This window comes from Streptacidiphilus sp. PAMC 29251 (genome assembly GCF_054208735.2).
Map to the genome: position 1 here is coordinate 9,954,105 of NZ_CM135725.2, position 56,474 is coordinate 10,010,578.

49 protein-coding genes and 3 pseudogenes (2 of these 52 cut by a window edge) are annotated in these 56,474 nt (G+C 71.1%); 16 read left to right on the forward strand and 36 right to left on the reverse strand.

Annotated features, from left to right (window positions below):
* From ACXKR8_RS47545 to ACXKR8_RS47585, 9 genes are all read right to left on the reverse strand, one after another.
* Positions 1-1,183 carry the 5' portion of a pyridoxal phosphate-dependent decarboxylase family protein gene (locus tag ACXKR8_RS47545; RefSeq protein WP_458270761.1) on the reverse strand. It extends 365 nt beyond the left edge of the window, so 1,183 of the gene's 1,548 nt are visible here — the first part of the coding sequence; its start codon is at positions 1,181-1,183; the stop codon falls past the left edge of the window.
* A gap of 81 nt (positions 1,184-1,264) precedes the next feature.
* Entirely contained in the window at positions 1,265-1,837 is a 573-nt protein-coding gene (locus ACXKR8_RS47550) for a YbhB/YbcL family Raf kinase inhibitor-like protein (protein WP_458270762.1), read from the reverse strand.
* Positions 1,834-2,400 carry an isochorismatase family protein gene (locus ACXKR8_RS47555; protein WP_458270763.1) on the reverse strand — a complete coding sequence of 189 codons (567 nt, stop codon included), beginning with the start codon at positions 2,398-2,400 and terminating at the stop codon, positions 1,834-1,836. Before ACXKR8_RS47555 ends, ACXKR8_RS47550 begins: the two co-directional genes overlap by 4 nt.
* Positions 2,397-4,202 carry an MFS transporter gene (locus ACXKR8_RS47560; RefSeq protein WP_458270764.1) on the reverse strand — a complete coding sequence of 602 codons (1,806 nt, stop codon included), beginning with the start codon at positions 4,200-4,202 and terminating at the stop codon, positions 2,397-2,399. Before ACXKR8_RS47560 ends, ACXKR8_RS47555 begins: the two co-directional genes overlap by 4 nt.
* Before the next feature lie 31 nt (positions 4,203-4,233).
* Positions 4,234-4,674, reverse strand: a complete 441-nt coding sequence (locus tag ACXKR8_RS47565) for a MarR family winged helix-turn-helix transcriptional regulator (RefSeq protein ID WP_458270765.1) — start codon at positions 4,672-4,674, stop codon at positions 4,234-4,236.
* The gene (locus ACXKR8_RS47570; protein ID WP_458270766.1) at positions 4,667-4,912 is read right to left on the reverse strand and encodes a hypothetical protein; all 246 of its coding nucleotides are present in this window, start codon (positions 4,910-4,912) and stop codon (positions 4,667-4,669) included. The genes ACXKR8_RS47565 and ACXKR8_RS47570 overlap by 8 nt, the downstream gene beginning before the upstream one ends.
* 212 nt (positions 4,913-5,124) lie before the next feature.
* Positions 5,125-5,922: a DUF4253 domain-containing protein gene (locus tag ACXKR8_RS47575; RefSeq protein WP_458270767.1), complete on the reverse strand. Its 798-nt coding sequence runs from the start codon at positions 5,920-5,922 to the stop codon at positions 5,125-5,127.
* A gap of 689 nt (positions 5,923-6,611) precedes the next feature.
* Complete coding sequence (locus ACXKR8_RS47580) at positions 6,612-7,340, reverse strand: hypothetical protein (protein WP_462100171.1); 729 nt, start codon at positions 7,338-7,340, stop codon at positions 6,612-6,614.
* A 198-nt stretch (positions 7,341-7,538) separates the two neighbouring features.
* Positions 7,539-8,198 (reverse strand): hypothetical protein, encoded by a 660-nt coding sequence (locus ACXKR8_RS47585; protein WP_458270769.1) that lies wholly within the window; start codon positions 8,196-8,198, stop codon positions 7,539-7,541.
* 657 nt (positions 8,199-8,855) lie between these two features.
* Here ACXKR8_RS47585 and ACXKR8_RS47590 point away from each other — a divergent pair.
* A complete protein-coding gene (locus tag ACXKR8_RS47590; protein WP_458270770.1) occupies positions 8,856-9,230 on the forward strand; it encodes a TraR/DksA family transcriptional regulator in 375 nt (124 codons plus the stop codon).
* Here ACXKR8_RS47590 and ACXKR8_RS47595 read toward each other — a convergent pair.
* The 3 genes from ACXKR8_RS47595 to ACXKR8_RS47605 form a co-directional block, all read right to left on the reverse strand.
* A complete protein-coding gene (locus ACXKR8_RS47595; RefSeq protein WP_462100172.1) occupies positions 9,154-10,548 on the reverse strand; it encodes a hypothetical protein in 1,395 nt (464 codons plus the stop codon). The genes ACXKR8_RS47590 and ACXKR8_RS47595 overlap by 77 nt on opposite strands.
* Positions 10,548-11,111: a SigE family RNA polymerase sigma factor gene (locus ACXKR8_RS47600; RefSeq protein WP_458270772.1), complete on the reverse strand. Its 564-nt coding sequence runs from the start codon at positions 11,109-11,111 to the stop codon at positions 10,548-10,550. The genes ACXKR8_RS47595 and ACXKR8_RS47600 overlap by 1 nt, the downstream gene beginning before the upstream one ends.
* 111 nt (positions 11,112-11,222) lie before the next feature.
* The gene (locus ACXKR8_RS47605; protein WP_462100173.1) at positions 11,223-13,310 is read right to left on the reverse strand and encodes a S53 family peptidase; all 2,088 of its coding nucleotides are present in this window, start codon (positions 13,308-13,310) and stop codon (positions 11,223-11,225) included.
* Between the two features lie 341 nt (positions 13,311-13,651).
* Between ACXKR8_RS47605 and ACXKR8_RS47610 the strand changes: the two genes are divergently transcribed.
* Positions 13,652-14,281 (forward strand): GNAT family N-acetyltransferase, encoded by a 630-nt coding sequence (locus ACXKR8_RS47610; protein ID WP_458270774.1) that lies wholly within the window; start codon positions 13,652-13,654, stop codon positions 14,279-14,281.
* A gap of 96 nt (positions 14,282-14,377) precedes the next feature.
* On the opposite strand, the gene ACXKR8_RS47615 is transcribed toward ACXKR8_RS47610, so the two are convergent.
* The 5 genes and pseudogenes from ACXKR8_RS47615 to ACXKR8_RS47635 all read right to left on the reverse strand — a co-directional run bounded on the left by ACXKR8_RS47615 (position 14,378) and on the right by ACXKR8_RS47635 (position 20,542).
* Positions 14,378-14,866, reverse strand: a complete 489-nt coding sequence (locus ACXKR8_RS47615) for a hypothetical protein (protein WP_458270775.1) — start codon at positions 14,864-14,866, stop codon at positions 14,378-14,380.
* Positions 14,859-15,227, reverse strand: coding sequence for a hypothetical protein (locus ACXKR8_RS47620; RefSeq protein WP_458270776.1), 369 nt, complete (start codon positions 15,225-15,227; stop codon positions 14,859-14,861). The genes ACXKR8_RS47615 and ACXKR8_RS47620 overlap by 8 nt, the downstream gene beginning before the upstream one ends.
* A gap of 239 nt (positions 15,228-15,466) precedes the next feature.
* On the reverse strand, positions 15,467-16,081 hold the full coding sequence (locus ACXKR8_RS47625; protein ID WP_458270777.1) for a sarcosine oxidase subunit gamma: 615 nt from the start codon (positions 16,079-16,081) through the stop codon (positions 15,467-15,469).
* Positions 16,071-19,291: pseudogene (locus ACXKR8_RS47630) on the reverse strand (sarcosine oxidase subunit delta family protein). The gene ACXKR8_RS47625 and the pseudogene ACXKR8_RS47630 overlap by 11 nt, the downstream one beginning before the upstream one ends.
* Positions 19,292-19,325: 34 nt before the next feature.
* Positions 19,326-20,542, reverse strand: a pseudogene (locus ACXKR8_RS47635) (sarcosine oxidase subunit beta family protein).
* 167 nt (positions 20,543-20,709) lie between these two features.
* On the opposite strand from ACXKR8_RS47635, the gene betA reads away from it, so the two are divergent.
* Entirely contained in the window at positions 20,710-22,383 is a 1,674-nt protein-coding gene (gene betA / locus ACXKR8_RS47640; RefSeq protein WP_458270779.1) for a choline dehydrogenase, read from the forward strand.
* A gap of 7 nt (positions 22,384-22,390) precedes the next feature.
* Here the strand turns inward: betA and ACXKR8_RS47645 are convergent, their stop codons facing one another.
* Positions 22,391-23,626, reverse strand: coding sequence for an NAD(P)/FAD-dependent oxidoreductase (locus ACXKR8_RS47645; RefSeq protein WP_458270780.1), 1,236 nt, complete (start codon positions 23,624-23,626; stop codon positions 22,391-22,393).
* Positions 23,623-23,952, reverse strand: coding sequence for a bifunctional 3-phenylpropionate/cinnamic acid dioxygenase ferredoxin subunit (locus ACXKR8_RS47650; protein WP_458275261.1), 330 nt, complete (start codon positions 23,950-23,952; stop codon positions 23,623-23,625). The genes ACXKR8_RS47645 and ACXKR8_RS47650 overlap by 4 nt, the downstream gene beginning before the upstream one ends.
* A gap of 219 nt (positions 23,953-24,171) precedes the next feature.
* Here ACXKR8_RS47650 and ACXKR8_RS47655 point away from each other — a divergent pair, with 219 nt between their 5' ends.
* Positions 24,172-24,921 (forward strand): IclR family transcriptional regulator, encoded by a 750-nt coding sequence (locus tag ACXKR8_RS47655; protein WP_458275262.1) that lies wholly within the window; start codon positions 24,172-24,174, stop codon positions 24,919-24,921.
* A gap of 63 nt (positions 24,922-24,984) precedes the next feature.
* On the opposite strand, the gene ACXKR8_RS47660 is transcribed toward ACXKR8_RS47655, so the two are convergent.
* Both ACXKR8_RS47660 and ACXKR8_RS47665 read right to left on the reverse strand, forming a co-directional pair.
* Positions 24,985-26,505, reverse strand: a complete 1,521-nt coding sequence (locus tag ACXKR8_RS47660; protein ID WP_458270781.1) for an amino acid permease — start codon at positions 26,503-26,505, stop codon at positions 24,985-24,987.
* 48 nt (positions 26,506-26,553) lie between these two features.
* Entirely contained in the window at positions 26,554-28,068 is a 1,515-nt protein-coding gene (locus tag ACXKR8_RS47665; protein WP_458270782.1) for an aldehyde dehydrogenase family protein, read from the reverse strand.
* A gap of 237 nt (positions 28,069-28,305) precedes the next feature.
* On the opposite strand from ACXKR8_RS47665, the gene ACXKR8_RS47670 reads away from it, so the two are divergent.
* Both ACXKR8_RS47670 and ACXKR8_RS47675 read left to right on the forward strand, forming a co-directional pair.
* Positions 28,306-30,780, forward strand: a complete 2,475-nt coding sequence (locus tag ACXKR8_RS47670) for a GcvT family protein (RefSeq protein ID WP_458270783.1) — start codon at positions 28,306-28,308, stop codon at positions 30,778-30,780.
* 61 nt (positions 30,781-30,841) lie between these two features.
* On the forward strand, positions 30,842-31,963 hold the full coding sequence (locus ACXKR8_RS47675) for an aromatic ring-hydroxylating oxygenase subunit alpha (protein WP_458270784.1): 1,122 nt from the start codon (positions 30,842-30,844) through the stop codon (positions 31,961-31,963).
* Between the two features lie 74 nt (positions 31,964-32,037).
* Here the strand turns inward: ACXKR8_RS47675 and ACXKR8_RS47680 are convergent, their stop codons facing one another.
* Positions 32,038-33,294, reverse strand: coding sequence for a vWA domain-containing protein (locus tag ACXKR8_RS47680; protein ID WP_458270785.1), 1,257 nt, complete (start codon positions 33,292-33,294; stop codon positions 32,038-32,040).
* Positions 33,295-33,357: 63 nt separating this feature from the next.
* Between ACXKR8_RS47680 and ACXKR8_RS47685 the strand changes: the two genes are divergently transcribed.
* Positions 33,358-33,798 carry a VOC family protein gene (locus ACXKR8_RS47685; RefSeq protein WP_458270786.1) on the forward strand — a complete coding sequence of 147 codons (441 nt, stop codon included), beginning with the start codon at positions 33,358-33,360 and terminating at the stop codon, positions 33,796-33,798.
* A 111-nt stretch (positions 33,799-33,909) separates the two neighbouring features.
* A pseudogene (locus ACXKR8_RS47690) lies at positions 33,910-35,126 on the forward strand (metallophosphoesterase).
* A gap of 2 nt (positions 35,127-35,128) precedes the next feature.
* On the opposite strand, the gene ACXKR8_RS47695 reads toward ACXKR8_RS47690, so the two are convergent.
* Complete coding sequence (locus tag ACXKR8_RS47695) at positions 35,129-35,593, reverse strand: hypothetical protein (protein ID WP_458270788.1); 465 nt, start codon at positions 35,591-35,593, stop codon at positions 35,129-35,131.
* Positions 35,594-35,653: 60 nt separating this feature from the next.
* On the reverse strand, positions 35,654-36,175 hold the full coding sequence (locus ACXKR8_RS47700; RefSeq protein ID WP_458270789.1) for an Lrp/AsnC family transcriptional regulator: 522 nt from the start codon (positions 36,173-36,175) through the stop codon (positions 35,654-35,656).
* A gap of 146 nt (positions 36,176-36,321) precedes the next feature.
* Between ACXKR8_RS47700 and ACXKR8_RS47705 the strand changes: the two genes are divergently transcribed.
* The 3 genes from ACXKR8_RS47705 (at position 36,322) to ACXKR8_RS47715 (ending at position 39,914) form a co-directional block, all read left to right on the forward strand.
* Positions 36,322-37,488 carry a trans-sulfuration enzyme family protein gene (locus tag ACXKR8_RS47705; protein ID WP_458270790.1) on the forward strand — a complete coding sequence of 389 codons (1,167 nt, stop codon included), beginning with the start codon at positions 36,322-36,324 and terminating at the stop codon, positions 37,486-37,488.
* A 115-nt stretch (positions 37,489-37,603) separates the two neighbouring features.
* Positions 37,604-39,478: a glycosyl hydrolase family protein gene (locus ACXKR8_RS47710; RefSeq protein WP_458270791.1), complete on the forward strand. Its 1,875-nt coding sequence runs from the start codon at positions 37,604-37,606 to the stop codon at positions 39,476-39,478.
* Positions 39,479-39,557: 79 nt separating this feature from the next.
* Positions 39,558-39,914: an STAS domain-containing protein gene (locus ACXKR8_RS47715; protein WP_458270792.1), complete on the forward strand. Its 357-nt coding sequence runs from the start codon at positions 39,558-39,560 to the stop codon at positions 39,912-39,914.
* A 9-nt stretch (positions 39,915-39,923) separates the two neighbouring features.
* Here ACXKR8_RS47715 and ACXKR8_RS47720 read toward each other — a convergent pair whose 3' ends face one another.
* From ACXKR8_RS47720 to ACXKR8_RS47730, 3 genes are all read right to left on the reverse strand, one after another.
* Positions 39,924-41,258: a PP2C family protein-serine/threonine phosphatase gene (locus tag ACXKR8_RS47720; RefSeq protein ID WP_458270793.1), complete on the reverse strand. Its 1,335-nt coding sequence runs from the start codon at positions 41,256-41,258 to the stop codon at positions 39,924-39,926.
* 78 nt (positions 41,259-41,336) lie between these two features.
* Positions 41,337-41,753 (reverse strand): ATP-binding protein, encoded by a 417-nt coding sequence (locus ACXKR8_RS47725; protein WP_458270794.1) that lies wholly within the window; start codon positions 41,751-41,753, stop codon positions 41,337-41,339.
* Between the two features lie 181 nt (positions 41,754-41,934).
* Positions 41,935-42,222 (reverse strand): hypothetical protein, encoded by a 288-nt coding sequence (locus tag ACXKR8_RS47730; protein ID WP_458270795.1) that lies wholly within the window; start codon positions 42,220-42,222, stop codon positions 41,935-41,937.
* Positions 42,223-42,318: 96 nt separating this feature from the next.
* On the opposite strand from ACXKR8_RS47730, the gene ACXKR8_RS47735 reads away from it, so the two are divergent.
* Complete coding sequence (locus ACXKR8_RS47735) at positions 42,319-43,758, forward strand: serine/threonine-protein kinase (protein ID WP_458270796.1); 1,440 nt, start codon at positions 42,319-42,321, stop codon at positions 43,756-43,758.
* Positions 43,759-43,801: 43 nt separating this feature from the next.
* Here ACXKR8_RS47735 and ACXKR8_RS47740 read toward each other — a convergent pair whose 3' ends face one another.
* On the reverse strand, positions 43,802-45,169 hold the full coding sequence (locus ACXKR8_RS47740; protein WP_458270797.1) for a glycoside hydrolase family 16 protein: 1,368 nt from the start codon (positions 45,167-45,169) through the stop codon (positions 43,802-43,804).
* Positions 45,170-45,664: 495 nt separating this feature from the next.
* On the opposite strand from ACXKR8_RS47740, the gene ACXKR8_RS47745 reads away from it, so the two are divergent.
* Both ACXKR8_RS47745 and ACXKR8_RS47750 read left to right on the forward strand, forming a co-directional pair.
* Entirely contained in the window at positions 45,665-47,068 is a 1,404-nt protein-coding gene (locus ACXKR8_RS47745) for a nucleobase:cation symporter-2 family protein (RefSeq protein WP_458270798.1), read from the forward strand.
* 232 nt (positions 47,069-47,300) lie between these two features.
* Entirely contained in the window at positions 47,301-47,612 is a 312-nt protein-coding gene (locus ACXKR8_RS47750; RefSeq protein WP_462100174.1) for a hypothetical protein, read from the forward strand.
* Between the two features lie 98 nt (positions 47,613-47,710).
* Here ACXKR8_RS47750 and ACXKR8_RS47755 read toward each other — a convergent pair whose 3' ends face one another.
* A complete protein-coding gene (locus ACXKR8_RS47755) occupies positions 47,711-48,607 on the reverse strand; it encodes an SDR family oxidoreductase (protein WP_458270800.1) in 897 nt (298 codons plus the stop codon).
* Positions 48,608-48,704: 97 nt separating this feature from the next.
* Here ACXKR8_RS47755 and ACXKR8_RS47760 point away from each other — a divergent pair, with 97 nt between their 5' ends.
* Positions 48,705-49,295 (forward strand): TetR/AcrR family transcriptional regulator, encoded by a 591-nt coding sequence (locus tag ACXKR8_RS47760; RefSeq protein WP_458270801.1) that lies wholly within the window; start codon positions 48,705-48,707, stop codon positions 49,293-49,295.
* A 24-nt stretch (positions 49,296-49,319) separates the two neighbouring features.
* Here the strand turns inward: ACXKR8_RS47760 and ACXKR8_RS47765 are convergent, their stop codons facing one another.
* The 4 genes from ACXKR8_RS47765 to ACXKR8_RS47780 form a co-directional block, all read right to left on the reverse strand.
* Positions 49,320-49,961 (reverse strand): nucleotidyltransferase domain-containing protein, encoded by a 642-nt coding sequence (locus ACXKR8_RS47765; protein WP_458270802.1) that lies wholly within the window; start codon positions 49,959-49,961, stop codon positions 49,320-49,322.
* A gap of 25 nt (positions 49,962-49,986) precedes the next feature.
* The gene (locus ACXKR8_RS47770; protein WP_458270803.1) at positions 49,987-51,111 is read right to left on the reverse strand and encodes an esterase-like activity of phytase family protein; all 1,125 of its coding nucleotides are present in this window, start codon (positions 51,109-51,111) and stop codon (positions 49,987-49,989) included.
* A gap of 212 nt (positions 51,112-51,323) precedes the next feature.
* Entirely contained in the window at positions 51,324-52,112 is a 789-nt protein-coding gene (locus ACXKR8_RS47775; protein ID WP_458270804.1) for a hypothetical protein, read from the reverse strand.
* Between the two features lie 103 nt (positions 52,113-52,215).
* Positions 52,216-53,055: a polysaccharide deacetylase family protein gene (locus tag ACXKR8_RS47780; RefSeq protein WP_458270805.1), complete on the reverse strand. Its 840-nt coding sequence runs from the start codon at positions 53,053-53,055 to the stop codon at positions 52,216-52,218.
* A gap of 12 nt (positions 53,056-53,067) precedes the next feature.
* Here ACXKR8_RS47780 and ACXKR8_RS47785 point away from each other — a divergent pair, with 12 nt between their 5' ends.
* A complete protein-coding gene (locus ACXKR8_RS47785) occupies positions 53,068-53,619 on the forward strand; it encodes a helix-turn-helix domain-containing protein (RefSeq protein WP_458270806.1) in 552 nt (183 codons plus the stop codon).
* Between the two features lie 146 nt (positions 53,620-53,765).
* Here ACXKR8_RS47785 and ACXKR8_RS47790 read toward each other — a convergent pair whose 3' ends face one another.
* The 3 genes in view from ACXKR8_RS47790 to dgoD are tightly spaced (at most 49 nt apart) and all read right to left on the reverse strand, a layout consistent with a single transcriptional unit that may run on beyond the window.
* Entirely contained in the window at positions 53,766-54,980 is a 1,215-nt protein-coding gene (locus tag ACXKR8_RS47790) for an ROK family protein (protein WP_458270807.1), read from the reverse strand.
* A gap of 49 nt (positions 54,981-55,029) precedes the next feature.
* Positions 55,030-55,455 carry a hypothetical protein gene (locus tag ACXKR8_RS47795; RefSeq protein ID WP_458270808.1) on the reverse strand — a complete coding sequence of 142 codons (426 nt, stop codon included), beginning with the start codon at positions 55,453-55,455 and terminating at the stop codon, positions 55,030-55,032.
* Between the two features lie 21 nt (positions 55,456-55,476).
* Positions 55,477-56,474 carry the 3' portion of a galactonate dehydratase gene (dgoD, locus tag ACXKR8_RS47800; RefSeq protein ID WP_458270809.1) on the reverse strand. The gene runs 145 nt beyond the window's last position, so the window shows 998 of its 1,143 coding nt (coding positions 146-1,143); its start codon lies off the right edge, out of view; it ends in the stop codon at positions 55,477-55,479.

Sequence of the window (56,474 nt, forward strand, 5' to 3'; positions counted from 1 at the left end):
GGAAGAAGCCCCGGGCGCGGGTCTCGTCGGCGAGGGCGAAGAGGTCGAGCGGGGTGGCGTCGGCCGGGTCGGCGCCGATGGCGACGAGAGTGGCCTCGGGGGAGCCGAGGACGGTGAGGCCGTCGACGGCCTCCACGCCGGCGATCAGTCGGCGGGTCGCGGCGAGGGCGGCGCGGCCCAGCTCGCGGTAGCCGTCGGCGCCGAGGGCCTGCATCGTGGCCCAGGCCCCGGCCAGCGGTCCGGCCCCTTTACTGCTCTGGATGGTGGAGTTGACGACGCTGTAGCCGGGCCAGGCGGCGCAGGCGTAGTAGGCGTGCAGGCGCATCGCCTCCTCGCGGAACAGCAGCACCGAGGCGCCCTTGGGCGCGTACCCGAACTTGTGCAGGTCGCAGGAGAGGGAGGTGACCCCGGGGACGGAGAAGTCGAAGGCGGGGACCGGCGCGCCGGCCTCGGCGAGCCAGGGCAGCAGCCAGCCGCCGACGCAGGCGTCGACATGGCAGGGGATGCCGCGGGCGGCGGCCTCGGCGGCGATCTCGGCGACCGGGTCGATGACGCCATGGGCGTAGGAGGGGGCGGAGGCGACGACGAGAGCAGTGCTCTCGTTGCAGAGCGCTGCTATCGCGGCGGGGTCGGCCCGAAAGGTGGTCGGGTCGACGGGTGCGCTGCGGACGGTGACCCGCAGATACTGGCCGGCCTTGTGGAAGGCCGCGTGGGCGGTGACCGGGACGACGATCTCCGGGGCGAGGATGTCCGGACGGGCGTCCCGGGCGGCCTTCACCGCGAGGATGATCGACTCGGTGCCGCCGCTGGTGAAGATGCCCGGGGTGGTGTCGTCACCGCCCAGGCGGGTGGCGGTGGCGCCGACGACCTGGCGTTCCAGGGCGACGATGCTGGGGAAGGCGGTCGGGTCCAGGCCGTTGACCTCCATCATCGCCAGATAGGCCCGCTCGGCGGCGTCGCGGACCTCGGGGCGGCCGCTGTCGTAGACATAGGCGGTGGTCCGGCCGCCCCGGGTCGGCAGGTCGGCGGCGGTGAGGACGGCGAGGTCGGCCAGGAGGTCGGCGCCGGACCGGCCGTTCTCGGGCAGACCGGGGTGGGCGGGGCGGGTGGCCGTGGTGGCCGGATGGATCGGAGCGGAGGTGCCGAAGCCGGTGGCGTCCGGGGCGGCGCTGGAGTCGTTCATGGTGGGGGAGCGTACCGGGGGTGGAGGGGGAGCCCGGGCCCGCGGTGGCCGGCCCGACCACCGTACTGGTCTGCCGTCGTGTCAGCGTTCGAAGACCCCGGTCAGTCGGCCGCGGGCGAGGACGGGTGCGGTGACGGCGGGCAGCAGGGCGCGGGGCCGCGCCCGGTCCGGGGGCGTTGCGTCGGGGGCGCCGGCCACCGGGGTGGCGAGGGCGAACAGCTGGAAGACGTAGCGGTGCGGCCCATGGCCCTTGATCGGCGCGGGGCCGTGGTAGCCGCGCCCGATGGTGGACCTCAGCGGCCGCACTCCAGCGGCAGGCTGCCGCGCGGCGAGGGCGCCGGGCTCCAGGGGCCCGGAGGCCGGGTCGACCAGGGCGACGCAGTGCACGGCGGGCTTGGCCAGGGGGACGTCGATGTCCTCGACAACCAGCAGCAGTTGCGCGGTGCCGGGCGGCGGCGGGCCCCAGGACAGTTGGGGGGACCGGTCGAGGCCGCCGATGGTCTTCGCGCACTGCTCCAGCGGTATGGCCTCGCCGTCGCCGAAGTGGCGGCTGGTGAGCGTCAGCAGCTCGGGGCCCTGCAGGTTGGGCAGGTTCCAGGCGGTGTGGGTCTCGCCTGCCCTGCGGTTGTTGAGGAGTCGGCCGAGCAGCGTCATCGGGTTGCCTCGACCAGGTCGATGACCTCGGCGGTGGTGGCGGTTTCGCCGAGCTTGGGGAAGACGCGTTCGATGCTGTGGCGGTGGGAGTCGGCGTCGGGGTCGGTCATGGCGTCGGTGGCCAGGACCACGTGGTAGCCGTAGTCGGAGGCCGAGCGCGCGGTCGACTCGACGCCCGCGCTGGTCGAGATGCCGGCGAGCACGAGCTGGGTGACGCCCAGGTCCCGCAGCAGGGTGTCGAGTCCGGTGTCGTGGAACGCGCTGCGCCGCCGCTTGGTGATCAGGTGGTCGGTCGGCTGAACCTCGAGTTCGTCGATCAGGTCGGCCCAGCCGTCCGGCAGCGCGCTGCCACCGCCGGACCATCCGGCCTCGGTGCGGCCCGGGGCGCGTCCGGTGACATTGACCAGCACCACGGGCAGGTGGTGCCGCCGGAACTCGGCGGCCAGCTGGGTCGCCTGTTTCACGACGGCGGTGACGGAGGGGTCGGTGTGGGCCGAGACGATGCCCTTCTGCAGGTCGATCACGACGAGGGCGGACGTGGGGTCGATCGTGGTCAGCGTCATGCTTGTTCTCCTGTGGCTTGTTCTGCAGTGGCTTGTTCTGCTGTGGAGGTCGGCTGGTTGCCGGCGTCGGCGGCGGCCGGCTGCGGTCCTGGAGCCTTGGCGGCGGTGCCGCCCCCGCGCAGCAGGGAGGCGATCGCGGCGAGCAGGGCGAGGGCGGCGCCGAAGGCGAACACGATGACCAGGCCGGAGTGGAACGGCCCGGAGATCAGTTGCGGGAAGAACTCGCGTCCGGTCAGGGCCTGTTGTTGCGCCGCCGTCAGCTGGGTCAGCACGCCGCTGGGCTGGAGCAGGTGCTGGATCGGATTGACGCCCAGTTGGGCGGCGAACAGCGACGAGACCGGGGGGAGTCCGGCGACCTGGGCGGCCACATGGGCCGGCACGCCCTGCTGTTGCAGGCCGGCGGTGAGGGTCTGCGGGAGGCTGTTGGCCAGTCCCGCGATCATCAGGGAGAAGAACACCCCGATGGAGACGGCGGTGCCGGAGTTCTGGAAGGTGGCGCGCATGCCGGAGGCCACCCCGCGCAGATGGCTCGGCACGCTGCCCATGATCGAGGAGGAGTTGGGCGAGGCGAACATGCCGCTGGCTATCCCGTTGAGTGCGATCAGCACCGCGAAGACCCAGTAGCTGAAGTCGATCGGCAGCAGCATCAGGCCCAGGAAGCTGGCGCCGAACAGCAGCGCGCCGCCGGTGGCCAGGCCCCGCGAGCCGAGCCGGTCGGACAGGTAGCCGGAGACGGGTCCGGCGGCCAGGAACCCGGCGGTCAGCGGCAGCATGAAGATGCCCGCCCACAGCGGCGTGGCGTTGTAGTCGTAGCCGTGCAGCGGCAGCCAGATCCCCTGCAGCCAGATGATCAGCACGAACTGCATCCCGCCGCGGCCGATCGAGATGGCCAGGCCCGCCAGATTGCCGAAGGTGAAGGCCCGCAGCCGGAACAGGCTGAGCTGGATCATCGGCGCGGCGATCCGGTTCTCGATGGCCACGAACACCGCCAGCAGGACCAGTCCGCCGCCGATCAGCCCGTCCACCAGCGGGTTGGTCCAGCCCATGGTGTGTCCGCCGTAGGGCTGCAGACCGAAGGTGACCGCGATCAGGACCGCGCTCAGCCCCACCGCGAAGGTGATGTTGCCCCACCAGTCGATCCGGCCGCCGCCGCGCTGCCCGGTCTCGCGCAGCGTGCGGTAGGCCCACACCGTGAAGAAGACGCCGACCGGCACATTCACCCAGAACACCGCGCGCCAGTCCCAGGCCGACAGCAGACCGCCGGCCACCAGGCCGATGAACATCCCGCCCAGTCCGGCGACCTGGTTGATGCCGAGCGCGAAGCCGCGCTGCTCCTTGGGGAAGGCGTCGGTCAGGATCGCGGCCGAGTTCGCCATCAGCATTGCCCCGCCGACGGCCTGCAGCACCCGCCAGCCGATCAGCCACATGGCTCCGTGGCCGCCGTCGAAGGGGTCGAAGGAGAGCAGGATCGAGGCGAAGGTGAAGACCGCGAACCCGGAGTTGTAGATGCGGACCCGGCCGTACATGTCGCCCAGGCGGCCCACGGTGACCACCAGGACGGCCTGGACCAGCCGGTAGCCCATGATCATCCACAGCAGGTAGGCGATGTTGCCCGGGGCCAGCGGGTCCAGGTGCACGCCCCGGAAGATCGCCGGCAGGGCGATCAGCACGATGGAGCCGTCCAGCGCCGACATGAAGACCGCTGCGGTGGTGTTGGTCAGCGCCGTCCATTTGTACCGATCGCCGACCGGACGGTCACCGGCCGGACGGTCGCCAGCGCGGATGATGGGATGACCGGACATCAGATTGCCCCCTTGTTTGGTGGTCCTGGCATCAGATGTTCTGGGCCAACCGCTCCAGCAGCGGTGCGGCCGACGCGAGCTGCTCCAGCTCCGCCGGGGTGAAGGTGCCGCCGGTCAGCGCCCGGGCGATGAGTTCGGCCCGCGCGTTGCGCTTGTTCTTCAGCGCCTGCCGACCGGCGTCGGTCACCGTCAGCACCACCCGCCGGCCGTCATGGGGATCCGGGCGGCGTTCGACCAGGCCACGGCCTCGCAGTGCGCCGAGGGTCGCCCCCATCGCCTGGGCGGTGATCTGCACCTCCCGGGCCAGTGCCGAGGAGGTGGTCGGGCCCGAGCGGTCCAGGTGGGACAGGGCGGTCCGCTCGGGCATGGTCAGCCCGCCCTCGACGGGTACCTGGCGCACCCGTCGCACCAGCACGCTGAGACTCGTCAGCAGGGCTGCGGCGACGTCGCCGGGGTCCAGATCATCATCCATATGATAAGGCTACCTTATCAACCTGCCTTAGTGAATTCCGCCGCCGCTGCGAGGGGGCGCAGACCTTCTCGCAGAGATCGTCGATGGCGCCCTGCAGCTGCTCGTCGGCGGGGAGGACGAGTTCGGCGCTCGCGCCCACATGCGCGGAGGCGGCTCCGACGGCGCAGGCGATGTCGGCGTGCGGCGGGGTGATCACCCGGGAGACGCCGGAGTACGGCCAGCCCGGGATGAACGGCAACGTGCACTGGTACTGCTGCGGTAACCCGCTCGAAGGCCGCGCTCTACTCGACAGCGTGATCCGAGCCATGTCGCCTCGCGGAGGCCGCGAACTCCGCAAGATCGTCGGAAGGCTTGACGCCCGCATGGGCCCGGCCTACCCAGCCACAGACTGGCGAAGATGAAGAACAAGCTCAGCTTGTTCTTCAACCTCTGGTCCCAGTTCCGAGGCGTTCAATCCCACCAGAAGGACCAGAGGTGGGTGCCGATGAGGGATTCGGCATAGCGGGGGAAGGGCGTTCCGTCGTTGATGTTGTCCGCACCGGTCAGGACGTGTTCCAGGGCGATGTGTGTGGCGTGGGCGAGTACCTGGGGTGGGCGGGCGACGGATACGTAGACCATCGCGCCTTGGATGGCGACAACGCGGGTGCCGAAGCGTCCCTCCCAGCTGCGGAGCATGGTGCACAGGGAAGCGCGTGGCGCATCGGCAGGCCAGCCCATGACTGCTGGGATGTCGCCGCTGTGGGCGGCCGGCACGAGGGCGAGGTGAGCGTCCTTGAGGCCGTGGTGACTGGCCGTCAGCTTCTCGATGACCAGTTGCGCGGTGTCGTCCGGATCGCTGATGCCGGTAGCGACTCCGGCTGGGGCCAGCCCCGGACATCGGTCATAGGGGGGTCCGGGATCATCCTCCCAGTCCATCAAGCCCTCGGGAGGCTGGTACGGCTGGTACGGCTCAGCCTGCTGGCGTAGCTGCAGTGCGCGGTAGGAGCACCAGGTCGCCTCCAGGTCGGCATCCAGTTGGCTTTCCGATACATCGTCGGGGAATTGGGGCTGATGGGGGTCGCTGGGCCAGGAGTAGAGCACGGGTCGCAGACCGGTGTCCTGCACCTGCTTCTGGCATCGCGCCCACCAGGCGGCGGGGTCGGGGATCGGAGTGTCGGAGAGCCAGAGAACCGGTGATGCACTGGGCGTAACTCGCCCTGGGGGAAGATCCGCTGCAAGGCGGAAGCCGCTCGTATCGCTGAATTCCATGGGGCGAGAGTAGGGGCCGCCCCTGACAGGTGTGATCCCGGTCGTCCGCGGGCCGGCTCGGCAACTGCCCGCAGTCCTCTCGTTCGGCGGACAGCAGAGCGGTTTAGCGTGATCATGTGCTTTGCGAGTACCCATGATCACCGACAAAGGCCGTCTGGATGAGTGATCGCGACGATGCCGATCGCGTCGAGTCCCTGTCGGTGTTGTCCTGCTTCCGGCAGGACTTCTACGACTGCCTGACCACCCGCAGGGACAGCTTTTTGAGCTGACCGGTGCGCTGCTGTGTGCCGACGGCCGGTCAGATCGTTGGTCGACCTGACGCTGACGGCAGAGCACCTGGTGGCCACGGCGCCCTGTACGACGCGCTGAACTGCGGGCGGATCGAGGTGGACCGGCTGCGCGCGGAACTGGCGGCCCTGCCGGTGCCCCCGCACGCAGGACGGCCGGATCGTGCTCGCGGTGGACGTCTCGCCATGGCTGCGCTCGGACGCGCCGAATAGCCTTGACCGCCGGCCTGTGCACCCGAACCCAACCGGCCCGGCCCCGGCAGACCGCTCGGCTCCAAGAACCAGCAACCCGCCACCCGCTACGACGTGGACAAAACCGTCGGGCGCCCGAGACCATCATCGAACGCGACCGGGCCAGACCCTGACGCGCGTCGTGGGAGATCCCCATTTGGGCTCCACATGTCAGGTCGCGGTGGGGGTATAGCGGGTTGCTGCGAGCTTGGCCATCGTCCGAAGCCTGCCAAAGTAGGAGACGCAGTACTCCGAGTTGATCTGGGTCACCACCTTGTCGAGGTCGGCGATGCAAGCCCAGAGGATGGCAAGGCCACTGTCGTCGAGCCCACCGTCAAGCTCTCTCTGAATGAGGCCGGCGACGTTGGCGTCCAGGAGGATAAGCTCTACGCCCTCAAGGTCAATACCACGGAAGCTGTCCGGGTACAGGGCACGCCGGTGTTCCTCCCACAGGCGGGCGAGTCGGTCTTCAGGCTGCGGTCCGTTCATGTCGACAGCTGCCACCTCTGCCGCAGATGGTCGGGGAAGGAGCAGAGAAACAGCATCGAAGACGGCACGCACCATGGTGACGGCCCTGACCGGGCTGAGGGCGGCACTTGTCACAGTGGCCTGCGTGAGCTTGTCGCGCAGTAGTCGGCTGCGGTCCAGCTTGGCAGCGAGTTCGGCCGGAATGAGCCCTGCATCGGCGGCCCGCCCGATGAGGTCCTGGATCGGTTCGTTGATGGCAAGACGCTCGGTCAGGACGCGCTCCAGGGCGAACAGGGAATGCGTGACGGCGACGGTGGCGAACTCGTACCGGTAGTAGGAGTGCCGGATGAGCTCGCGGGACGTTTCCATCGCGCTCATGACATACATCGACGCGTCGCCGGGCAGAATCAGGTCGGCCACCAAGGCGTCCATGCCCGCATAGTCGAGAACGACGTTGCGGACACGCGGGTCCGGTACTGGCTGAGGGAGCGGGCCGGGCAGCGGCGGCAGGGTATTCACTGGCGCAGTCTTGTCGCCTGAACGCTCTCGGTGTCAATGGATTTACTCGCGGCGGTTGGCGAGCCGGTGCCGCGCGTCGCCACTGGCCCGATCGGACCTTGAAGGACAAGCTCAGGACAGGGTGACAGTGTGGCCGAGCCCCGCGAAGGCGTGGCCCAACTGCTCCACCCACACCGGGTGGTCTCTGAGTCCGGCGGGGACGTGGACCTGGCCCGACGCATGGTCTGGGCCCATCCCCGACACCACGATCAGAAAGTCCGCCCGCTGTTCCGGGACGCGGTCCAGGCGCAGATGGGGCATGGCTGAGAACTGCCAGTGGGCGGTGTCGCTCCCGAACCTACCGGGGCCGACGGTCCTGCGCAGGGCGAAGGCGGACTCCTCCGAAGGGAGGACCGCCACGGTGAACACCTTGAGCCAGGAGATGTCGTCGACGATCCGCCAGATCGCTTCCGGAACCCGGTCCGATCTGTTGCGGTCCTGCGAAAGCTGCTTGCGCAACTCGCAGTAGTGGTAGCCGCGTCCGAGTATCCGGGCGACGTCGTCGGCGAGTTGGGTGAGGTTGTCGGCCGAGTACGCCAGGCCCAGGTCTCTGTCCAGCACCTCCCGGATCCAGGGCTTGAGCAGGGTGTCCAGCATGTCCAGCGGTCGGTCCTTCTCCGACATCTCCACGGCGAACAGTGCGGCGTCCAGAACCCCGAGGTAGGGATCGCCGTTTCGCCGCCGCCCGGCCTGCCGCGATGCCTCCGCGGAGCTGCTCGCCTCGTCCTCCACGTCGCTTCCCCTCAACAGGTGCAACACGGCCGCCGCCCTCGATCGGGTCCGGCCACGATGATGGTAGGAGCCGCGGCATAGGGAAGTCGAGTTCAACGGCTCACTGGGCCGGGGCAGGCCGGGGCAATCCGGGGCGTGGTCGGGGCTCGGGCTGCTGGGCTGATCAGGTGGCCTTGGTCCGTGTGGCGGGGTGGGGTGTTCTGGAGTGGGGGAGGGATGGCTGGGTCGGGCCGCGATGGTGCGGCTGCTGGGTGGAGGGAATGCTGTGGCGGTCTGGACTTTGACGTTTCGTCGGGCGGGGTTCGCCGCGGTCGGCGTAGTGGGCGCGGTGGCGATGACGGTCGCGGTGGCTGCGTGCGACACGACCGCCAAGGGATCGCCGGGGGACGCGCTTCCGGGTTCCGCGGTCAGTGCCTCGGCCACCGCATCGGCCGGTGGGCCTCCCTCGATGCCCTCACCCGCCCGGCCCGGGCCTCCGGAGTCCCGCCCGCCCGAGCCCGGCCCGCCCGATTCTGGCCCGGCCCAGCCTGGACCGCCCGAGTCTGAGCCGTCCGAGCCCGGCCCGCCCGAGCCCTCGTTTCCGACCTCTGGCGACCCCGATACCAGTGCCGCCTCCTCGGCCCCGAGCGTCCTTGGGAACCTGGGCCGCTGAGCGCCATGAACCCGCCACCCCAGCTCCCCGAGCCCGTTTCTGCCGCCCGGCGGCTGACTGCTGAACGTGCCGAGACTGTCCTGTTGATCGCGGGGCTGAGCCGGGAGCTCAGCCAGATCATCGAGGCCAACGCCTTGGTGGCCGTCGACGACGAGCATGACCCGGAGGGCTCGAACACCGCTTTCGAGCGCGCCCAGGTCGCCTCATTGCTTGACCAGGCCCGAACCCGCCTGGCTGACCTGGACCAGGCGATGGAACGCCTGGAGCGGGGCGAGTACGGGCGCTGCGAGCAGTGCGGGGAACCTATCCCGGCGGAGAGGTTGGAAGCCCGTCCGGCCGCGACCACCTGCGTGCCCTGCGCCACGGGGCGGCCGCGCTGACTCGGCGGTTGCCGGTTGGTTGGGTGCGCCTGGGTGAGGCTACGTCCGGCACGGTGGCGCCGGGGCCCGGGGCGGTAGGAGCAGGCCGCTCCCACCGCCCCGGGCCCGGCCGGGGCGGCCCCGCGTGCATGGTCAGCCACGGCGGACGGCGAAGATGGGCGCCTGGGCATCCAGGCGGAGCCCCGGTATCCCCCGGCGCGGCAGCGGTGTTCGCGGCCCCTATTTCGCCGTCGGCGCTCGCCGCGTTCAGCGACACGAAGCCCTTGCCCAGGCAGGACGCCGGATTGCCGGGGACGGTCAGCCGCAGCCGCACCACCAGCCGCTGTCCGGCGGCCAGTTGCACGGTGTCCAGCAGCGGCTGGCCGGAGCCCAGCGACGCGGTCCGCCATGGCCCGCCGTCCTCCGACCAGCTGAACGTCTGGAACGGCGTGAAGTCGCAGTCCGGGGTGGAGCCCCCGGCCTCTGACCGCAACTGGATCCCGTCGTACGCGGCACCGGTGGTGTTGTCCAGGGTGAACGTGAAGGTGCCGGAGGTGGTCCCGGTGGTGACCGAGGCCGGTCCGGTGGCCGTCAACGAGGGATCCACCAGCGGCAGCGTCCTGGTCCGGACGACGGCGGGGCCGCCCGGCGGACTGAGCCGGACGCCGAACGTGACAGTCTTGCTGCCGGCCGGGACCACGAAGAGGCGCTCGGTCACGCTGCCGTCGGCCGGGAGCGCCAGCCGGTAGGCGGCGGTGTCGGTGAAGCCGCCTACGCCGCTGGTGTAGGAGACCGGCAGGTCCCTCGGGGTTCCCGTGGCCGGATCCAGACGCACCGCCCTGGCCCGCTCGTCGGGCGCGGTCGATCCCGGGTGCGCGGAGGCCGGGTTGCCCAGGTCGAGCAGGACGTCCACGGTCCGGGCCGGACCGGGGTTGGCGACGGTGAAACCCACCTGGTTCGACGTCCCCTGGGCCAACTGCGAGGGAAGCTTCAGGGCCAGCACCGGGGCGGCCGCGGGCGTCCCCTCGGTGGAGGCGGACGTGGACGCGGACGGGGCCGGCGCTGAGGCCGAGGGCACGAGGACGGGTACGGGTGAGCTGCTGCTCGGGGCGACCACCGCCGGGCTCTGCCCAGAGCCGCCGGTGACCGCGAAAGCCGTGCCTATCCCCCCGACGAGCACGGCCAGGGACAGGGCGGACAGGGCGATGCGTCGGCGCATGGTGCGCTTCCTTCCTCTCCTTCGGGCGGCTTCCGGGCCCTGGGCCCGGGCTGTACGGGCCGCGCCCTCCGCAAGTCCCGCGAGCAACTGGTCGACGTGATCGGGCAGCTGTTCTGGCATCAGCGGTGCTCCTTTCCGGCGGCGCGCATGCCAAGGGTCTTGCCGATGACAACGGTCGGCTCGGTTGGTCCGCCGGCCTGTGGTTCCTCGGACAGGTGTGGGGCCAGTGCCTTGCGCCCGCGCGCCAGCCGGGCCTTGACCGTGCCTGCGGGAGCGCCGGTCTGCTCGGCGACCTCCTCCACCGACAGCCCGACCAGATGGTGCAGGACGATCGCCTGCCGCTGCTCGGGCGAGATCTGCCGCAACGCGGCGACCAGCGCCAGGTGGTCCGGACCCAGGCCGGGCAGCTCCGGATCCGGGCGGCTGCGGCGGTGCGCGGTCAGCCGGTTCACCGCCTTGCGCCAGGAGGACACGGAGATCCGATAGGCCACGGTCCTTACCCATGCCTGCGGGTCGGCGTAACCGCACACCCGTTGCCAGCGCTGCCAGGCGCGGGCATAGGCCTCCTGGACGCAGTCCTCCGCCTCGGCCAGGCTGCCGGTCATGGCAAAGACCTGACCCACCGTCCGCCGGTATGTCGCCGCGTAGAAGCCGTCGAAGCTCTCATCCCGCTCTCCCGCCACTGTGGTTCCCCCTCCGTCCCGCACGTATCGAAGAGGTCACGCGGGGCGGGGGCGCCCAGTTGCATCCGGAGCCCGTATTTCTGCTTTCTTTTTCCTCTTGTCGGCCCGTCCTCAGCGGCAGCGGCGCAGGGCGGCCAGGAAGGCGGCGCCGTTCGGGGTGCCGACGCCGGTCATGGTGTCGTAGCCCCTGGCGGTCACCTGCTGGGTGTCGGGGCGCTGCTGGGCGTCGAAGACGTCGACGCCCGCGCCGGTGAAGGTGTCGTCGGGCGCGAGGTACGCGGCCCGGTTCTGCTGCGGCGCGGACGCGCTGATCGGCAGGGCGTCATGGAACGCCCCGGTGCGGGCCAGGCGGTAGAGCAGCGGGTTGACGAAGCCGTAGGGCGCCTTCCGGCCCTGCTGGGCGTCCGCGACCAGGCCCGCGACCAGCGGAGTGGCCAGGCTGGTGCCGGCACTCGACACGGTGCGGTAGCGCCCCGGCTTCCCGTGGCTGTCCGTCTCGGTGTAGCCGACCAGCATGCCGGTGTCGGGATCGGCGTCGGCGGCGATGTCCGGCACGGTCCGGCCGAGCACCGTCTTCTTGGCCACCCGGACCCGTGCCATCGACGCCGGGACCACGCCCTTCTGGTACGACGGCTGCCGATAGACGTCGCTGACGCCCCCGCCGCCCCCGCTGACGCCGAGGTCGGTCCATTTGCCGCGGTCCAGCGAGCCGTAGTCGTCGGACCACCCGGTCTCGAACACCCGGTTCTTCGCGGCCCCGATGCCGAGGGTGGTGCCGCCGACCGCCACCGCGTACGGGTCGGAGTCGGTGACCGTCAGACCGGGGGTGTCGCCGGAGGCGACGTACATGCCGACCCCCTCGGCCGCGGCCCGCACGTCGATGGCGTGCACGGTCCGCGGGGACACCTCTCCCAGCGGGATCTGCCACGAGTTCGACGTGATGGAGGCCAGGGGGTGGCGGCCGTCCCCGGTCAGCACGGCCGAAGCCGCGTCCAGCAGCGCCTGGTCCTCGTCGCAGCCGGTGCCCACCACCATCACCTGGTTCGCGCCCGGCGCCATGGCGTAGACGGCCTCGGAGTCCATCTCCGCCTCGACGTCGACGGCCGGCAACTGCGCCGCACGGTCCGCCGCCGCGGCTTTGGGTGCTTTGCAGGAGTTCCCGGCCTGGACCTGCCGGAACTGGGAGCGCTTCGGCAGCGGCAGATGGTTGCTCCGGGCGTACGCCGTCAGGGTCCGGAACATCGCGGTCGGCGCCTCGTCCTCGGTCAGCGCCACGGTCTGGCCCCTGCCGGTGTCCCGCGAGGTCGCCCCGTAGGCGCCGCGCAGCTGCGCGGCGGAGTACCCGCACACCGGCAGCGAGGCCCGGGTCAGCCCCCGGTAGGCGGGGTGCAGGGCGTGCGCATGCTGCGCCCAGTACGAGGAACAGGTCGCCGCCTTGGCCGCCGCGCTGCTCCGCGGGCCGGACGCGGACGTGCTCCGCGACGCTGCGGACGCGCTGCTCAACCCGGTCACACCCAGCACGTCCGAGGCCAGCGAGGCAGGCACCGACACCTCGCGGTCGTTCGAGGTGAACACGGCCGACCGACCCGCCGACCCGCGTGCGGCCTCCCCGGCCCGGTACTGCTCGATCCGCACCTGGAAGGCCGACTCGACCGCCGAGACCGGCCCTGTCGCCGACACATAGTCGCGGCCGCCGTCGACCTGAACCCCCGTCAGGCCTTGGCCGGTGAGCCACGCCGCCACCGCTCCGGCCTGCGCGGCGGAGGGGCCGAATCCGGCGGTGTAGGCGTCCGGGCTCAGGTAGTGCTGGAATTCGGGGTTGCCCGGGGTGGCCACCGCATCCGCGAACGCGGCAGCGCGCGCCGTGTCCGGCGTCAGCCACACCTGGACCGTCAGCCGCTGCGACCCGGGCACGGCCCCTACCCGGGTGGCGGTGCCTACCGCGGCGGCGACCGACCCGGGCACCGCGACGGTTGACGCCGCCTGCCCGGACGCCCATGTCCGCTCGGACGCCCAGGCCCGTGCGGAACCTGATGCCCCTGCGGAACCCGATGCCTGCGCGGAACCCGTGGCCCCCGCGACCCCGCCGGCAGCCACCACCGCCGCGCAGGCTGCCATCGCAGCCCCCGTCCGCAGAAATCCTCCCCTCACCCTTCCACCCTCCTGCCAGCACAGCGCCCCAACAGCCACCGCTCCCATCCGTGTACAACGCAGTCCGCGCGCCCCCGGTTGCGGCCGCCCGCAAACCCGGCCCGTTCGGTGGAGCGTCGACCGTGCTGTTCCGCGGTGCCCGGCCCGAAGTCCGGGTGGCGGCCGGCAGGCTGCACAAGGGCCGGTAGGCGGGGGCGGCGGTCTTCCGTCACATCCCGTTCGTCGAGCCCCCGGCCGGCGCGTTGCGCTGTGCCGCGCCGCAGCCGGTTCGCCGTCGGAGAGGGGTGCGGGAGGCCTTCGCGTACGGTCCGCCGCCCCCGCCGGGCGGCCATCGCAGACGCGTGCGGAATCGCCCCGCACGTTCGGCGACCCCCACTACAGTCCGGCGCATGAGCTTCCATCTCGAAGGCCCGGTTCTCGAAGGCCGGCTCGTGCGCCTCGAACCGCTTGACCACCGACACACCGCGGATCTGGCCGCAGCCGCATCGCAGTCAGCTCAGTCGTATGCGTACACGCGGGTCCCCGCCACCGCGGACGAGGTCACGAACTACGTCGACCAGCTCCATGCACTGACCGCCACGGGTCGGCTCGTTCCTTACGCGCAGATCGACAGGGCGTCCGGCCGGGCGGTGGGCGCCACCGCCTTCTGGGACCCGCGGCGCTCCGAGGACGGGGATCTGTACGCGGTCGAGGTGGGCTTCACCTGGCTCGGGGCCTCCGCGCAGGGCACCGGTATCAACACGGAGGCCAAATACCTGCTGTTCCGGCATGCGTTCGAGGATTGGGGAGTCGCGCGCGTGGACCTCAAGACCGACTCCCGCAACACCCGGTCCCGTGCGGCGATCGAGAGCGTGGGAGCCCGCCTCGAAGGCGTGCTGCGCAAGTGGTCGCGGTCGTGGGCACCCGGCGAGGACGGCATGCTGCGCGACACCGCGATCTTCTCGATCACCGACGCCGAGTGGCCCTCATGCCGTCGGCGGCTGGAATCCAAGCTCGACGCGCGCCGACCGAACGGCTAAACCTGCCGGATGTAGCCCGACGCGGGTCCAGCGGGTCCCAGCGGTCCCCGGCGTGATCAGGGCCGTGGGGCACAGCGCGGCGTGGAGGCCACCGAATCAGGGCTGTGCGGCGACGGCAGCGGTGACGGCGCCGGGTTGCCGATCGGCCCGGCGCAGCCACAGGATGCCGGAGACCGGTAGGGCCAGCGGGATGAACAGGTATCCCAGGCCGTAGTACGACCACACGGTCTGGTCGGGGAAAGCCGAGGGCAGCACGATCGTCAGGGTGCCGACGGTGAGGACGCCGACCAGTTCCACCACGCAGCCGGCCAGGGCCAACCGGCGGGCGGACCGGCCACCCCGTACCAGCGTGACCAGGATGACCGCGTAGATGGTCGCGGCGACCGCGGAAAGGATGTAAGACAGCGGTGCGTGGTGGAACTGCGCGATCAGCTGGTAGATCGAGCGCCCGCCCGCTGCCAGCGTGAACAGCGCGTAGAGGCTCACCAGGAGCCGACCGGGGCCTTCCCCGATCTTCCGCCCGGCTTGGTCCGGCCCATCGGTCCGGTCCTGTGCCGCGTCCGGTCCGAGCTGTGTGTCAGCCATGCCCGCCTCCCCAGATGCTGTCCAGTCGCAGTTCCAGTGCGGCCAGCACCAGGCCGCCCGCCGTCGCGATCGCCGAACCCCAGCGGGTGCGTTCGACCAGCGACATGAATCCGGCCGCCGGCACCACCAGCACCGCACCGACCGCGTAGGCGAAGAAGACCACGGTTCCCCCGGTCGGCTTGCGGCCGCCGGCGATGTCCACGATGCCGACCACCAGCTGCGCCAGGGCGAGCACGCTGACCACGGCCATGCCGATCAGGTGCCAGTCCTTGGTGGGCTGGTTGCGTGCGGTGGCGTATCCGCACCATGCCGCGAGCAGCAGCGCCGCGATCGAGACCGCTGCCGTGATGGTGTCGTTCACCGCGCCCTCCGCGAGCCGCGGGGCGGGAGGGCGCCGCCAGAAAACTCAAGCATGTCGGGACTCTATCCGGGCGGTGCCACGGGCCCTGCGCCGGGGGCGCGACCGGGGACGCGAACCGGGACGCGAGCCGGGACGTCGGGGGGAGCCGAAGGCAGTGGACCCGACCGGGCTGCGGGGGCCCGGGTACGTCCGGGCTCCCGCAAGGCCGGCAAGGCCGCCGAGGCCGCCCACCTGCGCAGTCAGGGCGTGAGGGGCGGGTGCCGGTACTCCTCCGTGGCGTCGAGCAGCCAGTCCGCCAGGTACTGGGCGAAGGAGCCGCGTACCAGCAGGCGGTAAGTCGGTTCCAGGTCGGTCTGGTGCAGGATCACGTTCACCTTGGAGACCAGCGTCTGCGCGCAACGGCCCGGGGTGAACACCCGCGGGTGCAGGTCGAGGGCGCAGCCCTTCGCCAGGACCTCGCGGGCGGCCGGTCCTGACAGTTCGAGCGTGGTTCGGTTGGCAGAGACGTCCACCACTGATCCTGGCTCGTCCTCCAGCGCCGCGCGGAGCATCGCCGCGGTGGCGGGGCCGGAGCCGTCCGGGCCGACCACCAGCCACTCCTCGGGGCCGAGCCAGAGCACCCGGAGCTCGCCGGCCGCCGCCACGGTGTTCGGGTCGGTCGGCAGCGGCGTGCCGAGCGCCCGCCCGATCCGCTGCGCGGCCGTTCCATGCTGCTGCAGCTGGAGGTCGAGCTGCGCCAGGAAGGGGATCTCGCGCAGACCCACCCCCTGCTCCCCGGGACTGGTGTTCGCTGCGAGGACGTCGGCGAGGTGCCCCAGCGGGCTGCGGCGCAGGCGCAGGGTGTCAGCCGTCACGGCGGGTTCCCTTCGGGTCGTAGAGGACGGAGTCGGTGATGGTCGCGGCGATCACGCCGCCGGGCAGCGGCGCGTACACCGTCTCGCCCAGGCGGTCGCGTCCGCCCGCGACCAGGGCCAGGGCGAAGGTACGGCCGAGCGCCGCGCTGCGGTAGCTGGAGGTGACGTGTCCCAGCGCCCGCGTGGGCCCGGCCGCCTTGGCGTCTGCCACCAGCTCGGCGTTCGCCCCCGCCTCGGCGTCCACCCCCGCCTCGGCGTCCATCCCCGCCCCGGCGTCCGCCACCAGCTGCGCGCCTTCGGGCAGCAGCACCGCGGGATCAACCGGCAGCAGGCCGACCAGCTGCCTGCGGTCGCCGCGTGCGGTGTCCGCGCGCTGGAAGGAGCGCCGGCCGATGAAGTCCTTCTGCTGGGAGACGACCCACTCCATGCCGAGGTCCTGCGGGGTGACCGTGCCGTCGGTGTCCTGCCCGACGATCGGGTAGCCCTTCTCGGCGCGCAGCACGTGCATGGCCTCCGTCCCGTACGGGGTGATGCCCAGCGGCTCGCCGGCCTGGACCACCGACTCCCAGACGGCCTGGCCGTACCAGCTCGCGACGTTGACCTCGAAGGCCAGCTCACCGGAGAAGGAGATCCGGCAGATCCGGGCCGGAACCCCGCTCGCCAGCCGGGTCTCACGGGCCGTCATGAACGGGAAGGCGTCGTTGGATACGTCGAGGCCGGGAGCGAGCGCCGCGAGGACCTCGCGGGACCGGGGGCCGACCACCGCGATCGTCGCCCACTGCTCGGTGACCGAGGTGAACCGGACCCGCAGCTCGGGCCACTCGGTCTGGCGCCACTCCTCCAGCCAGTCCAGCACGCCCGCGGCGTTCCCGGTCGTGGTGGCCATGATGTAGTGGTCCTGGGCGAGGCGCAGGGTCACGCCGTCGTCGAAGACCATGCCGTCGGCCCGGCACATCACCCCGTAGCGGGCCGAGCCGACCGCCAGTTTGGCGAAGCCGTTGGTGTAGACCCGGTTCAGGAACACACCGGCGTCGGGGCCGATCACGTCGATCTTGCCGAGCGTGGTGGCGTCCATCAGCGCGACGCCCTCACGGGCCGCCCGGCACTCGCGCAGCACGGCCGCCGCCATGTCCTCCCCGGGCCTCGGGTAGTACCGGGGGCGCTTCCACTGCCCTACGTTCTCGAAGACCGCGCCGTGCTCGACGTGCCAGGGGTGGATCGCGGTGGTGCGCACCGGGTCGAACAACTGCCCGCGCTCGCGACCGGCCAGCAGCGCGAAGGAGACCGGCACGTAGGGGCCGCGGAAGGTGGTGGTGCCGACCTCGCCCGGTGAGCGGGCGCCGAGCAGCCGGGCGATGACGCCGGTGGAGCACACCCCGGACGCCTTGCCCTGGTCGTGGGCGGTGCCGATGGTGGTGTAGCGCTTGATGTGTTCGACCGAGCGCATGCCGGCCCGGATCGCCCGTTGGACGTCCGCGACGGTGGCGTCACGCTGCAGGTCCACGAAGTGGTCCTGCCAGTCGGCCGGGTCGCCGTCCTCACCCGGCACGATCCACACCGGTCGCGGCCGGGACGGCGGTCCGTCCCCGGAGTGGGCCGGGGTGGCGGGCACGGCGGCCGGGAAGCCGGCCAGGCCCGCCGCCCGCGCACCGGCGGCGAACCCGTCCTCCAGGCAGCCGCCGAGGTCGAACACCCCGCGCGCGGCGCCGACGCTGTCGACCTGCTGCGCGGCCTGCGCCGGGACGAACGCGGCGAGGCCCTCGTCGTAGCGCAGGCTGCCCTGGGACTGGCTCCACAGCTCCACGGCGGGGCTCCAGCCGCCCGACACCGCGAGCAGGTCGCAGGCCACCTCGCGGACGGGGCCGGTGAGGGCGTCGTCGGCGTCCAGGGCGGCGATCCGGACGGCCGCCACCTGGGCGTCCCCGCGCGTCCTGACCACGGCCGATCCGGTGATCACCTCGATCCCGGCCCGGCGTACGGCCTCGACCAGGCCGGCTGGCGGCTCCGGCCTGGTGTCGACCAGCACCGGCACCTCCGCGCCGGCCGCGACCAGCGCCAGCGCGGTCCGGTAGGCATGGTCGTTGGTGGTCAGCACGACGGCGCGGCGGCCGGGCAGCACCGCGTACCGGTGGACGTAACTGCGCACAGCAGCTGCGGACATGACGCCGGGCCGGTCGTTGCCCGCGAAGACCATCGGCCGCTCGTGCGCGCCGGTGGCCAGCACCACCCGCCGGGCCCGGATGTGCCACAACCTCTGCCGGGAGACGCCGGGGACCGGGTGCGGGCCGAGGTGGTCGGTGCGGTGCTCGGCGACCAGCAGGTAGTTGTGGTCGTAGTAGCCGGTGGCGGTCGACCGGGTGAGGATCCGGGTGTCCGGCTGTGCGGACAGCTCGGCGCGGACGGCGTCCACCCAGTCCAGGGCCGGCCCGCCGTCGATCTCCTCCTGGTCGCAGAGCAGTGATCCGCCGAGTTCCGGCTGGTCGTCGACCAGCACCACCCGGGCGCCGGAGCGCCCCGCCGCCAGCGCGGCGGCGAGGCCGGCCGGGCCGCCGCCGACCACCAGGACGTCGGTGTGGACGTGCATCTTGTCGTAGACCGACTCGTCCGGGGCGGGGTCGAGTCGGCCGCGTCCGGAGAGGCCGGTGGCGCTCAGCCCCTGGTACAGCTCCACCGTCGTCGCCAGTTGCATCGGCTCCGAGCAGGGGCCGTCGAGCTGGACCAGGGCGTTGGGCTCCGCCACCCCGGCCGTGACGATGCCGCGCGGCCGCCCGCGGTAGAGGCTGGGGGCGGCACCCGGCAGGCCGTTGGCGAGCAGGGCGGAGGCCAGGGTGTCGCCGCGCAGCCCGGTGTACTCCATGCCGTCGTAACGGAAGCGCAGGGGAGCGGAGCGGTCGACCCGCCCGCCGCGGGGAAGTCGGTTCGGCGTGGTCATGGAGTGATCACCGGCTTCGGCTGACCGGCCGGGTACGTGGCCAGGATCTGGTGGGTGACGGTGTGCCGGACGACGTTGAACCAGCGCCGGCATCCGGCGGCGTGCGACCAGCGCTCCGCGAACGGCCCCTTGGGGTTGTCGCGGACGAACAGGTATTCGCCCCACTCGGCGTCGGACAGCGCCGAGGTGTCCGCCGGGTAGGCGACATGGGCCTGCCCGCCGTAGTGGAACTCGAGCTCCTCGCGTTCGCCGCACCAGGGACAGGCGATCAGCAGCACGGTTACTCCTGTCGGACGGTCTGTCGGGTGGCGGTCAGTGGGCCACGGCGGCGGCGCCGTGCTCGTCGATGAGGGCGCCGGTGGTGAACCGCTCCAGCGCGAAGGGCGCGGCCAGCGGGTGCGGCTCGCCGGTGGCGATGGTGTGCGCGTAGACCCACCCGGAGGACGGGGTGGCCTTGAAACCGCCGGTGCCCCAGCCGCAGTTGAGGTAGAGGTTCTCCACCGGGGTGGGGCCGATGATCGGTGAGGCGTCCGGGGTGACGTCGACGATGCCGCCCCAGGTGCGCAGCACGTGCGCCCTGGCGAAGATCGGGAACAGTTCGAGTGCGGCCGCCATCTGATGCTCGATCATATGGAAGGAGCCGCGCTGGCCGTAGCCGTTGTAGGAGTCCACGCCCGCGCCCATGACCAGCTCGCCCTTGTGCGCCTGGCTGACGTAGACGTGCACATGGTTGGACATCACCACGGTGGGGTGCACCGGCTCCAGCAGCTCGGACACCAGCGCCTGCAGCGGGTGGCTCTGCACCGGCAGCCGCAGCCCGGCCAGCTCGGCCAGCACGCTGCTGTGCCCGGCCGCCGCCAGCGCGACCCTCCCGGCCGCGATCGGGCCCCGGTTGGTCTGCACCCCCACCACCCGGTCGCCGTCCCGCAGGAACCCGGTGACCTCGCAGCCCTGGATCAGGTCGACGCCGTACTCGTCCGCCCGGCGGGCCAGCGCCCAGGCGACGTGGTCGTGCTTGGCGATACCGGCCCGGGGCTGCAGGGTGGCGCCGAGCACCGGGTACCGGACGTCGGGGGAGGTGTTGACGATCGGACAGAAGTCGCGCACCTGGTCGGTGTCGAGCCATTCCGCGTCGACCCCCCGAGCCGGTTGGCGTTGACCCGGCGGGTGCCCTCGCGGACGTCCTGCAGGGTGTGCGCGAGGTTGAGCACGCCGCGCTGGCTGAACAGGAAGTCGTAGTCCAGCTCCTCCGGCAGCACCTCCCAGAGCTTGAGCGCGTGCTCGTACAGCGCCGCGCTCTCCTCGCAGAGGTAGTTGGACCGGATGATGGTGGTGTTGCGGGCCATGTTGCCGCCGGCCAGCCAACCGCGCTCCAGTACGGCGACCTTGCTGATGCCGTGGTTGCGGGCCAGGTAGTAGGCGGTGGCCAGCCCGTGCCCGCCCGCGCCGACGATGACCACGTCGTACGAGCGCTTGGGGTCGGGGGTGCGCCACAGCCAGTCGGGGTGCTCGGGCAACTGCTGGGACATCACGACCTCCTCAGCACTGTTTCAGACTACGCACACTGTTGCGCCCCTCACAACAGTTTGGCAAGGGGGCAGCGAGGGCCTTGACGGGTCCTGGCCGGTTCCCGAAACTGTTGCGCAGTATGAACGACGTTTCGCCTAGCGAAACTCACTGCTCTCGGCAGGAGACCATGACCTTGCAGCAGTACGACTTCATCATCGTCGGCGGAGGCTCTGCCGGTTGCGCGCTCGCGGCCCGGCTCAGCGCCGACCCCGCCAACCGGGTCCTGGTGCTGGAAGCAGGCCGGCCCGACTACCCGTGGGACGTCTTCATCCACATGCCGGCCGCGCTGACCTTCCCGATCGGCAGCCGGTTCTACGACTGGAAGTACGAGTCCGAGCCGGAACCCTTCATGAACGGGCGGAAGATCTACCACGCCCGCGGCAAGGTCCTCGGCGGCTCCAGCAGCATCAACGGCATGATCTTCCAGCGCGGCAACCCGCTCGACTACGAGCGCTGGGCCGCCGACGCCGGGATGAAGGACTGGGACTACGCCCACTGCCTCCCCTACTTCAAGCGCATGGAGAACTGCCTCGCCGACCAGGCGAACAGCGTCCAAGACAGCGGCTTCCGCGGGCACGACGGACCGCTCGTCCTGGAGCGCGGACCCGTCACCAACCCGCTGTTCGGCGCGTTCTTCGAGGCCGTGCAGCAGGCCGGCTACCCGCTCACCGACGACGTCAACGGCTTCCGCCAGGAGGGCTTCGCCGCCTTCGACCGCAATCTGCGCCGGGGCCGCAGGCTCAGCGCCGCCCGCGCCTACCTGCACCCGGTGATGGGCCGTCCCAATCTCGAGGTGCGGACCCGCGCCCTGGTCACCCGGGTGCTGTTCGACGGCAGGCGCGCCACCGGGGTGGAGTACCGCCAGGGCCGGAGCGTGCACCGGGCCGGCGCCGGCAAGGTGATCCTCTCCGGCGGCGCCATCAACTCCCCGCAGCTGCTGCAGCTCTCCGGCGTCGGCAACGCGGCGGAACTGGACGCGCTCGGCATCAAGGCCGTCCAGCACCTGCCCGGCGTCGGCGAGAACCTGCAGGACCATCTGGAGGTGTACGTCCAGCACGCCTGCAAGCAGCCGGTGTCCGTGCAACCCGCGATGAAGCTGTGGCGGCGGCCCTTCATCGGGGCCGAGTGGCTGTTCCTGCGCAAGGGCCCTGGGGCGACCAACCACTTCGAGGGCGGCGGCTTCGTCCGCAGCAACGAGGAGGTCGCCTACCCCAATCTGATGTTCCACTTCCTGCCCATCGCGGTGCGCTACGACGGCTCCGCACCGGCCGGCGGCCACGGCTACCAGGTCCACATCGGCCCGATGTACTCGGACGCCCGCGGCTCGGTGAAGATCAAGTCGAGGGACCCGCGCGAGCACCCGGCGCTGACCTTCAACTACCTCTCCACCGAGCAGGACCGGCGGGAGTGGGTCGAGGCGATCCGGGTCACCCGCAGCATCCTCGGCCAGGACGCCTTCGCCGCGTACAGCGACGGCGAGATCTCGCCCGGCCCGGACGTCGCGACCGACGAGGAGATCCTGCAGTGGGTCGCCAGGGACGGCGAGACCGCCCTGCACCCCTCCTGCACCGCGAAGATGGGCACCGACGAGATGGCGGTCCTGGACCCGTCCACGCTGGCGGTCCACGGCCTGGAGGGGCTGCATGTGGTCGACGCCTCCGCGATGCCCTATGTGACCAACGGCAACATCTACGCCCCGGTGATGATGCTCGCCGAGAAGGCCGCCGACCTGCTGCTGGGCAACACCCCGCTGGAGCCCGACACCACCGAGTTCTACCGCCACCGGCCGACCGGGGACTGATTTTCCGTCAGGCCGGCGTGGTGGCGGCCGCGGGGATCGGGGTGAGCTGGCGCCGGAGCCGGCTGAAGAGCTTCGGCTGGTTCATGGCGAGCACGGCGACGGCCTGCCCCCCTCGCCGGTACACCGCCACGAACGAGCGGCTGTCGAGGTCGCCCTCGACCAGCTGCGGCTCGGCGTCGGCGGCGACGTGTCCGGCCAGCTGGATCCGGGCCCGGTACTGGTCGGACCAGAAGTACGGCGGCCGGGCCGGCATCGCTGCCGGCCGTCCGGAGAGCAGGGTGCGGACGGCCGTCCCGGGCTGCTCCGTCGCGTTGGTCCAGTGCTCGATGCGGGCGTGCCGCCCGGTGAACGGGTGCGGGCAGCGGGCCACGTCGCCCACCGCGACCACGCCCGGGACGCTGCTGCCGCACCCCGCGTCGCAGACCACCCCGTCCGCCACCGCCACGCCGGAGCCGGCCAGCCAGTCGGTCGCGGGCCTGACCCCCACGCCGACCACCACGACGTCGGCGGGCAGCAACCGCCCGTCGGCCAACCGGACCCCGGTCACCCGACCCGCAGTGGCCCGACCCGCAGTCGCCCGGCCCGCGCCGGGCGCGCCGCCGTCGCCGACCAGCCCGGCCACCCCGGTGCCGCAGAGCAGGCGCACCCCGTGGTCGGTGTGCAGCGCGGAGCAGACCAGCCCCATCCGGCGCCCCAGCGCCCGCTCCAGCGGCACCTCAGCGGCCTCGACCACCGTGACGTCCAACCCGAGGGCATGCGCGCTGGAGGCCACCTCGGCGCCGATGAAGCCGGCCCCGATGACCACGACCCGGGGCCGTCCGTCGAGCAGGTCCGCGCGCAGGGCGAGGGCGTGGTCCAGGGTGCGCAGGGTGTGGACGCCGGCCAGCCCGTCGGCCCCGGCGAGGGTGCGGGGGCTTGCCCCGGTGGCGATGACGACGGCGTCGGAGCGCAGTTCCCGGCCGCCCGCCAGGGTGATGCTGCGGGCCGCCGGGTCCAGTCGCACCGCCCGCTCGCCGAGCAGCCACCGCGCGCCCAGGTCGGTGTACTCGTCCGGGCTGCCGAGCGCGAGCGCGTCGGCGTCCAGCCCGCCGGTGAGGAAGTCCTTGGACAGCGGGGGCCGGTCGTACGGCTGGTGGCGCTCCTCGCCGACCACGGTGACCGAGCCGTCGTACCCCTGCTCGCGCAGCGCGCGGACGGTGCTCAGGCCCGCCAGCGAGGCGCCGACGACCGTGATCGACTTCACGCGGGTTCGACCGCGGCGACCTGGGCGACGTGGAGGACCACGAAGCCGTCGGCCACGGTGACCTGATGCGTCGTCAGCGGCCGCTTCGCGGGGAGGCAGGTGGGCCGGCCGGTGCGCAGGTCGAACGCGGAGGCGTGCAGCGGGCACTCGACGAAGCAGCCCTCCAGCCAGCCGTCCGCCAGCGAGGCGTCCTGGTGGGTGCAGGTGTCGTCGACGGCGTACACGGTGCCGTCCGCGTTGAACAGGGCGACCGGGGCCGCTACGCCCTCGGTCACCCGGAGCGACTCGCCGGGCGGCAGGTCTTCGATCCGGCACACCGTGATCATGGGAGCCTCCAGCTTGGGATCCTCACCCCCGCCGAGGAGGGTGCGCATCGCATTACACAACCCGATTCGTATTGCGCAACATGGTTTCGGCCCGTCAGGGGCTTGTCAAGAGGACGTCCTGCGCTCGGCTGCACGTGTGCATAATGTTGCGTTATGAGCAACAGTCGGAACGGCACGTCCTCCGAAGGGCCGGTGGGCTCGCAGCGGACCGAGTCCCCGGTGCAGTCCGTCGACCGGGCGGTGACCATCCTGGAGATCCTCGCGCGCAGGGGCGAGACCGGGGTCACCGAGCTCGCGGCGGAGCTCGGCGTGCACAAGTCGACGGCGTTCCGCCTCACCGCGGCCCTGGAGATGCGCGGCCTGGTCGAGCAGCCGGGGGAGCGCGGCAAGTACCGGCTGGGGCTCGGCCTGGTCCGGCTCGCGGGCGCGGCGACCGTGCGGATGGACCTGTCCCAGCTGAGCCGCCCGATCTGCGAGCGGCTGGCGGTCGAGGTCGCCGAGGCGATCAATGTGGCGATCCTGCTCGACGGCGAGGCCGTCAACATCGACCAGGTGTTCGGCCCTTCGGCGCTGACCACCCACAACTGGGTCGGCCAGCGCACCCCGCTGCACGCGACGTCCAGCGGAAAGGTGCTGCTGGCACACCTGCCGGCGGACCTGCGGAAGCAGCGGCTGGCCGCCCCGCTGGCGCGCTACACACCGCTGACGGTGACCGACCCGGAGGTCCTGGCCGCCCAGTTGGAGCGGATTCTGACGGACGGATTCGGCTCCTGCGTCGAGGAGTTGGAGCAGGGCCTGAACGCCGTCGCGGCCCCGGTGTACGCGCAGAACGGTCAGGTGGTGGCGGCCATCAGCGCCTCCGGCCCCTCCTTCCGGCTGACCGGGGAGCGGATCCCCGCGGTGGCCGCCGCGGTACGGTCGGCGGCCGCGGAGGTCTCGGCCCGGCTCGGGCACTTCCCGGTGGGGTGAACTCCGTGGGGAGGGGCACCGGATGGTCCCGGCGCCCCTCCGGGGCTGTGCTCCCTTTCCCGGCTACTGCTGCTGGGTCCGGTGCCGGTAGCGCAGGTAGAGCAGTCCGCCGACGGCCGAGATCACTCCGGTGAAGACGACGGCGCCCCACTGGTAGTACCAGTGGTCGTTGCCGTAGACGGCGGCCCGCGGCCAGGCCAGGTTGACGGTCATCGCCGCGCCGTAGAGCACGGCGACGATGTTCACCACGACCCCCCAGCGGCCCATGCTGAAGAACGCGCCGTGCTCCGCCCGGGGCCAGCCGCCGCGCAGCCGGCGCAGCAGCATCGGGGTGGTCACCATCAGGTAGGGGATGTAGAAGAGGATGATCGCGACCGAGGTGAGGATGTAGAACACCCGCTGGTTGCCCATGTTGACCAGCAGCAGCACGATCGTCAGCACGCCGGTGATCAGGGCGGGCAGGACCGGGGTGCCGGATCTGGGGTTGACCTTGGCGATGCGCGCGCTGAAGGGCAGCCGTCCGTCCCGGGCCATGGAGAACAGCAGCCGGATCGCGGCGGTCTGCACGGCCAGGCAGCAGACCGTGATCGCGATCGCCGAGCAGACCAGGAAGACGTCCCCCAGGTTGTTGCCGAGGGTGCTCTTGATCAGGTACGGCATGCCGAGCGTGCCGATCTCGGACGACTTGATGTTGCCGACCGCCATCATCCCGACCAGCATCAGCAGCCCGCCCGCGATGGCGGCGGCGGTGATGGCCCGGAGGATGGCGCGGGGGGCGTGCCGCCGCGGCTCCCTGGTCTCCTCGGCCAGCGAGCCCGCGGTGTCGAAGCCGTAGAACACATAGGCGCTCATCATCGAGGCCACCATGAAGGCGCCCAGGTAGCCCCAGGAGTGGCCGGTTCCGGTGCCCTGGGTCTGCAGCACCACCTGCGGTCCGCGCTTGATGTGCAGGGCGAGCATGATGATCAGCAGGGTGACGCCGATCAGCTCCACCGCCACCCCGAAGTTGTTGATCTTCGCCATCAGCCGCACGCCGACGATGTTGACGATGGTGGTGAAGACGACCAGGCCCAGGGCGAGGACGATGGCGTTCTGCGAACCGGCGGGCGTGGTGGTCACTCCCGCGTCGGCGGAGCCGCCGACGATCTCGAAGACCAGCGAGACCTGCGGCAGGATGATCTGGTAGGCGACGGCGACCGCGGCCGCGGTGACGATCGAGCCCACCGTGATGATCCAGCCGGACATCCAGGAGGTGCCCGGGCGCGCGATCTGCTTGGACCACTGGTAGACCGAGCCGGCCAGCGGGAACTGGCCCGCCAGCTCGGCGAAGCAGAGGGCGACCGCCCCCTGGCCGATGAAGACCAGCGGCCAGGTCCAGATGAAGGCCGGGCCGCCGGAGGCGAAGCCGAAGCCGAACAGCTGGAACACACCGGTCATGATCGAGATGTAGCTGAAGCCCGCGGCGAAGCTGGAGAAGGAGCCGAGGGATCTCTCGAGTTGCTGGGTGTAGCCGAAGCGGGCGAGGTCGTTGCTGTCGTCGTTCGGGGGCGGTGCGCTGGTTCTGGTGGTTCCCGGGTTGCTCATGGTTTGCTCCATAGGGAGGCAGGGTCGTGGGGGAGGGTTGCGCTGTGTTCAGCCGGCGAACCAGTGCTGGGCGGCAGGGGTGACGGTGCGCCAGATGTGCTTGGTCTCCTGGTACTCGCGGAGGCCGGACGGACCCAGCTCGCGGCCGGTCCCGGACTGTTTGACCCCGCCCCACTCGGCCTGCGGCAGATAGGGGTGGTAGTCGTTGATCCAGACGGTGCCGAGGCGCAGCCGCGACGCCACCCGCTCACCGCGTCCCGGGTCCTGGGTCCACACGGCGCCGGCCAGGCCGTAGGGGGTGTCGTTGGCCAGGGCCACCACCTCGTCCTCGTCGTCGAAGAGTTCGCCGGTCAGCACCGGTCCGAAGACCTCCTCGCGGATGATGGTCATCCCGGCGTGGCAGCCGTCGAGCACGGTGGGCCGCAGGAAGAAGCCCGCCTGCAGTTCGGGATCGGTGGGCCGGCCGCCGCCGGCCCGGACCACCGCTCCCTGGGCGACGGCGCCCGCGATCAGGCGCTCGACCTTCGCCCGGTGCTCGGCGGTGACCAGCGGACCGGTCTCGGTGCCCTTGGCGAGGCCGTCGCCGAGCCGGATCAGGTCGGCGCGGCGGGCCAGTTCGGCGGTGAACCCGGCGTGCAGGCTGCGGTGCAGCAGCAGCCGCGATCCGGCCGAGCAGACCTGCCCCGAATGCAGGAAGGCGGCGGTGAGCGCGAAGTCCACGGCGGCGTCGAGGTCGGCGTCGGCGAAGACGATATTGGGGTTCTTGCCGCCGAGTTCCAGGGCGACCCTCTTGACCGTCTCGACCGCCGCCCGCATCACCGAGCGGCCGCTGACCCCGCCTCCGGTGAAGGAGACCAGGTCGACCTGCGGATGCTCGGCGAGCGCGGCGCCGACGGCGCCGCCGCCCAGGACCAGGTTGGCGGTCCCGCTGGGAGCGCCGGCCAGCGTCAACTGCTGCTGGAGCAGCTCGAACAGACGGATCGTGGTGAGCGGGGTGACCTCGCTGGGCTTGGCCACCAGGGTGTTGCCCGCGGCGAGGGCGGGGGCGATCTTCCAGGAGATCTGCAGCAGCGGGTAGTTCCAGGGCGTGATCAGGGCGCACACGCCGACCGGCTCGTAGACCACCCGGCTGATGGCGTCGGGCCGTCCGGTGTCCACCGTGCGGCCCGCGTCGACGGTCGCCAGCGCCGCGTAGTAGCGCAGCACGGCCGTGGCGTCGTCGACATCGGTACGGCTCTCCGCCAGCGTCTTGCCGGTGTCGAGCGTCTCCAGCCGGGCCAACTCCTCGCGGTGCTCCTGGAGCGCGTCGGCGGTCGCGGTGAGGACGCCCGCACGGCGGGCGGCCGGGGCGCGGGCCCAGGACCCCTCGTCGAAGGCGGCCCGTGCGGCGCGTACGGCGCGGTCCGCATCGGCGGCGGACGCCTCGGCGACGCTCGTCACCACGGACGCGTCGAAGGGGTTGACGACCACTCGCTGTCGGCCCGCCTCGGCGGACGTCCAGACGCCGTCGATCAGCAGGCTCGCCGGGTCGGTGGAACTCGTCGGGTCGGTGGATGAGGGCACAGGTCGCCGCCTCCTCAGTGAGTTGCGTGATGCGAGATAAGTGCCTTCATGCGCAACTTGCGGTGAGTATGGAAGGGCCCCAAATCCCTGTCAAGGGGGCGAGGGCGGAGGCGCCGTCGGCGCCGGCCGGGCCTTCCGCTGTCGCGCTCTTGACAGTGCGTGCGGCGGGCATGAGTCTGTTTCACATCACGCACGCTGATGCGCCATATGCAACTCCCTGCCGAGGGGACGGATGCCTTGTCAGTCCGACCGAAAGTCGTGATCGTCGGTGCCGGCATCGTCGGCTGCGCGCTGAGCGACGAGCTCACCGCACGCGGCTGGACCGACGTCACCGTGCTGGAGCAGGGCCCCCTCTTCGCCACCGGCGGGTCGAGTTCGCACGCGCCCGGACTGGTCTTCCAGACCAACCCCTCCAAGACCATGACCGAGTTCGCCTCCTACACCGTGCGCAAGTACGCGGAACTCACCCTCGACGGCCAGTGGTGCTTCCGCCGTCTCGGCGGCCTGGAGGTGGCCACCACCCCGGAGCGGCTCGCCGAACTCACCCGCAAGCACGGGCTGGCCACGTCCTGGGGGGTGACGGGCCGTCTGCTCGACCCGGAGCAGTGCGCCGCGCTGCACCCGCTGCTGGACCGCGACCAGGTGCTCGGCGGCCTGCACGTGCCCAGCGACGGACTGGCCAGTGCCGTCCGCGCCGGTGAGGTGCAGGCCCGCCGCGCGATCGAGCGCGGTGCCCGCTTCCTGCCGCACCACACCGTCACCGGTTTCGAGTCGGCCGGCGGGCGGGTCACCGCCGTGGTCACCGACCGGGGCAGCTTCCCCGCCGACGTGGTGGTCTCCTGCGCCGGTTTCTGGGGCCCGCGGATCGGCCGGATGGCCGGGCTCACCGTCCCGCTGGTCCCGCTGGCGCACCAGTACGCCAGGACCACCCCGCTGCCCGAGCTGGCCGGCCGCAACAGCGAGGAGCTGGAGGCCTCCCTGCCGATCCTGCGCCACCAGGACCGCGACCTCTACTACCGCGAGCACGGCGACCGGATCGGCATCGGCTCCTACGCCCACCGCCCGATGCCGGTGGACCTCGACGACGTGGCGCCGCCGCTGACCACAGCGCAGTCGCAGCAGATGCCTTCGATGCTGCCGTTCACCGAGGAGGACTTCGCCCAGCCCTGGGCCGACTCGCAGGCGCTGCTGCCCGCCCTGGCCCGGGCCGAGGTGGCGGAGGGCTTCAACGGCATCTTCTCCTTCACCTCCGACGGCTTCCCGCTGCTGGGGGAGGCCCCGGAGCTGCGCGGGCTCTGGGTCGCCGAGGCGGTCTGGGTGACCCACTCGGCGGGGGTGGCCAAGGCCATGGCCGAGTGGCTGGTCGAGGGCACCCCGCGGACCGACCTGCACGAGTGCGACCTCAACCGCTTCGAACCGGTGCAACTCGCCCCCGCCTACATCCACCAGCGCAGCTGCCAGAACTTCGTCGAGGTCTACGACATCATCCATCCGCTCCAGCCGATGCAGGAGCCGCGCCCGCTGCGGGTCAGCCCCTTCCACACCCGGCAGCGCGAACTCGGCGCCTTCTTCCTGGAGGCCAACGGCTGGGAGCGGCCGCACTGGTACCAGGCCAACCAGGACCTGCCCGAGGTCGCGGCCGTCCCCGGTCGCGGCGCCTGGGCCTCGCGCTACTGGTCCCCGATCGCCGGTGCCGAGGCGCTGGCCACCCGCGAGCGGGTGGCCATGTACGACATGACGGCGCTCAAGCGGCTGGAGGTCACCGGGCCCGGTTCGCTGGCCCTGCTGCAGTACCTGACCACCAATCAGCTCGACAAGCCGGTCGGCTCGGTCACCTACACCCTGCTGCTGGACGAGACCGGCGGCGTGCGCAGCGACCTGACGGTGGCCCGGCTCGGCGCGGACCGCGGTTCTGGTGAACGCTGGCAGATCGGCGCCAACGGCGCCCTCGACCTGGACTGGATCACCCGTCACCTCCCCGAGGACGGCACGGTCCAGGTCCGCGACATCACCGCCGGAACCTGCTGCGTCGGGCTGTGGGGCCCGCTCGCCCGCGACCTGGTCCAGTCGCTCACCGACGCGGACCTCTCGCACCAGGGCTTCGGCTACTTCAAGGCCAGGCAGGTCCACCTCGGCAACGTCCCGGTCACCGCGATGCGGCTGTCCTACGTCGGCGAACTGGGCTGGGAGCTGTACACCACCGCCGACAACGGCCCCAAGCTGTGGGACACGCTGTGGGCCGCCGGGCAGCCGCTCGGCGTCGTCGCCGCCGGACGCAGCGCCTTCAACAGCCTGCGGCTGGAGAAGGGCTACCGCTCCTGGGGCACCGACCTGACCGCCGAGCACAACCCCTACGAGGCGGGCCTGGGCTTCGCGGTCCGGATGGAGAAGGGCGACTTCCTCGGACGGCAGGCGCTGCTCGGCCTCAGCGAGCAGACGGTGTCGCGCAGACTCACCTGCTTGCTGCTCGACGATCCGCAGGCCGTGGTGATGGGCAAGGAACCGGTGTACGTCCACGGCGCCCCCGCCGGGTACGTCACCAGCGCCGCCTACGGCTACAGCATCGGTGCCTCGATCGCCTACGCCTGGCTGCCCGTGGCCGCCGCCGAACCCGGCACCCGGGTGACCGTCGAGTACTTCGGCGAGCAGCTGCCGGCCACGGTCACCGAGGAGCCGCTGTTCGACCCGAAGATGACCCGCATCCGCCGCTGACCCGCCGCCGCCGTTGAACTGCTGCCGCCGCTGACCCGCTGCCGTCGAAAGGCACACCGCCGTGACCGCGACCGAGCTCCCTTCGAGCCTGATCCGCACTCTGCCCGGACGCTCCTACACGGATCCGCAGATCTTCGCGCGGGAACAGGAGCAGATCTTCGAACGGATGTGGTTCTGCGCCGTCCGCGCGGACGACCTCGCCACGCCGGGCAGCTTCCGGACGGTGCAGGTCGGCCGGGAGAGCCTGCTGGTCACCCGGGCCCGCGACCACAGCGTCAAGGCGTTCCTCAACATCTGCCGGCACCGCGGGGCCCGGCTGTGCACGGAGGAGGCCGGGGAGGTCAAGCGCGCCTTCCAGTGCCCGTACCACGCCTGGACCTACGGCCTGGACGGCAAGCTGGTCGCCGCGCCCAATCTGACCAGCATGCCGGACGTGGACCGCACCGCCTACGGACTGGTCCCGGTGCAGGTGCGCGAGTGGCTCGGCTATGTGTGGGTCTGCCTGGCCGACGAACCGCCGTCGTTCGAGGCGGACGTGATCGCCGCCGCCACCGAGCGGCTCGGGGATCCGGCCGCCATCGACCGCTACCAGATCGACCGGCTCGCGGTCGGCCGCCGGATCCGCTACGAGGTCCGCGCCAACTGGAAACTGATCATCGAGAACTTCATGGAGTGCTACCACTGCGCGACCATCCACCCCGAACTGACCGAAGTGCTGCCCGAGTTCGCCGGCGGATACGCCGCGCAGTACTACGTGGGGCACGGCGCCGCGTTCGCCGGGGAGGCCGAGGGCTTCACCGTCGACGGCGGCGCGGGGGTGGACCGGATCCCGACCGTCTCCGACGACCAGGACCGCAAGTACTACGCGATCACCGTCAAGCCGCAGGTCTTTGTGAACCTGGTGCCGGACCACGTCATCGTGCACCGGATGTTCCCGCTCGCGGTCGACCGGACGGTGGTCGAGTGCGACTGGCTGTTCGTCAAGGACGTCGTCGACGCCGGCGTCGACACCTCCCGCTCGGTGGAGCTGTTCCACCGGGTCAATGTGCAGGACTTCGACGCCTGTGAACGCTGCCAGCCCGGCATGGACTCGCGCGCCTACCGGGCCGGCGGCGTCCTGGTGCCGAGCGAGCACCACATCGGGGCGTTCCATGAGTGGGTCACCGACCGGCTCCGCGGCTGACCCGGTGCTGCTCGCCCGGCGCCGCCGTCCGGACCGGGGGTCGGACGATGCCGCGCTTCGGACGATGCCGGGGGTCAGACGATGCCGAGCCGGCGCGCCTCCGTCAGCCACTGCGGGAACTCGCTCAGCAGCCGGTCGTAGAGCTCCGCGTCGGTGATCCGGTCGATGTCGTCGACCTGGAAGAACCCGGCGTTGTCGACCACCCGTCCGGGCAGGGTGTCGAAGCGTTCCAGGATGCCGTAGTCGGACGTGCCCAGGCCGATGAACTGCCAGAACAGGGGCTTGCCGGCGGCCTCGGTGAGGAGGTTCTGGATCTGCCGGCTGCGGTTGATGCCGCCGTCGGAGAAGAACAGCACCAGCACCGGATCGCCGGGCCGCTCCGCGTAGTAGGCCAGGATGTCGCGGATCACCAAGGGCTCGTTGTTGCCGCCGAAGACGTCCACCAGGTAGTCGGGGACGCGGGACCGTCCGTCGGGCAGCTCCGGGAGCTGGCGCTGCCCCGAGCGGATGTAGACATGGCGCTCGATCCACCCGGCCAGCTCGGGGATCGTCAGGGTGGGCAGTCGGGCGCAGCGGTCCGCGAAGATCCAGGCGTCCAGGGAGCTGTCGTCGTCCACCACGGCGGCGATCGGGGCCATCCGCTCGACCAGGCGGCCCACCGTGCCGACCTGGTAGAGCGGGCGCATCGACCCCGACCGGTCCAGCACCAGCGCGACCCTGGCCCGCACCCCGGCGGCGCCCCGCTTGGCCAGGTTCACCCGCACGATCTCCTTGCGCAGCGAGACCGGGTCGGCGGGGGCGGCCTGGGGCGTGGACCCGGCCGGCTCCTCGTCCACGGCCACGCCGAAGTCGGCGGCCAGTCCGGCCAGCCCGGTGTCGTAGCCCTGGCCGAGGGCCCGCAGCCGCCAGCCGCCCTGGCGCCGGTAGACCTCGCCGAGCAGCAGCAGCGTCTCCTTGCCCGCCGTCCGCACCGGGAAGACGGCGGCGACCGCGCCGCCGGCGTCGTGCAGCTCCAGCGCCAGGTCGCGCACGTCGGCGAAGCTGCCGTCGTCCAGGGTGGCCGCGATCACCACCCGTTCCACGCCGGCGGGCAGCCGCTCCGGCTGCACCAGCAGCGACTGGCGTCCCGGCGCGCCGCCCTGGTGGCGCACCGCGCCGCCCTCCGCCTCGGGCTGGTTGTAGAACACCAGGTCCGCGTCCGTCCTGACCTTGCCGCCTGCGCCCACCAGTACGGCCGAGGCGTCCAGCACCGAGCCGCAGGACCAGCGGACCACGAGGGTCAGCGGGCCGAGCGGGACCGGGGTGTTGGCGCCGGGAAGGAGTTCCGTCATGCCCGCATTGTTCCGCAGCGCGGGCGCCGCTGGGGGCCTTTCCCGACCTATAGGCTCGGATCCATGAGCATTCAGCGCATGGACAACGTCGGCATCGTCGTCGAGGACCTGGACGCGGCTGTCGCGTTCTTCACCGAGCTCGGCATGGAACTGGAAGGCAGGGCGGAGATCGAAGGCGATTGGGTGGACCGCACGGTCGGCCTCGACGGCATCCGCAGCGAGATCGCGATGATGCGGATCCCGGACGGCCACGGCAAGTTGGAGCTGAGCAAGTACCACGCCCCGGCGTCGTCCAGCCCCGAGCCGGCGAACCCGCCGCCCAACACGCTGGGCCTGCACCGCGTCATGTTCGCCGTCGACGACATCGACGACACCGTCGCCCGGCTGCGGGCCCATGGCGCCGAACTCCTGGGCGAGGTGGCGCAGTACGAGAGCATCTTCCGGCTCTGCTACCTGCGCGGCCCCGCGGGCATCATCGTCGCCCTGGCCGAACAGATCGGCTGACCGGGTCCGGGTCCGCGCTTGCGGCGGCGGCGGTGCGGGCCGGTTCGGGTGACGGGCCGACATGGCGGATGATGGGAACCGGTAGCACCGCGGATGTAGAGGGGCAGCGCAATGACAGAGGTTTCGGTCGAGGCGTCGGTCGACGCCGGGGCGTCGCGGGGGAGAAGGCGCGGAGGCCGCGGCCGGATCCTGCGCGTGCTGGTCATCCTCGGCCTCCTGTTCGTCCTGCCCTGGTGGACCCTGTTCGCCGCCGGCGCCGACTGGCCGCTCCCGGTGTTCCTGGTCGGCACGGTGCTCTTCGCTGCCGCGGTGCCCGCCCTGCCGGTGCTGATGGTCAGGGGGCACGGGCGCAGGCGCTCGGACCGGGCGGCCCGCATCGCCGACACCGCCCTCGGCGTGGTCTGGGTGCTGTTCACCTGGTCGGTCCTGGGCAACCTGCTGCGGCTGGTGCTGCTCGCGCTCGGAGTGGGCGACCCGGACCGCGCCAGGATCGTGGCCGTCACCGTCGCGGTGGTCGCGGTCGGACTGCTGGCCTGGGGCCACTACGAGGCCATGCGACTGCCCCGGGTGAAGCGCCTGGACGTCACCGTCCCGCGGCTCGGCCGCGGCCTGGACGGGACCCGGGTCGTGTGCTGGCCGACACCCACTACGGGCCGATCGACCGGGCCGGCTGGTCGGCCCGGGTCGCCGAGAAGGTCAACGAACTGGACGCGGACGTGGTCTGCCACGCGGGCGACATCGCCGACGGCACCCCGGACCAGCGCCGTGAGCAGGCCGCGCCGCTCGGGACGATGCGGTCACGGCTGGCGAAGGTGTACGTCACCGGCAACCACGAGTACTCCAGCGAGGCCCAGGGCTGGCTCGACCTGATGGGAGAGCTGGGGTGGGAGCCGCTGCACAACCGCCATGTGGTGGTCGAACGCGGCGGGGACGCTCTGGTGCTCGCGGGCGTGGACGATGTGACCGCGGCCTCGTCCGGGCAGACCGGACACCGGGCGGACCTGGCCCACGCGCTGGTGGGAGCGGACCCGGAGCTGCCGGTCCTGCTCGTCGCGCACCAGCCCAAGTTCGTCGGACAGGCCGCGAGCGCCGGCATCGACCTGCAGATCTCCGGGCACACCCACGGCGGGCAGATCTGGCCGTTCAACTACCTGGTCCGCCTCGATCAGCCGGTGGTGCACGGCCTCAGCCGGCACGGCGTCCGGACCCAGCTCTACACCAGCCGGGGCGCCGGCTTCTGGGGCCCTCCCTTCCGGATCTTCGCGCCCAGCGAGATCACCCTGCTCACCCTGCGGTCGGCGCCACCGGCGGCAGACGTCCCTGGGTAAGGTCAGTGCTCGCCCTTGATCACGAAGTAGGAGCCGCGGATCACCCCGGCCAGCTTTGACTTCTGGCGCGCGAACTTGAAGCGCGAGGCCAACTCCTCGGGAACGTCCATGCCGTCCGCGAGCTTGAACCCGACCGCGCGCTTCGCTCCTTCCGCGATGCCGTACATCACGTTCACCGCCAGACCGGACTGGTAGAACACATAGGCCATCCGAAGACCGTCCACCTCGAAGGAGGTCACCTCGAGCGGGCGGGCGGCGATGACGATCTCGCGCTCCTGGGCGAGGACGCCGGTCACCCAGTCCAGCGTCTCGGGCGCCTCGGCGGCGGGGCTGACGGTGAAGACATGGTCGTACTTGTTCTTGTAATAGCGTGCCTCATTGGCGCGGAGTCCCGCGAGGGCATCCGCGACCGGGGACGATTCCAAACCGACGGTGGACACATTCACGAAGTCGACGACGTACGGCACGCATCCTCCTGGTGACGATCGATCAGGCCGACTGTAGTGCCACTCCCGCCGGGCGCGCCCTCAGGACACGGCGTGCGGTCGGTCGGGGCGGCGGTCGTTTCCGGTGGGCGGCAGTTGGGGGCCGCCCTGCCAGGACTCGAAGATCAGTTGGGTGTGGACCCGGCCGACCTCGCGGCGGGCGGTGAACTCCAGCACCAGCCGCCGCAGGTCCGCGGTGTCGGCGCAGTTGACGTGCACGAGGAAGTCGTCGCTGCCGGTCACATGCAGCAGCAGGCGGGTTTCCGGCAGGCTGCGGGCGAAGCCGATGAAGGGGTTCACCAGGGGCTGCTTGTGGGCCAGGAACTGGATGGCGAGCAGCGCCTCCACCCCCCGGCCGATCGCGCCGGGGGAGACCGTGGCGCGGAAGCCGGTGACGACGCCGAGCCGTTGCAGCCGCGCGGTGCGGTCCAGACAGGTGGACGGCGCGATCCCGACCCGCGCGGCCAGGGCCTTGTTGGGGATCCGGCCGTCGAGCTGCAGTTCGCGAAGAATGGCCGTGTCGACGGTGTCGAGCAGGTCGCGGGAGTCGTGCGGGCTGTTCACTCTGGCTGCTCCTCGGGGGCCGTGCAGGATTCCGCCGACCGGGCACGGCGCCACGCCGATCCGGCTGTGGTTCGGCATAATCGGCTGGGCCCGAATACTATCCGGCACCATACGACCTCACCCGCTCCCTGTGCCAGGTTGAGCGCATGACATCGACACACGGCATTCGCACCCGCGCGGTGCACGCAGGCCGCGAGGATCTGGCCGACCTGGGAGTGCACGCGGTTCCGATCGACCTGTCCACCACGTATCCGTCCCGGGACAGCCGGGGGGAGGCCGCGCGGCTCGACGTGTTCGCGACCGGCGAGCAGGCTCCCGGGATGCCGGTCTACGGCCGGGTGGGCAATCCGACGGTCGCGCGGTTCGAGGACGCGCTGGCCGACCTGGAGGGGTGCGAGGCCGCCGTGGCGTTCGCCTCGGGCATGGCCGCGCTCACTGCCTGCCTGCTGGCCGGCGTGGCGCAGGGCCGGACGCACGTGGTGGCCTGGCGGCCGCTGTACGGCACCAGCGAACACCTGCTGGGATCGGGCCTGCTGGGCACCACGGTCACCCGGGTCGGCTCGCTGGAGGAGATCGCCCCGGCGCTGCGCGAGGAGACCGCGTTCGTGATCGTCGAGACACCGGCGAACCCGACCCTGGCGGAGGTCGATCTGCGAGCCCTGGCGCGCGCGTGCGGGGACGTTCCGCTGCTGGTGGACAACACCTTCGCCACTCCGGTGCTGCAGCGCCCCGCCGACCTGGGCGCCGCCGTGGTCCTGCACAGCGCCACGAAGTTCCTCGGCGGCCACGGCGACGTCCTGGGCGGCATCGTCGCCTGTGACGAGCCGTACGCGCGCACCCTGCGTCAGATCCGCTTCGCCACCGGGGCGGTGCTGCATCCGCTCTCCGGCTACCTGCTGCTGCGCGGGCTGTCGACGCTGCCGGTGCGGGTGGCTGCCGCCGCTGCCACCGCCGCCGAGCTGGCGCAGCGGCTTTCGACCCATCCCGCGGTGGCCCGCGTCCACTACCCCGGGCTCGCCGCCGATCGTCCCGAGCGGCAGATGCGGGGAGGCGGGGCGATCGTGTCCTTCGAGCCGGTGGGCGATCCGCACGCGCTGATCGCCGCGGTCCGGCTGATCACACCTGCGGTCAGCCTCGGTGGTGTCGACACACTGATCCAGCACCCGGGTTCGATCAGCCACCGCATCGTCGCCCCGGAGGACCGCGTGTCCGCCGGCATCAGCGAGCAGTTGCTGCGTCTCTCGGTCGGGCTGGAGGACATCGAGGACCTGTGGGAGGACCTCGAGCAGGCCCTCAAGGCATCCCAAGCCTGACCCGCTCCTGTCACAACCGTTGACGGCCGTTCAGGAGGCACTTAAGGTGTCGCTGATTCATCAATATGACGATGGTTCATATATATGAATTCCATGGACGATGGAGGAGCGAGCCGTGTTCCCAGCACCCAGGCGCCACCGGTTGTGCGGCCGATCCCCGTACCAGGCAGGCCTGTTCGTGCTGGGACTGGTCCTCGCGGCGGTCGTCGCCGGTCCGGCCGGTACGGCGTCCGCGGCGGCGCCTCCGGTGGTCACCATCGCCCCGACGACCACCGGGACCGCGCTGACCGGCGGCTCGCTCGGCCTCTCGTTCGAGGCATCCGACCTCGCGCTGCCCGGCTTCACCTCGGGCAACCTCGCCGCCCACCTCAGGACCCTCGGCACCTCGGTGATGCGGATCGGCGGCAATACCGTCGACCAGACGTACTGGACCTCCAGCGGCGAGACCCCGCCGTCGTGGTCCACGGCCACCATCACCCCCGCCGACCTCACGGCGCTGAACACCCTGGCGAAGGCCAGCGGCTGGAAGGTCATTCTCGGCGTCAACCTCAAGCAGTACGACGCGGCCAGGGCGGCCGACGAGGCGGCGCACGCGGCCACCGCGCTCGGCTCGTCCCTGCAGGCCATCGAGATCGGCAACGAACCCGACCTGTACCCCCAGTACTCCGGCAACACCGCGAAGTACCTCACCGACTTCAAGGCCTACACCGCGGCCATCAACAAGGCGGCCCCCGGTGTGCCGATCGAGGGCTCCGACGCCACGGGCGCCACCAGCGCCCTGCAGAACGCCTTCGTGGCCGCCCACCCCGCGGTCAACGAACTGACCAGCCACTACTATCCGCTCACCTCCAGCACCTGCGGCGGGAACCCGACCATCGCCGCCCTGCTCGGCACGAGCGTGCGCAACGCCGAGACCGGGGTCGCGGTCAGCGCGGTCGCCCAGGCCGCGAAGCTCGGCGTCCCAGCGGTGATCGACGAGGGCAACTCGGTGGTGTGCGAAGGCCAGCAGGGCGTGAGCAACGTCTTCGCCTCGGCGCTCTGGGAGGTGGACGAGCAGTTGGACCTGGCCCGCGAGGGCGTGGCCGGCGACTACATGCACGGCACCGTGATCCAGTGCAACGCACCGAAGCCGCTCTTCATGTACTACACCCCGCTGTGCGCCCCGACCGCGGCCGACGCGGCTGCCGGAACGCTCGCCGCGCAACCGGAGTACTACGGACTGGCCGCCGTGCACCAGATCGGCGCCGGAAGCTTCCTCAACGTCGACAACCCCGCCTGGGCGACCGTCCGCACCTACGCCGTCAAGCACCCCGACGGAACGATGACCGTGGTGCTGGACGACGTACAGGACCCGGCCGCCAACGCCGCCACCACCCTGCAGCTGAACCTCGGCGCCTCGTACACCACGGGCCGACGGGTGAACCTCACCGCGAGCGGCCTGACCGCCACCACCGGCGTCACCCTCGGCGGGCAGACGGTCCAGGCCGACGGCACCCTGCCCGCCCCGACCACGACCCCGGTGGCCGTCAACGGCAGCACCCTGACCGTCACCGTTCCGGCCGGCAGCGCCGCGATCCTGACCCTCGGCGGAGCCGGCAGCACCAGCACGACCATCGTCGGCGGGCTGTCCGGCAAGTGCCTGAGCGTCACCGGAGGTTCGACCGCGAGCGGGGCCGCGGCCGACATCTACGACTGCAACGGCAGCGGCAGCGAGAGCTGGACGCTCGGCCCGAACAACAGCATCGTCGGCGGACTCTCCGGCAAATGCCTTGAGGTCGGCGGCAGTGCGACAGCCAACTTTGCCGGCGTGGACATCTCTGCCTGCACCGGTGCGGCCAACCAGGCCTGGACCGTCAACGCCGGGGGCTCCATCGTCGGCACCCAGTCGGGCAGGTGCCTGAGCGTCACCGGCGCCTCGGTCGCCAACGGCGCAACGGCCGACATCTACGACTGCAACGGCAGCGGCAGCGAGACCTGGACCGAACGATGAGCCACCCGCGGTACGGGGTGTGGCCGGGAGATTTCGGGGCAGCCGGGAGACGTTGTATTCACATCGATGGAGGTGCGCCATGTCCTCGGATTCCGACGTCCTGGCTGTCAGTACCACAGTGCACGGTGAGGATCGCGCGGTTGTGGCGGTGAGTGGCGAACTCGACGCGGACACCGCGGCCGTGCTGCGGCACCAACTGGCTGCCCTGGTGGTGCAGGGGCGGCGGTACATCGTGCTGGATCTGGCACAGGTGCCGTTCATGGATTCGTCCGGCCTGAACAGCGTGCTCCGTGCACGGTCGGAAATGGCGCGTCACGAGGGCCGGCTCCTGCTGGCGGCTCCCGCTACGGCGGTGCGACGGCTTCTCGACCTGACGGGCATCAGCCTGACCAGCCCGCTCTACGACACGACGGACCTGGCGCTGGCGACCTTCTAGACCTCATGCCTACCTCGATCCGCGCACCGTCCTCCCGGGGACGCGGAGCAGGAGGAGGGCGGTGTCGTCGACGGCGTAGCCGCCGGTGTGCTCCGCGACGACACCGCACAGGTGCGCCAGGGTGGCGCCTGCGTCCAGTGCTGGGGCTGCTGTCTGCGCCAGCGCTGCGGCCAGGCGGTCCTCGCCGAACAGTTGGCCGCGGTTGCTGTCCCGGGCTTCGGTGATGCCGTCGCTGTAGAGCAGGAGTGCGTCGCCCGGGTGCAGGGTGAAGAGGGTTTCGCTCAGGTGGATCTGTTCGGGCGCCAGGAAGGTCGTGAGCATGGTGCCGGGCGTCTGGAGTTCTTCGACCGTGCCGTTCATGCGGCGGATCAGCCCCGGCGGGTGGCCGGCGCTGGTGTAGCGGCCGGTCAGCCGACCGTCGCTGTGAAGCCGGAAGGTGGCGATGGCGGCCGTCAGGAAGCGGTCGCTGACCTGCTGATCGACCATGGCGTGGTGCAGCCGCCGCAGCACCGTGGCCGGGCGCGGGTGCTGAGTGGCCTCGGTGCGTACGGTGTAGCGGGCCAGGGCGGTGACCTTGGCTGCTTCGACGCCTTTGCCGCAAACGTCGCCCAGCACCGCGCACCAGCTCGTGCCGCGGGTGTGGAACAGGTCGTAGAAGTCGCCCAGGATCTCGGCACCGGTGGCATGGGCCGGCAGGTGGACCGCGGCCACGTCCAGGCCGGGCACGGTCGGCAGGCTCGGCGGCAGCAGGCTGTCCTGCAGGGTGCGCGCCAGCGCTGCCGAAGCCTGTCCTGAGGCGATGGCCTGGCGCAGGGCCTGACGCAGGGCGATCTCGGAGGAGACGGAGCGGGCGAGGGTCTGCAGCGATTCGCGCTGGGCGGCGGTGAAGGGGCGGGCCCGGTCGTCGACCACGCAGAACCCGCCCAGGACGTGGCCGTCGGGGGAGAGCACCGGGTAGCCGGCCCAGGCCCCGATGCCCAGTGCGCCGATGGCGGCGAGGTCCTTGATGCGGACGTCGGTGACCGCGTCCTCGGCGATCAGCGGCTGTCCGGTGCCGATCAGCAGATGGCAGGGGCTGTGGCGGATGTCGTTCTGGCGTCCCGCCGCGGTGTCGACGCCGATGGCGCTCTTCCAGAACGAGCGGTGTCCGTCGGCGACGGTGAAGAACGCCTTGCTCGTGCTGGTGATCGCCATCGCGAGTCTGGTCAGGTCGTCGAACCTGTCCTCGGCGGGAGTGTCGAGCAGTCCGGAGTCAGCCACCGCGTCCAGCCGGGCCGGGTCGAACACGGCCGCGGGCAGTTCGGGCAGCCGGGCCGGTTCCTGCAGTCCAGCGCTGCGGGCCATCGGTGATCTCCTTCTCCGAACGCGGGCACAGGCACGCGTTTGCGCGCCGGACCTGGGCGCCGGTGTGGGTGGGCGTTCTCAGGGGGCGGTACTGCGGTCGGGGTAGGGCACGGTGGCGGTGACCGTCTTGCCGCCGTCCTCGGTCGGGGTCAGCTGCACGGTGGCGGCCAGCGTTTGCAGCAGGTGCCAGCCGAAGCCGCCGCCTCCCGCCACCAGGTCGGGCGCGCGCGGTTGCGGCATGGCGGGACTGGTGTCGCTGACGGCGATGGTCCACTGGGTGCCGTCGTCGGACAGGCTCAGCTCGCAGGGCCCGGGGGCGTGCCGGGTGGCGTTGGTGACCAGTTCGCTCACCAGCAGCAGAGCGTCCGCCCCGGCCTGCGACTGCGTGCCCAGGAAGGCACCGGCGAGTTGACGTGCGGTGGCGATGCAGCCGCTCATCCCGTTCAGGGAGTAGCTTGCCCGGGAGAGGGGGAACGGTTCCTGGGGACTCGCCATGCGGTGCCGTACCCCTCGCCCGGAAACATCTCCTGGTATGCGTCTGCCCAGCGTTGCGTGGTCGATGCAACGAAGGGGCCGACTGGCATATTAGCCGCTCGGCGTCACTGGACTGCTGCGGCGAATACCTGCTGGAGGCCGCCCCGCGCGGAGGCCCGCCGGCACTGCCCTGTGCGCGAGTTCACCTGTCCCGGAGCGAGATCACCCGGTCCACGGCTTCCTGGATCTTCGGCAGGGACGCCGCGACGGCCTCGTCCTCGGGTTCCTCGCCGAGCAGGTCGACGGCAGCCGCCCGGGTGAGGACGATGTCGGCTTCGGGGACCAGCCCCGCGGCCCACACGTCCAACTCCGCCTCGGTGTCCTCGCCGTAGCTGATGTAGAGAACCGGGCGTTCGGCGGAGGAGCCCAGAAGGGTACGAAGGTCTGCGGCGGTGACGCGCGGGGCGGGACTGTTGGCGGTCGGTTCCACGGGGTGGGCCTCTTCCGATCGACGGTTGGTGGCGAACCCAGGGATAGCACATTTCCGTGGAGCCTGATCGGCCCGCACGCGGGTAGGTGCCGCACCATGGCGATACACGACGGCCAGGACAGCGGCGACCAGGAGAGCGACGGCACCGCGAGGGCGACCCCGGCGCCCTTGGTGCTGGGCGGTCGCTACCGCTTGGACACGGTGATCGGCCGCGGCGGTATGGGCAAGGTCTGGCGGGGACACGATGAGCAGCTGGGGCGACCGGTGGCCGTCAAGGTCCTTCGTGAAGCGGTCCAGGACCAGCTGACAGCCGCCAGATTCACCTTGGAAGCCCGCACCGCCGCCCAGCTCAACGACCCCCAGGTGGTCGGAGTCTACGACTTCGGGACCGACCGGCAGCGTTTCTACCTGGTCATGGAGCTGGTCGACGGCCGGTCCTGTGCCGAGGTGCTGGAGACCGGCGGCGCGATGTCCCCCCGCCGCGCCGCCGCGCTCGGCGCCCAGGTCGCGCGGGGTCTGGCCGCGGCGCACGCGCACGCGGTCGTGCACCGCGACATCAAACCCGGCAACCTGCTGCTCGACGACCAGGACCGGATCCGCATCGCCGACTTCGGCATCGCCCGTTTCACCCAGGACACCACGACGGCCGCGGCACTGACCGGGGACGGGCAGATCATGGGAACGGCCGGCTACGTCGCCCCGGAGGTCGCCCTCGGCCACCCGGCCACTCCCGCCGGCGACGTCTACGCGCTGGGCTGCGTGCTCTACCAGTTCCTGACCGGCGCATCCCCCTTCCACGGCGATGTCCCCGCGGCCACCCTGTACCAGCACGTCCACACCGAACCGGTCCCACCGCACCACCTGCGTCCTGAGATCCCGGTCAGCCTGTCCGGCTACGTCCTGCACCTGCTGGCCAAGGACCCGGACCACCGACCCACCGCGGCGGAGGTCGGCGCCTGGCTGGAGCACTGGGACCAGGAGCCTGCCCACCCGACCCGGCCCCACCTGCGAGCCCTGCCGGGCCCCCTCGGGGTGCCGGTCCCTTCCGCGGCGCAGGCGAAGGCGTCGGTACGCAGGACGGGTCGGCCAGGTGGGGGGCCGCTGATCCTCGCGGGCGGCGCTGCCGCGGTCGTGCTGATCGCGGGCACGATCGGCATCCTGGGACTGTCCGGTGCTCCGACGGACGCAAGCCAGGCTCCGACGGTCACCCCGACCCGGACGGCCACCGTTCGGTCCGCCGTTCCTGCGAAAGCTGACCGGACGGATCCCACCGCACCAGGCCGGCGGCTCGCGCCGGTGCGTGCGGCATCGCCCGATCCGTCCGACAGCACCGTCACCGCGGTCCCGTCAAGCCAGTCTGCCGGCGCCGGCACCGGCGCGGCGTCCGTCACCACGACACCCCCTGCTCTTCCACCGTCGCCATCCGTGGCACCGCCCACCGCCACCGGACCTCCGGATCCGACGACCACGACGGATCCGTCCAGCGGCGGCGGCGTCCCGACCGGCGAGATCCCCTCGGACGTGGCTCAGCAGTAGCCACGTCCGGTCGTCAGCGGGATCGCCGACAGGATCGGTGTGCTCAGTTCTGCGTGTAGGTGTAGTGCGGGCTGTCGTACTGGGGGCCGTTCTTCTCGTAGGTGAACCAGTACGTCAGCACGTTGCCCGCGGACAGTCCGCCGACGGTCTGCGTCCAGGTGCCGCCGTTGTTGGTCATCCGGAAGTTCTGCTGGGCCGCTCCGTTGACCAGGTAGTGGACGTCGACGTACTGCGATGCGGTGGTGGGGGTGAAGGAGATGAGGGCCTGGGAGGTGCTGACCTTCGTCACGCCCGCGGTGTAGTCGGGCGCTGTCGTCCCGCCGCCGGTGGTGCCACCTGTCGTACCGCCGGTCGTACCGCCGGTCGTGCCGCCCGTGGTTCCGCCGGTGGTGCCCCCGGTGGTGCCGCCCGTCGTGCCTCCGGTGGTGCCGCCGGTGGTGGTGCCGCCTGATCCGTTGGTCTGGTAGACGGCGAACCAGTCGACGCTCATGCCCGCGCCGGAGGTGATGTCCGCCGAGGGGGAGGTGCAGGCGCATACCTTGTTGGGGTAGGAGCCGCCGATGGCGACGTCGAAGATGGCGAAGAAGCCGTGGTCGACGGCTGCCTGCCAGGTGGCGACGGAGACCTGGTTCTCACTGACCGTGTAGGTCAGCGCCCCGTCGAGGTAGAACCGCAGCTGTTCCGCGGAGGTGTTGGTGCGGTCCAGGACGGCCGAGTAGGTGTGGTAGGCGGTCTGGCAGCCGGGGCAGGCCTGCAGGTTGCTGGTGATGCCGTCCGGGTCGTGGCATTCCCCGGCCCACGCGCCGCAGTGGAACGTGGTGGAGTGCTGGCTGAGCGCGTTGACGTCCTCCATGATGTCGATCTCGCCGATGCTGGGCCAGTTGGTGGCACTGACCGGTCGGGCTGCGGCGCCCATCGCCCAGAAGGCGGGCCAGTAGCCCAGGCCGTGCTGGGGGTTGGGCTGTTGCAGGGAGGCGCTGATCTGGAGCATGCCGCCGGCCGGAGGGGCGAAGTCGGTGCGCTGGGTCTCGACCCGGCCCGAGGTCCAGTGGCCGGAGGCGTCCTTGATGGGCTTGATCACCAGGTGGCCGCTGCCGTCGAGGTAGACGTTCTGGGTGGAGTCCGTGGCCGACTCCAGTTCACCGGTGCCCCAGTTCCCGGCGCCGCCGGGGTAGCTGGTGCCGATGTCGTAGAGCCAGTTGGTCCGGTTGAGGCTGCTGCCGGCGGGGCCGTTGAAGTCGTCGCTGAACACGGTGGTCCAGCCGGTCGGTGCGCCGGGCACCGCTGCGGCGGCCTTGCCGCTGGAGGTCATCAGCGCGATGAGGCCGCTGAGCAGCAGGAGCATCGCGGTGACGACGGCCAGCAGAGCGCGTCTGCGCCCGACCGGTACCGCGGGGGAGGACAAGGTCATGGCGAACCTCGTATTTCTCGGGTGGGGGGTGGGCATGCGCCGGCCCGGGGCATGGGGGTCCCATGGGTTCGGCAAGTGAACGCCAGATCGGGTTCGAGCCTTGGAATCAGCGCCTTGAAAGCGCTCTCAAACAGGCAGTCTCAATCCGATCTGACTCATCGTCAAGAAGGAGTGCAGAGTTCAACTTCTGAAGGACCGGCCGGGCTCCGGAACCTCGGCGCGCTTGGAGGAACCTACAGATCCGGATGTGATCGGCAATGATCCGATGAGAGCTATTGACACGACGGGCGATGGTTTCTACATTCTGTTGAAATCCGAGCATCGGAATTCAAGTTCCGTATCGCGGATCCACTCATGGGTCGAGCCTGTTCGCCGCGGGTTCGAGACGGTGGGCGACGGCACCGCCGTCCGCCAGGGTCGTCCCAGCGTCGCCGTCCCGTCTGTCGGCTGTCGTTCCCGGGCCCGAAGCCACTTCAGATGCGGAGGTAGCTTTCCATGGGACGTCAGGCAACACTCCTCAAGTCCGGGACGCCACAGCACCCTGTCGACGAACTGCTGCCGCCGGGCAGGATGGCGACCGTCGCGCTTCAGCACGTCGCCAGCATGTATGCCGGCGTGGCCGCGCCTCCGCTGATCATCGGCGCCGCGGCAGGCCTGGCTCCGGCCCAGCTCACCACCCTGCTGGCGGCCAGTCTGTTCATCGCGGGCGTCGCCACCCTGCTGCAGACGCTGGGGGTCTGGCGGGTCGGCTCGCGACTGCCGTTCGTCAACGGAGTCTCCTTCGCCACGGTCTCGCCGATCCTCGCCGTGATCGAGGCGAAGAAGGGGGCGGCGCTTCCGTTGATCTTCGGCTCCACCATGGTCGCCGGCGTCTTCTGCTTCCTGCTCGCACCCGTGTTCTGTCGGCTCGTCAGATTCTTCCCGCCCGTGGTCAGCGGTACGGTGATCACGCTGATCGGGGTCTCGTTGCTGCCGGTCGCCGGAAACTGGGCGCAAGGCGGCGACTCCCAGGCTGCCGGCTACGGTTCGCCGGCCAACCTGGGCCTCGCCGGGCTCACCCTGCTCGCCGTCCTGGTCTTCAACCGCTTTCTGCGCGGCTTCCTGCAGCGGATCTCGATTCTGCTCGGCCTGCTGGTGGGCACCCTGGCGGCCATTCCCCTGGGCAAGGTGGACGCGCACGCGCTCAGCAGCCTGCCGGTCTTCGAACTGCCGCACCCGTTCGCCTTCGGCGCGCCGCGCTTCGAAGCCGCCTCGATCGTCTCGATGCTGGTGGTGATGGTGGTCTCCATGACCGAGTCGACCGCCGACATGATCGCGCTCGGTGAGGTCGTCGAGCGGCCGGCCGACAGCCGTACGATCGCCGGCGGCCTGCGGGCGGACGGGCTGGCGACGGCCTTCGGCGGATTCTTCAACGGCTTCATCTGCTCGGCCTTCGCCCAGAACATCGGGCTGGTGGCGCTCACCAAGATCCGCAGCCGCTTCGTGGTGGCGCTGGCGGGTGTCTTCCTCGTGGTGATGGGTCTGCTGCCGGTGGTCGGCGGGCTGGTCTCGCTGGTGCCGCAACCGGTGCTCGGCGGGGCGGGCGTGGTGCTCTTCGGATCGGTGGCAGTGGCGGGCATCCGCACGCTGGGCAAGGCGGACCTGAGTGCGGGGTCGAACGCGATCATCGTCGCGGTCAGCCTCGCCTTCGGCATCTTCCCGATCGCCTACCCCAGCTTCTACCAGGCCTTCCCGCAGCAGATCGCGACTGTGCTGAACTCGGGAATCTCCGCGGGCTGCCTGCTGGCGATCACCCTGAACCTGGTCTTCAACCACCTGGGCCGAGGCCGCGAGGTACCTCCGGCCTATGTGCCGGAGGCGCAGATCGAGGCGATGGGACGGGTGGGGGACCCGGTCTGACCCCGTGAGCGGGCCGGCGTCGAGCCGGGTCGGACCCTGCGGGCAGGGACAACGGTGCAGGCCGGTTCCCGCAGGGTCGACTCCCCGACGCAGCAGGTATCAGGGCCGGCGGTACCGGGGCAATCCCGGGCGCGTCGGCGAGGAGTGGCTCGGGAGGGTCACTGACCACGGATAACCTCCCCTTATCCGAGGTGTCACAACGGACGTGACGCCTCACCGGGAGGGAACCCTCATGAGCTCCAAGCGCAACCAGGCCGCCGCCCTGCCCAACCTCGCCGACGCCTACCGGCTCGCGTCGGTGGAGGCCGTCGTCGAGACCGCGGCCCGCGACTTCGCCGCGCAGATCGCTGCCACCGAGCTGCGCCGCGCCTCGCACCCGGGCCGGGCCACCTGGGCCCCCACCGACCAGACCGAGCCCGCCCCGGTCCCGCAGACCGTGGTCGACGGCGACGGCGACCTGTGGCTGCGCACCCCGGCCCCGGCACCTGGACCATGCCGAACTTCGACCCCGGACACCACGAGGCCCGCTGCGGCGAGGCGCTGACCTGGCAACAGCTCGCCCACGAGTACGGCCCGCTGACCTCCCTCGCCGACGACCGCCGCGCCGGCGGCCGCCGGTGACCTCACGGTGTGCTGCCGCGCTCAGTGCGCCGAGTACGCCCCGGCGTCGATGTCCTCGACGAGGGTCGGTCCGGTGGGCGTCCAGCCGAGCAGCTCCCGCGTCCCGGCGCTGGTCGCCTGCAGGTCCATGGCGAAGAAGTGGCTGATCCAGCCGAAGTGGTCCGGCACGTCCTCGGCGGCGATCGAGGCCACCGGCAGGCTGAACGCGCGGCCGATCGCCTCCGCGATCTCGCGGGTGGGGACACCCTGCTCGGCGACGGCGTGCAGCCGGGCGCCCGCGGGCGCCTTCTCCAGGCCGAGGGCGACGAGCCGGGCGGCGTCGGACCGGTGCACGGCGGCCCACCGGTTGGTCCCGTCACCGGGGTAGCCGGAGACGCCCTTCTCGCGCGCGACCGCGGCGATGACCGCGATGAACCCGTGGTCACGGGCGCCGTGCACGGTGGGCGAGAAGCGCAGGCCCACGCTGTGCACGCCGCGGTCGACGAAATCGAACGCCAGGTTCTCGCTCCCGCCGCGCGGGGAGTCCGGGCCGTGGGCCGAGGACGCGTCGTCCTCGGTGCAGGGCCGGCCCTGGGCGAGGCCGGCGACGCCCGAGGCGACCAGGAAACGACGACCGCTGCCCGCCAACGTGTCGCCGATGGTCTGGACGGCGGCCCGCTCGGCCGCGTTCGAGGCGGCCTGGTCGGCGAAGTCGTGCTTGTTCGCGAGGTGGATGACCGCCTCGGCGGCCTCGGCGCCGGCGCGGATGCTGTCGAGGTCGTCCAGGTCCCCGCGGCGGACGTGGACGCCCTTCGCCTCAAGGGCGGCGGCGGACGCGTCGGACCTGGCCAGCCCGGTGACCTGGTGGCCCTGGGCGAGCAGTTCGTCGACCGTGGCGGAGCCGATCCAGCCGGAGGCTCCAGTGACGAAAACGTGCATGGTGATCTCCTGGTGGTGGGGAGCGGTGACTGATGTCAGTCACAGACATAGCCTACTCCCTTTTACGTCAGTCACTGACATCGCTACACTCGATCACATGGCGCGTTGGGAACCAGGAACTCGGGAGCGGTTGCAGGAGGCGGCGCTCGAGCTGTTCGCCACCCGCGGCTACGAGCAGACGACCGCCACCGAGATCGCCCAGTCCGTCGGCCTGACCGAGCGCACCTTCTTCCGTCACTTCAGCGACAAGCGCGAGGTCCTGTTCTACGGACAGGACATGTTCGTCCAGGCGTTCCTGGTCGGCGTGGACGCCGCGGCACCGGGGGCGTCCCCGTTCGAGATCGTCGCCTGCGCCCTGCGGTCCGCGGCGTCCCTGTTCCCGGACGAGCGCCGGCCCCACTCCCGCACGCGGCAAACGGTGATCGAACAGAACCCCGCGCTGCAGGAACGCGAATCGCACAAGATGGCCGGCCTTGCCACGACCCTCGCCGACGCCCTCCGCGCACGCGGCGTCGACGAACTCGCCGCCACCCTGGCCGCGGAGTCGGGCATCACCGTCTTTGTGATCTCCTTCACCCACTGGATCCGCGAGGGCGAGCAGCGATCCCTCGCCGACATCTCCGCGCATGTGCTCCGGGAACTGCTCACCCTGACCGGGAAGGCCACGGCCGCAAGCAGCATCCGGTGACCGCATCCCGTGACCACCGGGGTCCTACAGCTCCGCGAGCCAGGCGTGTCCCGGATGGACAAGGGCGACCAGTTCGGCCAGGGTGGCGCGCTGAGCCGGCGTCAGCAGGGGGACGGTGGTGTCGAAGTCTGCCTGGTCCTTGGGTCGGACGTGCTTGGCCTTGAACAGCAGGACCAGCTCGGGCGCCAGGTAGGGGATGCCGTCGCCGGTGCGGTGGATGATGGTGTGGTAGGGAAAACGGATGGTCTCGTCCCTGCGGCAGATCCAGGTGTCGCCGTCGTGCGGTTCACGGAACACGTCGAGCAGGTAGTCGCCGCTGGCCGGATCGCGCAGCCAGGTCTGGTGGACGGCGGCCAGCACGTCCGGTGCGGCGTCCTCCCAGATCCGGCCGCTGCCCACCCCGTCGAAGACGAGTCCGGGGAAGCGGTCGCGCACCTCGGGGAAGCTCGCGGCGGGGATGCCGATCTCGATGTCCTCGTGCTCGCGGCTCTGGCTGCCGCGGAGCAGGTCCAGCGCCCAGCCCCCGGCCACGTACCAGGGGGCGGCGAGGCCGGCCAGCCGGCCCGCGACCTCGCCCGGGGTCCAGTAGTGGGCCCACCTGGCGTCGAGGGCGTCGATCTCGGAGGGTGACAACTCGTTTCCGCCGTCGGGCAGTTGCTCGCTCATCACCGGAACCTATCAGGAGCACGGGTCAGGGGAGCTTGACCTCAAGGCGCAGGACCCGGGTGTTCTGGGCCGCCGAGAAGTTGTCGTCGCTGATGAGCAGGAGTTCGCTGATCCCGGACCTGGCCGACCCGGGGGCGAGGGTCATTCCCTCGTAGTTGTCCAGGATCGGGTCGGGCTGCTGCTCGGGGGAGGTCGCGCCGAGCGACGGGCACTGGCCGACGTCGACCAGCAGGGACTTCTTCGCCAGGTACTTGGCCGGGGCGTCGCCGAGGTCGCCGACCGCGGTGACGTCGGGGGAGTGCAGGGCGTCCTTGGCGGCGTAGACCCGGACGGTGTTGCCGTAGCCAGCGGTGTAGGCGGCTTCGAGTACCAGCAGGCCGTGTGAGCCGTACGAGGCGACCTCGGAGATCCGGTTGCCCGGGTCCAGCCGGTAGCCGACCTGCTTGACCAGGTCGTAGCCGCCGTGGTGGTTGCGCCGGTAGACCAGGATCCGGCGGTCGTCGGCGTTGCCGGTGCTGCTGTTGACGTCCCCGCTGAGCACGCCTTCCATGGCGGCGTAGACCGTGCGGCCGTCCGGGGAGACGCTCAGGCCCTCCAGCGTGGCGTTGGAGGTGGCCTGGCCCGCCGGGGCGACCAGGAACCGGGCCGGGACGGCCAGGGCGAACTGCTCGACGCCCTGGCGGTTGAAGTCGCGGACGGAGGGCTCGGTCTCGGAGCTGACCAGGTAGTCGCCGTCGGCCAGGACGGTCAGGCCCTCGCCGTCGAAGTCGCTCGCGTCGTAGGCGGTGCCGTCCGGCTTGCGCAGCACCAGGCTGCCGACGATCCGCGGACTGTCCGCGTTCTTGAAGAACCAGATCTTGGCCAGCTCGCCGGCGCTGTGGTCGACCACGGCGCCGTAGGCGTGGCGCCGGGCGTCCCAGCTCAGTGCGGACAGGCCGCCGACGGTGTCGCCGTCCACCGCGAGCTTGTTCAGCGCGTCGCTGTAGCCCTGGATCCAGCCGTGGGCGCCGCAGCCGAGCGCGGCCGGAGGCTTCGGCAGCCCGGCGGCCCGGGCCTCGGCCCCGGGCAGGGCACCGAGGGAGGCCAGCAGCAGCGCGCCGACCACGGCCGTGGTCCTGGCCCGACGGGTGAGGGATACCGGCAGGGACATACGTGCTCCTTCGAGGGCGGCCCCGGCATGGGGTTGCGGACCGGGTGTGCCCACCCTTGCAGCTGACGTTTCGTCGATTGAAGGACTTCGGCCAATGTTCTGCCCCCGGCACGGAACGTTGCCCGCAGGGACACCTTCCCGTCAGGACGACCGACACAGCCGGTCGGACGGGATCGTGTCGCGACCGGCTGTGTGCGGCGAGGCGGCGGGGGTTACTTCAGGCCGACCCAGGTCTGCGCGGAGGACACGGAGCCGCTGGTGCTGTTGCCGACGAAGACGAAGCGCCAGCTGCCGCCGGCGTTGTCCTTGACGGTGGCGCTGACGGCACCGGTCTTGCTGGACCGGACCTGCTTGACCTTGGTCCAGGTGCTGGAGCCGGTCTTGCGGAACTCGAGCAGCACCGGCTGCGCGCCGTAGCCCTGGTAGGCGTGCTTGGTCCAGTTGACCCGGTTGAGCTGGCCCTTGACGGTCAGGTTGGCGCCCTTGCGCACCCGCGTCGCGGAGACCTTGGCGGTCAGCTTGTCGGCGCGCCTCCAGTTGAAGGTGGCGGCCTTGACGTTGAAGGTGGTGGAGCCGTCATTGGCGACGACGAGCACCGCGACACCCCAGGTGCCGGCGAGATCGTTCGGCAGCTTGGCGCTGGTGGGGATCTTGTCGGTCTGCAGCACGCCGGCGGTCTGCGAGGTGGCCGTGCTGGACTTGACCTTGAGCAGGTCGTCGGCGGGGTCCGACGTGAGCTCGGCCGCGGTGGGAGCGCCGCCGTACTCCTTCACCAGGGCCAGCGGGTAGGGCTCGGCGTAGATCGCCTTGATGCCGGAGGCATCGGTCGCCGTGACCGTCGCGCCGAGGGTGATGGTGCCGCCCAGGCCGAGGACCGTCGACGGCGAGACGGCCTTGGTGATGACCGGCTTGGCGGTCGTGGCGAAGGCCGCGGTCGGAACGGCGACGAAACCGAGGGCGAGAGCACCGGTGAGCACCGGCACTGCTATGCGAACGCGCATGTTGCTCCTGTCATGGGATCCCGCACTCCGCGTCGGGATCCAGGAGGCTCTTTATAGATCATCCGCCCGCCGCCCGGCACACCGCCCCACCTGCCTTGTTCGTCTACTTGTAGACCTTGCCGGCCTGCGGTTTCCCCGGGGCCAGCAGCTGGGAGACGGTGACGAAGGTGTAGCCATCGGACTGGAGCTTGGCAACGATCAGCGGGATCGAGGCGACCGTCCCGTTGTAGCCGCGGTTGGTGGGGTCCACATAGTCGTGCAGCAGGATGATGCCGTCCCGGCTGGTGTCCTTGAGGATCCGGTTGGCGATCAGCTGCGGATCGTTGGTGGCGTAGTCGGACCCGGTCGCGCTCCATTCGACCTCCGCCATGCCCAGGTCGCGGGCGATCCCGGTGACCGTGTCACTGGTCCGGCCCTGCGGGGGGCGCAGCAGCGTCGGCGTCACGCCGGTCACCTTGGCCACGGCGTCCCGGCCCCTGACGATCTCGTCCCGCACCTCATCCTTGCTGATCTTGGTGAGGATGTGGTGGTTCCAGGTCAGGGTCTCCAGCTCATTGCCGTCGGCGGCGGTCTGCCGGGTGAAGTCTGCGTACTTCAGGGCGTTGTCGCCGCGCAGGAAGAACGTCGCGTGCATGTGGTACTGGCGCAGGATGGCCAGGATCTTCGGCGTCTGCGGGCTCGGACCCGTGTCGAAGGTCAGTGCGACGCACTTGGCCTGCCGGCAGTCGACCGGCCCGGCCGCACCGGTGGCGAACGCGGCCGGGGCTCCGGAGGCATGCGCCCGGGCGCTGGCCGGGGACGTCGACTTGTAGCCGTCGCAGCCGGCCAGCCCCAGCACCATCGCGGCGACAACCACCGCGCCGGTGCCCACAGCGCCCGTCCGACGTGTCGACGAGGTGGACTTCGACCAGGACGCCCGCTTCCGGGACTGCTGCTGCCGCACTGTGCTCTCCGTATGGCTGGCCGACCGCCACCGGTGCGGTCGGCGGTCTTCACTGTCGTCACGCCGAACTGTCGTCACGCCGAAGGGAACCAAAGCGGTGGCCCGGGCGGCCGCCGGCAGCCCCTCCCCTGCCGCGGGCGTTCCCAGGGAACACCCAGCGGCACTCATGCGTGTGTACAGACTGTCAGCCGGATCAGCGGTGCTTCACACCGCCCCCGGGCACGCGGTGCCGGCCGTCAGCGGGGGCCCTGCGGCCAGCCGGCCGCATCGAAACTCGCCGCGGTCAGCGGTCTGTCCCGTGCTGCCTTCGCACGGGCCTTCCGCGACGCGCTCGGCCAGGCCCCCATGCAGTACCTGACTGAATGGCGGATGAGCCTGGCCCGCGACCACCTGCGCGTCGACGAACTCACCCTGGCCCAGATCGCCGACACCATCGGTTACGGTTCCCCCTTCGCCTTCGCCGCAGCCTTCCGCCGCCACCACGCAGAGCCGCCCGGAACCTGGCGCCAGCGGGAACGAGCGACCGCGGAAACGCGACAGCTCACCACACACCCCGGCTCATGAAGCGGGTCCTCAGGCAGGGCGGCTGCCCACCGAGGGCCGAATCGGCCCTGCCCGCCGCGACCCAGAAGTTGGTGCTGCTAATCCTCCCGAGCCCGGGCCTCACGACACTCCAGCAGAGCGGGTCGCCGTTGCCCTTCGAGGCAAGCTCAGGCTCGGGCGGAGCCGACTACCCTCAGGAGCGCAGAGGCAAGCCCCGGGGTCTCCCGTAGGACCAGGGCCGCGCCGCCCAGGGCACCTGCCCTTGCTCCTTGGTCGAGTTCGGCTGGGCGCAGGTCGACCTGGCGGGACAGGGCCATGGCGTAGCGCTGCAGGGAGGTGCGCATAGGCCCGAGAAGTGGTTCGCCGACGAAGGCGAGTTCGCCGCCGACGACGATTCGTTCCGGGTTGAGGAGATTGCAGATGTTGGCGAGGGCGCGGCCGACGAGTTGCCCGACGTCGTGAAGGACTCCCAGGCAGGCGCGGTCGCCGTCCGCGGTGGCTTGGAGCACGCGGTCGATGGTGACGTGGGGCCCGAAGCTGGGTCGAAGAGCATTGAGGACGGCGGGGACGGCGGCGTACTGGATGAGGCACCCGCGGTTGCCGCAGGGGCATGCGGCGCCGTTGATGTCGACGGATACGTGGCCGAACTCGCCGGCTCCGCCCAGCGCTCCTCGGTAGAGCTCTCCGTCGAGGATCAGACCGGTGCCGATGCCGCTGGACAGCCCAAAGTAGAAGAGGTCCTTGGCTCCTCTCCCGGCGCCGTGCATGACCTCGGCGACAGCTTCCAGGCGGGTGTTGTTCTCGACGAACACGGGGACGGCCACGTGCTTGCCGAATTCGGTGGGCACGTTGACGCCCACCCATGCCTGGCCGGGAAGGGAGGGGGCGACGATTCCGGTGGCGCGCTCGATTTGGCCGGGAACGCCGACGCCAAGGCCGATGAGGTCCGCCTGGGTGAGGCCGGCTTCTGCGAGCAGCGAGTCCAGCAGTTCGAGTCCTGTGGTCATCCGCGCGGTCCAGTCGGCGTCACCGGGGACGGCCGTACCGCCGGTGCCCAGTGGCCGACCCGAGAGGTCGGTGACGTAGGCGTAGATGTCGGTGAGCGTGAAGTCCAGTCCGGCGGCGGCACCGGCGGCGGGATTGATGGTGAGCACCTCACGTGCCCGTCCGTCCAGGTGCTTGCCGGTGGGGGCCGTGCCCTCGATCACCAGATTGCGTTCCATGAGCTCGCCGATGATTGTCGAGACGGTGGTGCGCGACACTCCGGCGAGGCGGGAGAGCTCGGCGCGGTGCGCCGGGCCGTGGCTGAGCAGGAGAGACAGCAGTCGTTCCTGGTTGCTGCGTCGCAGCTGCTGAAGCGAGCCGTTCTTCTCCGAGGTCATTGGCCAATGATAGGTCCGCCTACCAGATATTTGTCAAGAGAGTGAACATTCATGCTGCGGCCATCCGATCTTTCTGTTCATTTCCTTGCGCACTCTCCGGATGAGGTCGGTGTGCCATCGGCTCTCTTGTCCAGTTGTCTGGCATCTCGAAAACCGTGCAGCCCAGGGTTACCAGGTGCAGGACGGTCTGCCGGGCCCGTGCGTCGTCGAGGTGGAAGACCCACGGGCCCGGAATGAGCAGGGTGGTGAAGCGCTGGTTGGCGATCGCCTGCTGGAGCCGCTGCAGATGGGGGCCCACTGCGCGGCCGTGGTACCCGTTGTCCAGGTACAGGACGGGCGTGGGGAGGCCGAGCTGGACGGCGAGGTCCTCCAGGGCCCACCGGTGGCTGGCCATGCCCCATCGGTCGAAGGGATAGCAGCGCAGGTAGGCGGCGGTGGGCACGGGCTGGTCATTGTGGCGCGGGTACAGGTTCATGGCGTGTCCTTCTGGATGTGTTCACCACTCGGCGAAGGAGCCGTCGCGGTGTCGGAGTTGGGGGTTGCGCCACCGGTGGCCGGTTTCGGCGGCGCGGCGCACGGCCGCTTCGTCGACTTCGATCCCGAGGCCGAGTCCGAGTGGGCGTTCGACATAGCCCTGCTGGAAGGCGAAGACGCGCGGATCGACGAGGTAGTCCAGCAGCTCGTTGCCGCCGTACTGGATGCCCAGGCTCTGCTCCTGGATGAGTACGTTGGGCGTGGCGAAGTCGATCTGCAGACTTGCGGCCAGGGCGATCGGCCCCAGAGGGCAGTGCGGGGCCAGGAGGACGTCATGCGCCTCGGCCATGGCGGCGATGCGCCGGACTTCGGAGATGCCCCCGGCGTGGCTGAGGTCCGGCTGGACCACAGCCACGCCCGAACGGAGGACCTCCTTGAAGTCCCAGCGCGAATACAGGCGTTCGCCTGTGGCGATGGGGATACTGGTGCTGCGGGTGATGACACCGAGGTCGTCGGAATACTCCGGGAGGACGACTTCTTCGGCGAACAACGGCAAGTACTCCTCCAGTAGCGGCAGAACCCGGCGCGCCATGGCGGTGCTGGCGCGGCCGTGGAAGTCGAGCGCGATGTCGATCCGGTCTCCGACGGCTTCGCGCACCGCCTGCGTGTGCGCGACGATGTCGCGGACCCGTTCGGGGGTGTCCAGCGGTGCGAGCTGAGCGGCTGGGCCGAACTTCACGGCGTCGAATCCGGCCTCGACCGCGCTGCGGGCCGAGTCGGCCAGTTCCTCGGCATCCCTGCCGCCGATCCAGGTGTAGACGCGGACCCGATCGCGCACCGGACCGCCGAGAAGCTCATGGACCGGCAGTCCGCAGGCCTTGCCCTTGATGTCCCAAAGCGCCTGGTCGATGCCGGCGACGGCACTGGAGAGTATGGGGCCACCGCGGTAGAAACCGCCTTTCGTTAGGCGCTGCCAGTGTTCTTCGACGCGCAGCGGGTCGCTGCCCACGAGCTGGTCGG

What these genes read in the sequence shown, in the direction of transcription:
- ACXKR8_RS47660 (WP_458270781.1), bottom strand. Translation starts at nt 26,505, where the DNA reads ATGAGCAACCCGGGAACCACCAGAACCAGCGCACCGCCCCCGAACGAC.
- ACXKR8_RS47790 (WP_458270807.1), bottom strand. Translation starts at nt 54,980, where the DNA reads ATGACCTCGGAGAAGAACGGCTCGCTTCAGCAGCTGCGACGCAGCAAC.
- ACXKR8_RS47750 (WP_462100174.1), top strand. Translation starts at nt 47,301, where the DNA reads ATGAGCTCCAAGCGCAACCAGGCCGCCGCCCTGCCCAACCTCGCCGAC.
- ACXKR8_RS47580 (WP_462100171.1), bottom strand. Translation starts at nt 7,340, where the DNA reads ATGGACGCCTTGGTGGCCGACCTGATTCTGCCCGGCGACGCGTCGATG.
- ACXKR8_RS47720 (WP_458270793.1), bottom strand. Translation starts at nt 41,258, where the DNA reads ATGGCCCGCAGCGCTGGACTGCAGGAACCGGCCCGGCTGCCCGAACTG.
- ACXKR8_RS47765 (WP_458270802.1), bottom strand. Translation starts at nt 49,961, where the DNA reads ATGAGCGAGCAACTGCCCGACGGCGGAAACGAGTTGTCACCCTCCGAG.
- ACXKR8_RS47760 (WP_458270801.1), top strand. Translation starts at nt 48,705, where the DNA reads ATGGCGCGTTGGGAACCAGGAACTCGGGAGCGGTTGCAGGAGGCGGCG.
- ACXKR8_RS47755 (WP_458270800.1), bottom strand. Translation starts at nt 48,607, where the DNA reads ATGCACGTTTTCGTCACTGGAGCCTCCGGCTGGATCGGCTCCGCCACG.
- ACXKR8_RS47745 (WP_458270798.1), top strand. Translation starts at nt 45,665, where the DNA reads ATGGGACGTCAGGCAACACTCCTCAAGTCCGGGACGCCACAGCACCCT.
- ACXKR8_RS47775 (WP_458270804.1), bottom strand. Translation starts at nt 52,112, where the DNA reads ATGCGCGTTCGCATAGCAGTGCCGGTGCTCACCGGTGCTCTCGCCCTC.
- ACXKR8_RS47550 (WP_458270762.1), bottom strand. Translation starts at nt 1,837, where the DNA reads ATGACGCTGCTCGGCCGACTCCTCAACAACCGCAGGGCAGGCGAGACC.
- ACXKR8_RS47685 (WP_458270786.1), top strand. Translation starts at nt 33,358, where the DNA reads ATGAGCATTCAGCGCATGGACAACGTCGGCATCGTCGTCGAGGACCTG.
- ACXKR8_RS47795 (WP_458270808.1), bottom strand. Translation starts at nt 55,455, where the DNA reads ATGAACCTGTACCCGCGCCACAATGACCAGCCCGTGCCCACCGCCGCC.
- ACXKR8_RS47575 (WP_458270767.1), bottom strand. Translation starts at nt 5,922, where the DNA reads ATGGAATTCAGCGATACGAGCGGCTTCCGCCTTGCAGCGGATCTTCCC.
- ACXKR8_RS47705 (WP_458270790.1), top strand. Translation starts at nt 36,322, where the DNA reads ATGACATCGACACACGGCATTCGCACCCGCGCGGTGCACGCAGGCCGC.
- ACXKR8_RS47785 (WP_458270806.1), top strand. Translation starts at nt 53,068, where the DNA reads ATGGCTGGCCGACCGCCACCGGTGCGGTCGGCGGTCTTCACTGTCGTC.
- ACXKR8_RS47590 (WP_458270770.1), top strand. Translation starts at nt 8,856, where the DNA reads ATGAACCCGCCACCCCAGCTCCCCGAGCCCGTTTCTGCCGCCCGGCGG.
- ACXKR8_RS47560 (WP_458270764.1), bottom strand. Translation starts at nt 4,202, where the DNA reads ATGTCCGGTCATCCCATCATCCGCGCTGGCGACCGTCCGGCCGGTGAC.
- ACXKR8_RS47715 (WP_458270792.1), top strand. Translation starts at nt 39,558, where the DNA reads ATGTCCTCGGATTCCGACGTCCTGGCTGTCAGTACCACAGTGCACGGT.
- ACXKR8_RS47605 (WP_462100173.1), bottom strand. Translation starts at nt 13,310, where the DNA reads ATGGGAGCGGTGGCTGTTGGGGCGCTGTGCTGGCAGGAGGGTGGAAGG.
- ACXKR8_RS47725 (WP_458270794.1), bottom strand. Translation starts at nt 41,753, where the DNA reads ATGGCGAGTCCCCAGGAACCGTTCCCCCTCTCCCGGGCAAGCTACTCC.
- ACXKR8_RS47680 (WP_458270785.1), bottom strand. Translation starts at nt 33,294, where the DNA reads ATGACGGAACTCCTTCCCGGCGCCAACACCCCGGTCCCGCTCGGCCCG.
- ACXKR8_RS47740 (WP_458270797.1), bottom strand. Translation starts at nt 45,169, where the DNA reads ATGACCTTGTCCTCCCCCGCGGTACCGGTCGGGCGCAGACGCGCTCTG.
- ACXKR8_RS47615 (WP_458270775.1), bottom strand. Translation starts at nt 14,866, where the DNA reads ATGGCTGACACACAGCTCGGACCGGACGCGGCACAGGACCGGACCGAT.
- ACXKR8_RS47555 (WP_458270763.1), bottom strand. Translation starts at nt 2,400, where the DNA reads ATGACGCTGACCACGATCGACCCCACGTCCGCCCTCGTCGTGATCGAC.
- ACXKR8_RS47610 (WP_458270774.1), top strand. Translation starts at nt 13,652, where the DNA reads ATGAGCTTCCATCTCGAAGGCCCGGTTCTCGAAGGCCGGCTCGTGCGC.
- ACXKR8_RS47650 (WP_458275261.1), bottom strand. Translation starts at nt 23,952, where the DNA reads ATGATCACGGTGTGCCGGATCGAAGACCTGCCGCCCGGCGAGTCGCTC.
- ACXKR8_RS47770 (WP_458270803.1), bottom strand. Translation starts at nt 51,111, where the DNA reads ATGTCCCTGCCGGTATCCCTCACCCGTCGGGCCAGGACCACGGCCGTG.
- ACXKR8_RS47565 (WP_458270765.1), bottom strand. Translation starts at nt 4,674, where the DNA reads ATGGATGATGATCTGGACCCCGGCGACGTCGCCGCAGCCCTGCTGACG.
- betA (WP_458270779.1), top strand. Translation starts at nt 20,710, where the DNA reads ATGACCTTGCAGCAGTACGACTTCATCATCGTCGGCGGAGGCTCTGCC.
- ACXKR8_RS47595 (WP_462100172.1), bottom strand. Translation starts at nt 10,548, where the DNA reads ATGCCAGAACAGCTGCCCGATCACGTCGACCAGTTGCTCGCGGGACTT.
- ACXKR8_RS47735 (WP_458270796.1), top strand. Translation starts at nt 42,319, where the DNA reads ATGGCGATACACGACGGCCAGGACAGCGGCGACCAGGAGAGCGACGGC.